This window comes from Luethyella okanaganae (genome assembly GCF_042660285.1).
In the GTDB taxonomy this organism is placed as follows: Bacteria; Actinomycetota; Actinomycetes; order Actinomycetales; family Microbacteriaceae; genus Luethyella; species Luethyella okanaganae.
Genome location: NZ_JBHSTP010000001.1, coordinates 1,551,556 through 1,601,707, shown reverse-complemented (window position 1 = coordinate 1,601,707; position 50,152 = coordinate 1,551,556). Strand labels below are relative to the sequence as shown.

At 65.6% G+C, this 50,152-nt stretch carries 51 protein-coding genes, 1 tRNA gene and 3 pseudogenes (1 of these 55 cut by a window edge); 29 read left to right on the top strand and 26 right to left on the bottom strand.

Features of this window, described 5'->3' with window-relative positions; all coding sequences use genetic code 11:
- Positions 1 to 152: 152 nt before the first annotated feature.
- The 3 genes from ACFQB0_RS07560 to ACFQB0_RS07550 all read left to right on the top strand — a co-directional run bounded on the left by ACFQB0_RS07560 (position 153) and on the right by ACFQB0_RS07550 (position 4,716).
- Positions 153 to 226 (top strand) — tRNA-Pro (locus tag ACFQB0_RS07560).
- 431 nt (positions 227 to 657) lie between these two features.
- Positions 658 to 4,194: a MobF family relaxase gene (mobF, locus tag ACFQB0_RS07555; RefSeq protein WP_386729515.1), complete on the top strand. Its 3,537-nt coding sequence runs from the start codon at positions 658 to 660 to the stop codon at positions 4,192 to 4,194.
- Between the two features lie 156 nt (positions 4,195 to 4,350).
- Positions 4,351 to 4,716, top strand: a complete 366-nt coding sequence (locus ACFQB0_RS07550) for a sulfate permease (protein ID WP_386729512.1) — start codon at positions 4,351 to 4,353, stop codon at positions 4,714 to 4,716.
- Here ACFQB0_RS07550 and ACFQB0_RS07545 read toward each other — a convergent pair.
- Both ACFQB0_RS07545 and ACFQB0_RS07540 read right to left on the bottom strand, forming a co-directional pair.
- Positions 4,689 to 5,390 carry a PIN domain-containing protein gene (locus ACFQB0_RS07545; protein WP_386729509.1) on the bottom strand — a complete coding sequence of 234 codons (702 nt, stop codon included), beginning with the start codon at positions 5,388 to 5,390 and terminating at the stop codon, positions 4,689 to 4,691. The genes ACFQB0_RS07550 and ACFQB0_RS07545 overlap by 28 nt on opposite strands.
- Entirely contained in the window at positions 5,390 to 5,830 is a 441-nt protein-coding gene (locus ACFQB0_RS07540; RefSeq protein WP_386729506.1) for a helix-turn-helix domain-containing protein, read from the bottom strand. Before ACFQB0_RS07540 ends, ACFQB0_RS07545 begins: the two co-directional genes overlap by 1 nt.
- 165 nt (positions 5,831 to 5,995) lie before the next feature.
- Here ACFQB0_RS07540 and ACFQB0_RS07535 point away from each other — a divergent pair, with 165 nt between their 5' ends.
- The 4 genes from ACFQB0_RS07535 to ACFQB0_RS07520 are packed head-to-tail and all read left to right on the top strand — an operon-like array spanning position 5,996 to position 10,837.
- A complete protein-coding gene (locus ACFQB0_RS07535) occupies positions 5,996 to 7,966 on the top strand; it encodes a KAP family P-loop NTPase fold protein (RefSeq protein WP_386729503.1) in 1,971 nt (656 codons plus the stop codon).
- Positions 7,966 to 8,778: a hypothetical protein gene (locus tag ACFQB0_RS07530; protein ID WP_386729500.1), complete on the top strand. Its 813-nt coding sequence runs from the start codon at positions 7,966 to 7,968 to the stop codon at positions 8,776 to 8,778. The genes ACFQB0_RS07535 and ACFQB0_RS07530 overlap by 1 nt, the downstream gene beginning before the upstream one ends.
- Positions 8,775 to 10,067: a hypothetical protein gene (locus ACFQB0_RS07525; RefSeq protein ID WP_386729497.1), complete on the top strand. Its 1,293-nt coding sequence runs from the start codon at positions 8,775 to 8,777 to the stop codon at positions 10,065 to 10,067. The genes ACFQB0_RS07530 and ACFQB0_RS07525 overlap by 4 nt, the downstream gene beginning before the upstream one ends.
- Positions 10,064 to 10,837 carry a TatD family hydrolase gene (locus ACFQB0_RS07520; protein WP_386729494.1) on the top strand — a complete coding sequence of 258 codons (774 nt, stop codon included), beginning with the start codon at positions 10,064 to 10,066 and terminating at the stop codon, positions 10,835 to 10,837. The genes ACFQB0_RS07525 and ACFQB0_RS07520 overlap by 4 nt, the downstream gene beginning before the upstream one ends.
- Positions 10,838 to 11,313: 476 nt before the next feature.
- Here ACFQB0_RS07520 and ACFQB0_RS07515 read toward each other — a convergent pair whose 3' ends face one another.
- The 6 genes and pseudogenes from ACFQB0_RS07515 to ACFQB0_RS07490 all read right to left on the bottom strand — a co-directional run.
- Positions 11,314 to 12,063 carry a MerR family transcriptional regulator gene (locus tag ACFQB0_RS07515; protein ID WP_386729491.1) on the bottom strand — a complete coding sequence of 250 codons (750 nt, stop codon included), beginning with the start codon at positions 12,061 to 12,063 and terminating at the stop codon, positions 11,314 to 11,316.
- 15 nt (positions 12,064 to 12,078) lie between these two features.
- Positions 12,079 to 12,519 (bottom strand): VOC family protein, encoded by a 441-nt coding sequence (locus ACFQB0_RS07510; protein WP_386729488.1) that lies wholly within the window; start codon positions 12,517 to 12,519, stop codon positions 12,079 to 12,081.
- A 74-nt stretch (positions 12,520 to 12,593) separates the two neighbouring features.
- On the bottom strand, positions 12,594 to 12,779 hold the full coding sequence (locus ACFQB0_RS07505) for a hypothetical protein (RefSeq protein ID WP_386729720.1): 186 nt from the start codon (positions 12,777 to 12,779) through the stop codon (positions 12,594 to 12,596).
- 42 nt (positions 12,780 to 12,821) lie between these two features.
- Complete coding sequence (locus ACFQB0_RS07500) at positions 12,822 to 13,001, bottom strand: hypothetical protein (protein ID WP_386729718.1); 180 nt, start codon at positions 12,999 to 13,001, stop codon at positions 12,822 to 12,824.
- Positions 12,998 to 13,138: a hypothetical protein gene (locus tag ACFQB0_RS07495; protein WP_386729715.1), complete on the bottom strand. Its 141-nt coding sequence runs from the start codon at positions 13,136 to 13,138 to the stop codon at positions 12,998 to 13,000. Before ACFQB0_RS07495 ends, ACFQB0_RS07500 begins: the two co-directional genes overlap by 4 nt.
- A gap of 124 nt (positions 13,139 to 13,262) precedes the next feature.
- Positions 13,263 to 13,706: pseudogene (locus ACFQB0_RS07490) on the bottom strand (AvrD family protein); the annotation flags it as partial.
- A gap of 86 nt (positions 13,707 to 13,792) precedes the next feature.
- Between ACFQB0_RS07490 and ACFQB0_RS07485 the strand changes: the two are divergent.
- On the top strand, positions 13,793 to 14,404 hold the full coding sequence (locus tag ACFQB0_RS07485) for a TetR-like C-terminal domain-containing protein (RefSeq protein ID WP_386729485.1): 612 nt from the start codon (positions 13,793 to 13,795) through the stop codon (positions 14,402 to 14,404).
- A 569-nt stretch (positions 14,405 to 14,973) separates the two neighbouring features.
- Here the strand turns inward: ACFQB0_RS07485 and ACFQB0_RS07480 are convergent.
- The 3 genes from ACFQB0_RS07480 to ACFQB0_RS07470 all read right to left on the bottom strand — a co-directional run bounded on the left by ACFQB0_RS07480 (position 14,974) and on the right by ACFQB0_RS07470 (position 16,768).
- Complete coding sequence (locus tag ACFQB0_RS07480; RefSeq protein WP_386729482.1) at positions 14,974 to 15,264, bottom strand: hypothetical protein; 291 nt, start codon at positions 15,262 to 15,264, stop codon at positions 14,974 to 14,976.
- A 136-nt stretch (positions 15,265 to 15,400) separates the two neighbouring features.
- A complete protein-coding gene (locus ACFQB0_RS07475) occupies positions 15,401 to 15,907 on the bottom strand; it encodes a hypothetical protein (RefSeq protein WP_386729479.1) in 507 nt (168 codons plus the stop codon).
- A gap of 141 nt (positions 15,908 to 16,048) precedes the next feature.
- Positions 16,049 to 16,768: a hypothetical protein gene (locus tag ACFQB0_RS07470; RefSeq protein ID WP_386729477.1), complete on the bottom strand. Its 720-nt coding sequence runs from the start codon at positions 16,766 to 16,768 to the stop codon at positions 16,049 to 16,051.
- Between the two features lie 31 nt (positions 16,769 to 16,799).
- On the opposite strand from ACFQB0_RS07470, the gene ACFQB0_RS07465 reads away from it, so the two are divergent.
- A complete protein-coding gene (locus ACFQB0_RS07465; RefSeq protein WP_386729474.1) occupies positions 16,800 to 16,991 on the top strand; it encodes a hypothetical protein in 192 nt (63 codons plus the stop codon).
- A 59-nt stretch (positions 16,992 to 17,050) separates the two neighbouring features.
- Here ACFQB0_RS07465 and ACFQB0_RS07460 read toward each other — a convergent pair.
- Together ACFQB0_RS07460 and ACFQB0_RS07455 are read right to left on the bottom strand one after the other, a co-directional pair.
- Positions 17,051 to 17,235 (bottom strand): annotated as a pseudogene (locus ACFQB0_RS07460) (helix-turn-helix domain-containing protein); the annotation flags it as partial.
- Positions 17,236 to 17,256: 21 nt separating this feature from the next.
- Positions 17,257 to 18,237 carry an SDR family NAD(P)-dependent oxidoreductase gene (locus ACFQB0_RS07455; RefSeq protein WP_386729471.1) on the bottom strand — a complete coding sequence of 327 codons (981 nt, stop codon included), beginning with the start codon at positions 18,235 to 18,237 and terminating at the stop codon, positions 17,257 to 17,259.
- A 54-nt stretch (positions 18,238 to 18,291) separates the two neighbouring features.
- Here ACFQB0_RS07455 and ACFQB0_RS07450 point away from each other — a divergent pair, with 54 nt between their 5' ends.
- Positions 18,292 to 18,768, top strand: a complete 477-nt coding sequence (locus ACFQB0_RS07450; RefSeq protein ID WP_386729468.1) for a MerR family transcriptional regulator — start codon at positions 18,292 to 18,294, stop codon at positions 18,766 to 18,768.
- On the opposite strand, the gene ACFQB0_RS07445 is transcribed toward ACFQB0_RS07450, so the two are convergent.
- Positions 18,765 to 19,172 (bottom strand): winged helix-turn-helix transcriptional regulator, encoded by a 408-nt coding sequence (locus ACFQB0_RS07445; RefSeq protein ID WP_386729465.1) that lies wholly within the window; start codon positions 19,170 to 19,172, stop codon positions 18,765 to 18,767. The two genes, ACFQB0_RS07450 and ACFQB0_RS07445, sit on opposite strands and share 4 nt — an antisense overlap.
- Before the next feature lie 104 nt (positions 19,173 to 19,276).
- On the opposite strand from ACFQB0_RS07445, the gene ACFQB0_RS07440 reads away from it, so the two are divergent.
- Positions 19,277 to 20,200 carry a zinc-binding dehydrogenase gene (locus ACFQB0_RS07440; RefSeq protein ID WP_386729463.1) on the top strand — a complete coding sequence of 308 codons (924 nt, stop codon included), beginning with the start codon at positions 19,277 to 19,279 and terminating at the stop codon, positions 20,198 to 20,200.
- Between the two features lie 1,022 nt (positions 20,201 to 21,222).
- Here ACFQB0_RS07440 and ACFQB0_RS07435 read toward each other — a convergent pair.
- Positions 21,223 to 21,354: a hypothetical protein gene (locus tag ACFQB0_RS07435; RefSeq protein ID WP_386729460.1), complete on the bottom strand. Its 132-nt coding sequence runs from the start codon at positions 21,352 to 21,354 to the stop codon at positions 21,223 to 21,225.
- Between the two features lie 558 nt (positions 21,355 to 21,912).
- Here ACFQB0_RS07435 and ACFQB0_RS07430 point away from each other — a divergent pair.
- Positions 21,913 to 22,244 (top strand): annotated as a pseudogene (locus ACFQB0_RS07430) (transposase); the annotation flags it as partial.
- A 37-nt stretch (positions 22,245 to 22,281) separates the two neighbouring features.
- On the opposite strand, the gene ACFQB0_RS07425 reads toward ACFQB0_RS07430, so the two are convergent.
- Complete coding sequence (locus ACFQB0_RS07425; protein WP_386729457.1) at positions 22,282 to 22,971, bottom strand: NAD(P)-dependent oxidoreductase; 690 nt, start codon at positions 22,969 to 22,971, stop codon at positions 22,282 to 22,284.
- 198 nt (positions 22,972 to 23,169) lie between these two features.
- On the opposite strand from ACFQB0_RS07425, the gene ACFQB0_RS07420 reads away from it, so the two are divergent.
- Positions 23,170 to 23,754: a TetR/AcrR family transcriptional regulator C-terminal domain-containing protein gene (locus ACFQB0_RS07420; protein ID WP_386729454.1), complete on the top strand. Its 585-nt coding sequence runs from the start codon at positions 23,170 to 23,172 to the stop codon at positions 23,752 to 23,754.
- 248 nt (positions 23,755 to 24,002) lie between these two features.
- Here the strand turns inward: ACFQB0_RS07420 and ACFQB0_RS07415 are convergent, their stop codons facing one another.
- Positions 24,003 to 24,125, bottom strand: a complete 123-nt coding sequence (locus ACFQB0_RS07415) for a SapB/AmfS family lanthipeptide (RefSeq protein WP_386729451.1) — start codon at positions 24,123 to 24,125, stop codon at positions 24,003 to 24,005.
- A 556-nt stretch (positions 24,126 to 24,681) separates the two neighbouring features.
- Between ACFQB0_RS07415 and ACFQB0_RS07410 the strand changes: the two genes are divergently transcribed.
- Positions 24,682 to 24,924, top strand: a complete 243-nt coding sequence (locus tag ACFQB0_RS07410; protein WP_386729448.1) for an ATP-binding protein — start codon at positions 24,682 to 24,684, stop codon at positions 24,922 to 24,924.
- Positions 24,925 to 25,150: 226 nt separating this feature from the next.
- Here ACFQB0_RS07410 and lanKC read toward each other — a convergent pair whose 3' ends face one another.
- Positions 25,151 to 27,916 (bottom strand): class III lanthionine synthetase LanKC, encoded by a 2,766-nt coding sequence (gene lanKC / locus ACFQB0_RS07405; RefSeq protein ID WP_386729446.1) that lies wholly within the window; start codon positions 27,914 to 27,916, stop codon positions 25,151 to 25,153.
- Between the two features lie 348 nt (positions 27,917 to 28,264).
- Here lanKC and ACFQB0_RS07400 point away from each other — a divergent pair, with 348 nt between their 5' ends.
- On the top strand, positions 28,265 to 29,551 hold the full coding sequence (locus ACFQB0_RS07400) for a sensor histidine kinase (protein ID WP_386729443.1): 1,287 nt from the start codon (positions 28,265 to 28,267) through the stop codon (positions 29,549 to 29,551).
- Positions 29,548 to 30,243 carry a response regulator gene (locus ACFQB0_RS07395; protein WP_386729440.1) on the top strand — a complete coding sequence of 232 codons (696 nt, stop codon included), beginning with the start codon at positions 29,548 to 29,550 and terminating at the stop codon, positions 30,241 to 30,243. Before ACFQB0_RS07400 ends, ACFQB0_RS07395 begins: the two co-directional genes overlap by 4 nt.
- Positions 30,244 to 31,276: 1,033 nt before the next feature.
- Here the strand turns inward: ACFQB0_RS07395 and ACFQB0_RS07390 are convergent.
- The 7 genes from ACFQB0_RS07390 to ACFQB0_RS07360 form a co-directional block, all read right to left on the bottom strand.
- Complete coding sequence (locus ACFQB0_RS07390; protein WP_386729437.1) at positions 31,277 to 32,005, bottom strand: methyltransferase domain-containing protein; 729 nt, start codon at positions 32,003 to 32,005, stop codon at positions 31,277 to 31,279.
- Between the two features lie 160 nt (positions 32,006 to 32,165).
- On the bottom strand, positions 32,166 to 33,875 hold the full coding sequence (locus ACFQB0_RS07385; protein WP_386729434.1) for an ABC transporter ATP-binding protein: 1,710 nt from the start codon (positions 33,873 to 33,875) through the stop codon (positions 32,166 to 32,168).
- Positions 33,875 to 35,626 (bottom strand): ABC transporter ATP-binding protein, encoded by a 1,752-nt coding sequence (locus tag ACFQB0_RS07380; RefSeq protein ID WP_386729431.1) that lies wholly within the window; start codon positions 35,624 to 35,626, stop codon positions 33,875 to 33,877. Before ACFQB0_RS07380 ends, ACFQB0_RS07385 begins: the two co-directional genes overlap by 1 nt.
- Entirely contained in the window at positions 35,623 to 37,035 is a 1,413-nt protein-coding gene (locus ACFQB0_RS07375) for an ABC transporter ATP-binding protein (RefSeq protein WP_386729428.1), read from the bottom strand. Before ACFQB0_RS07375 ends, ACFQB0_RS07380 begins: the two co-directional genes overlap by 4 nt.
- On the bottom strand, positions 37,032 to 37,850 hold the full coding sequence (locus ACFQB0_RS07370; RefSeq protein WP_386729425.1) for an ABC transporter permease: 819 nt from the start codon (positions 37,848 to 37,850) through the stop codon (positions 37,032 to 37,034). The genes ACFQB0_RS07375 and ACFQB0_RS07370 overlap by 4 nt, the downstream gene beginning before the upstream one ends.
- Positions 37,847 to 38,836, bottom strand: coding sequence for an ABC transporter permease (locus ACFQB0_RS07365; protein WP_386729423.1), 990 nt, complete (start codon positions 38,834 to 38,836; stop codon positions 37,847 to 37,849). Before ACFQB0_RS07365 ends, ACFQB0_RS07370 begins: the two co-directional genes overlap by 4 nt.
- Positions 38,817 to 40,274 carry an ABC transporter substrate-binding protein gene (locus ACFQB0_RS07360; RefSeq protein ID WP_386729420.1) on the bottom strand — a complete coding sequence of 486 codons (1,458 nt, stop codon included), beginning with the start codon at positions 40,272 to 40,274 and terminating at the stop codon, positions 38,817 to 38,819. Before ACFQB0_RS07360 ends, ACFQB0_RS07365 begins: the two co-directional genes overlap by 20 nt.
- 168 nt (positions 40,275 to 40,442) lie before the next feature.
- On the opposite strand from ACFQB0_RS07360, the gene ACFQB0_RS07355 reads away from it, so the two are divergent.
- Positions 40,443 to 41,084, top strand: a complete 642-nt coding sequence (locus ACFQB0_RS07355; RefSeq protein WP_386729418.1) for a TetR/AcrR family transcriptional regulator — start codon at positions 40,443 to 40,445, stop codon at positions 41,082 to 41,084.
- Between the two features lie 156 nt (positions 41,085 to 41,240).
- On the opposite strand, the gene ACFQB0_RS07350 is transcribed toward ACFQB0_RS07355, so the two are convergent.
- The gene (locus tag ACFQB0_RS07350; RefSeq protein ID WP_386729416.1) at positions 41,241 to 41,642 is read right to left on the bottom strand and encodes a Fur family transcriptional regulator; all 402 of its coding nucleotides are present in this window, start codon (positions 41,640 to 41,642) and stop codon (positions 41,241 to 41,243) included.
- A gap of 89 nt (positions 41,643 to 41,731) precedes the next feature.
- Here ACFQB0_RS07350 and ACFQB0_RS07345 point away from each other — a divergent pair, with 89 nt between their 5' ends.
- From ACFQB0_RS07345 to ACFQB0_RS07290, 12 genes are all read left to right on the top strand, one after another.
- Positions 41,732 to 42,064, top strand: coding sequence for an ArsR/SmtB family transcription factor (locus ACFQB0_RS07345; RefSeq protein ID WP_386729414.1), 333 nt, complete (start codon positions 41,732 to 41,734; stop codon positions 42,062 to 42,064).
- Positions 42,061 to 42,357, top strand: a complete 297-nt coding sequence (locus ACFQB0_RS07340; protein WP_386729412.1) for a hypothetical protein — start codon at positions 42,061 to 42,063, stop codon at positions 42,355 to 42,357. Before ACFQB0_RS07345 ends, ACFQB0_RS07340 begins: the two co-directional genes overlap by 4 nt.
- 383 nt (positions 42,358 to 42,740) lie before the next feature.
- Complete coding sequence (locus ACFQB0_RS07335; protein WP_386729410.1) at positions 42,741 to 43,334, top strand: hypothetical protein; 594 nt, start codon at positions 42,741 to 42,743, stop codon at positions 43,332 to 43,334.
- A 107-nt stretch (positions 43,335 to 43,441) separates the two neighbouring features.
- On the top strand, positions 43,442 to 44,212 hold the full coding sequence (locus ACFQB0_RS07330) for an IclR family transcriptional regulator (protein WP_386729407.1): 771 nt from the start codon (positions 43,442 to 43,444) through the stop codon (positions 44,210 to 44,212).
- Between the two features lie 147 nt (positions 44,213 to 44,359).
- Positions 44,360 to 45,175: a protocatechuate 3,4-dioxygenase subunit beta gene (pcaH, locus tag ACFQB0_RS07325; RefSeq protein WP_386729404.1), complete on the top strand. Its 816-nt coding sequence runs from the start codon at positions 44,360 to 44,362 to the stop codon at positions 45,173 to 45,175.
- Complete coding sequence (pcaG, locus tag ACFQB0_RS07320; RefSeq protein ID WP_386729403.1) at positions 45,175 to 45,735, top strand: protocatechuate 3,4-dioxygenase subunit alpha; 561 nt, start codon at positions 45,175 to 45,177, stop codon at positions 45,733 to 45,735. Before pcaH ends, pcaG begins: the two co-directional genes overlap by 1 nt.
- A 55-nt stretch (positions 45,736 to 45,790) precedes the next feature.
- Positions 45,791 to 47,149: a lyase family protein gene (locus ACFQB0_RS07315; protein WP_386729400.1), complete on the top strand. Its 1,359-nt coding sequence runs from the start codon at positions 45,791 to 45,793 to the stop codon at positions 47,147 to 47,149.
- The gene (locus ACFQB0_RS07310) at positions 47,146 to 47,913 is read left to right on the top strand and encodes an alpha/beta fold hydrolase (protein ID WP_386729397.1); all 768 of its coding nucleotides are present in this window, start codon (positions 47,146 to 47,148) and stop codon (positions 47,911 to 47,913) included. The genes ACFQB0_RS07315 and ACFQB0_RS07310 overlap by 4 nt, the downstream gene beginning before the upstream one ends.
- Complete coding sequence (gene pcaC, locus ACFQB0_RS07305; protein ID WP_386729394.1) at positions 47,910 to 48,311, top strand: 4-carboxymuconolactone decarboxylase; 402 nt, start codon at positions 47,910 to 47,912, stop codon at positions 48,309 to 48,311. The genes ACFQB0_RS07310 and pcaC overlap by 4 nt, the downstream gene beginning before the upstream one ends.
- A 173-nt stretch (positions 48,312 to 48,484) precedes the next feature.
- Positions 48,485 to 49,252 (top strand): 3-oxoacid CoA-transferase subunit A, encoded by a 768-nt coding sequence (locus ACFQB0_RS07300; RefSeq protein WP_386729391.1) that lies wholly within the window; start codon positions 48,485 to 48,487, stop codon positions 49,250 to 49,252.
- A gap of 2 nt (positions 49,253 to 49,254) precedes the next feature.
- The gene (locus tag ACFQB0_RS07295) at positions 49,255 to 49,926 is read left to right on the top strand and encodes a 3-oxoacid CoA-transferase subunit B (protein WP_386729390.1); all 672 of its coding nucleotides are present in this window, start codon (positions 49,255 to 49,257) and stop codon (positions 49,924 to 49,926) included.
- Positions 49,919 to 50,152, top strand: the 5' end (the start) of a protein-coding gene (locus tag ACFQB0_RS07290) for a thiolase family protein (protein WP_386729388.1). It continues 933 nt past the right edge of the window; 234 of the gene's 1,167 nt are visible here — the first part of the coding sequence; the start codon lies at positions 49,919 to 49,921; its stop codon lies beyond the right edge, outside the window. The genes ACFQB0_RS07295 and ACFQB0_RS07290 overlap by 8 nt, the downstream gene beginning before the upstream one ends.

Below are 50,152 nucleotides of genomic sequence, written 5' to 3'. Positions count from 1 at the left end.
CGCAGCTTGGTAGCGCATGTGACTGGGGGTCAGGTGAGTTAGAGCGGCGGGACTGTCCGAAAACTAAACAACGGGATGTGGCGCAGCTTGGTAGCGCATGTGACTGGGGGTCAGGTGAGTTAGAGCGGCGGGACTGTCCGAAAACTAAACAACGGGATGTGGCGCAGCTTGGTAGCGCACTTGACTGGGGGTCAAGGGGTCGCAGGTTCAAATCCTGTCATCCCGACAAAAAGCCCTGGTGATAGGCAACTTTCACCAGGGCTTCGTCGTTTCTGGGGGTGGTCACTGCCTGGTCCACTCGACCGATCCAGGTGATCTGCCCGCCGGTGAAGTGGACCACTCGCGTTGGGCGCCGACGCTGCCGGAGTGGACCAATAGGTGCCCGCGAGGTGCACCAATTCGCGGGCAGGCGACTGCTCCGGCCCCCTGTTTGGAGGGTCGGAGCGTGGGTTCTGGGCGCTCATAGGCGGGGTCCGTCGCGGCGGCTGGCGTTCTTCCTGGCGGGGGCAGGAAGGACGCCAGCCGCCGCGACGGACCCCGCTTCTGAGCTGCCACGCGTCTTGCAGGTCGAGGTCGTCAACCCAGGTTGACGGTAATTCGCGCGGTCACCGTCTGCTCACCTCGCTGTCGAAAGGCGGTGATTCGGTTACGGTTTCGATGCGGGTGATGTCGGCGGGTGATGGCTACAAGTACCTGCTGCGCACCGTCGCAGCCGGCGACGGCGACCGCTCCCTGTCCACGCCGTTGACCCGCTACTACGCCGAGGAGGGCAGCCCGCCGGGCCGCTGGCTCGGCGCGGGCGTCGCCGCGCTCGGTGGCGCGATCCAGGTCGGCGATCAGGTCTCCGAATCCCAGCTGCAGCTGCTGGTCGGGATGGGCCGGAGCCCAGTCACGGGCGACCCGCTTGGCCTGGCGTATCCCGGCTACAAGACCGAGGCCGAGCGTGTCCAGGAGCGCACCGCCGCCCTCGACCCGGAGCTCGGTCCCGCCTCGCGGGCGGAGGCGGTCGCGCGGATCGAGGCCGAGGAGGTGGCGCGTGGGACGCGGCGCGCCGTCGCGGGGTATGACTTCACGTTCTCGATCCCGAAGTCCGCGTCCGTGTTGTGGGCGGTCGCGGACGCGGGCACGCAGGCGCTGATCGCGGACGCGCACCATGCTGCGGTTGCGGAGGTGGTTGCGTTCATGGAACGGGAGGTTGCAGCCACCCGCACCGGTGCAACCGCCCGCAACGGCGCCGTTGCACAGGTCGATGTCCGGGGTCTGATCGCCACCGCGTTCGACCACTACGACTCCCGCGCCGGCGACCCTCACCTGCACACCCACGTCGTCATCTCCAACAAGGTGCAGACCGTGCTCGACGGCAAGTGGCGCTCCCTGGACGGGCGCCCGATGCACGCCGCGACCGTCGCCCTGTCGGAGCTGCACGAGGCCGTGTTCGCCGACCACCTCACCCGGGCGTTCGGCGTCGAGTGGGAGGCCTGCGACATGGGCCGGGACCGCAACCCCGCGTGGGCGGTCGCGACGGTGCCGGAGGAACTGGTCAAGGAGTTCTCCTCCCGGTCCCGCCACATCGACGCGGAGAAGAACCGGCTCATCGCCGAATACGTCGCCAAGCACGGCCGGCAGCCGCCTGCGGCGACGATCATCAAGCTCCGCGCCCAAGCCACCCTCACCACGAGGCCCGAGAAGGAAGTCCACTCCCTGGCCGATCTGACCGCCCAATGGCGGCACCGGACCGGACGGTTCCTCGGCCGGGATGCGACCGCGTGGGCGCGTCAGGTCACCGCGAACAAGGCGCCGCTGCTGCTGCGCGCCGACGACATCCCGCTGGAGGTGATCGCCTCCCTCGGCCGATCCGTCGTGGACGTGGTAGGCGAGAAGCGATCCACCTGGCGCAGGTGGAACCTCACTGCCGAAGCGGCCCGGCAGACGATGCGCTACAGGTTCGCCTCCACCGTGGATCGGGAGGCGATCGTCGGTCTCGTCGTGGACGCCGCCGAGGCCGCGTCGCTGCGACTGACGCCGCCGGAGCTCGCGTCGAGCCCGGTGACGTTCCGCCGTCCGGACGGCACATCGGTGTTCCGGCCGAAGCACTCGACGGTGTTCTCCTCCGAAGGACTGCTCGCCGCCGAAGACCGCCTCCTCGACCGCGCCCGCACCATGAACGGACCCACGGTGCTGCTGGCGACCGTCGAGCGGGTCGCCGCGAAGCCCGACAGGGAAGGGCGAGTGCTCGGCGAGGACCAAGCCGCCGCGCTCGCATCCGTTGCGGTATCCGGGCGCATCGTCGATGTCCTGGTCGGCCCGGCCGGGGCCGGCAAGACCACCGCTATGAACGCGTTGCGGCGTGCGTGGGAGCACGAGCACGGCCCGGGCTCCGTGGTCGGACTGGCGCCATCTGCGGTCGCGGCGCAGGTGCTCGCCGATGACCTCGGCGTCCAGACCGAGAACACCGCGAAGTGGTGGCAGAACCACCTCACACGCGGCGAGGCGTTCCGTCAGGGGCAGCTGGTAGTCGTGGACGAAGCGTCGCTGGCCGGCACCCTGTCTCTGGACCGCATCGCCGCGTTGGCGGCCGAGGCGGGGGCGAAGGTGCTGCTGGTCGGGGACTACGCCCAGCTCCAGTCCGTCGATGCCGGCGGCGCGTTCTCCCTGCTCGTGCACGACCGCGGCGATGCGCCCGAGCTGGTGGACATCCATCGGTTCCAGAACGATTGGGAGAAGGCCGCCTCGCTCGGGCTCCGGCACGGACGCACCGAGGTCATCGACACCTACCTCGACCACGGCCGCATCCAGGCCGGGGAGACGGTGGCGATGGTGGATGCCGCCTACACCGCCTGGCGCACCGACCGTGAAGCAGGATGGGCGACGGTGCTAGTCACCGACTCGACCGAATCGGTCCAAGCGCTCAACCAGCGCGCCCGCACTGACCTGATCCTCGACGGCACCGTAGGAGGTACCCGCGAGGTCGAACTGCACGACGGCACCCGCGCCGCCGTCGGGGATACCGTCATCACCCGGCGCAACGACCGGCGCCTGCGCGCCGGCCGCTCCTGGGTCCGCAATGGCGACCGCTGGATCGTCACCGACGTCCGTGACGATGGCTCAGTCACCCTGCGGCGCGCCGGACAGAAGTGGGGCGGATCGGTCGTGCTCCCCGCCGAGTACACAGCCGAGCACCTGGACCTCGGCTACGCCGTCACCTCCTACCGGGCACAAGGCATCACCGTGGACACCTCGCACGTCCTGGTCGACACCGCGATGACGCGGGAGAACCTCTACGTCGCGCTCACCCGCGGCCGGAACGCGAACCGCGCCTACGTCACCATCGACAAGCCCGACGACTCCCACCAAGGACCGCACCCCGGCGACAACACCGACGCCACCGCCCGGTCGGTGCTGTTCGGAGTGCTCCAGCATGTCGGCGTCGAGCTCTCCGCCCACGAGACGATCGCGGTCGAGCAGGAGGCCTGGGCGAACATCGGCCAACTCGCCGCCGAGTACGAGACGCTGGCGGCCGCAGCGCAACGCGACAGGTGGGCGAACCTCGTCCGCGTATCCGGTCTCACTGAGGAGGAGGCCGAGGACGCGATCGCCTCCCCGGCATTCGGGGCACTGACCGCCGAGCTCCGCCGCGCCGAAGCCAACCACCACGACATCGAAACGCTACTGCCACGCCTCGTGCGAGCACGCGACTTCACCGACGCCGACGACATCGCCGCCGTCCTCCACTACCGCGTCGCACGCGCCACCGCCCGACCAGCCGGCTCCGGGCGCGCCCGCAAGGCACCTCGCCTGATCGCCGGCCTCGTCCCCGATGCCACCGGCACCATGCGCGACGAGTTCCGGCAGGCGCTCACCGAACGACGCGACCTCATCGAGACCCGCGCCGACGCGCTCCTCGATACCGCGCTCACCGAAAAGCAGACCTGGACGCGGGCGCTCGGCACCCCGCCGAAGGACGCCAAGACCGAGGCGACCTGGCGGCGCCTGGCCCGCACCGTCGTCGCCTACCGCGATCGCTACGACATCACCGATCACACCCCGCTCGGCGTCCCGGCCGAGGACGACGCGCAGAAGATCGACGCCGCCCGCGCCAAGGCCGCGCTCGATCGGGCACGCAGCCTCGCGCGGGGAGCGGGGGAGGAGCCGCAACGTAGGCCGGAACGAGAGCCGGTCGGCCGCGCGTTGTGAGCCGGGCACCCTTCCCGATGTCAGGCCACCGTCGTACAGTGGAGGGCGAGGCGGCCTCTATATTGGCGCTGTCGCTCTCCGCGACGGTATGACCACCCGCACGCCACGGGCGGTCCTTTCAGGTTCTTGTCGCCGAACCTCTGGAAGGACATGCCCATGTTCCGGCTCATCTGGGCGGCCAGCGTCTGGACCCACAGCATCCTCAGCTACGCGCCCACGAACCTCTTGTTTGCCTTCACTCGCACCCGGAGGGGCCTGCGCTGGGGCATCCCCGCGATGCTCCTCGCGATCCCGTACCTCCTCGCCGCCTACTGGTGCGTGGCGACCATCGAGGCCGGCGGTCCTGGCTGGCTCAACCTCCTAGTGCTACTGTGCGCGTGGAACACGATCAAGCTGACCCTCAACGGCCCGATCACCGTGATTCTGCTGATCCGCGCCCGCATCCAGGAGGCCGTGGCCCGGCGTCGAGCGAGACGGTCCGAGTACAAGCAGCCTCACGAGTACGCCGAGGTCCACCCCTGACAGCTTGCCTGGCGCAGTCGCCTCCCTGCTGGGGGCAAATGATCGCGCGAGCTGGGAGCTGTCAATACCATCGCGTTGTGTGAAGGTATCGATACACGGGCGAAGCGGGTTCTATCCGCGATCCCCGAGTGTCTGGCGTACGAGAGCGGTGGCGACGGGCGCGTCGATGGCCAGGCGGTCGAGGACATCGCCGGGCTTCGCGTCGTCGCCCAGGTGCGTGCGATCGCCGCGGCGATCCCGCCGAGGGCATCCGGGTGATCCTGGTGCAGTCCGGTGAGGAAGTCGTCGGGATGCTGCGCCTCGACACCCCACGGGGCCAGCCGGTCGGCGGGGAAGTCGCGCAGGTTGCGGGTGACGATCACCTGGGATTCGGCGTGGATCGCGGCGGCCAGGACGTGCCGGTCGTCGGGATCGGGAAGGTCGAGCTGGTCGATCAGACGCTCGTAGCCGGTCACAGTCACGTCGCGGATCGCGTCGTTCATCAGACGGCGGGTGCGGTCCAAGCGGGCAGAGTCGAGGTCGGGACGGTTGGCGCGCAGGTTGCCGAATACCTCATCAAGAATGCGATCCGTCCACTTCGGGCGCGCCAGCCGGGCGAGCCCGACCCGGATCAGCACATCCCGTAGCGTGGAGGGGTAGAGCACGTTGGCGTCGTAGACGACGACCACCGGCATCAGACGAATCCGAGCTCGCGGGTCTCCGCAGCCAGCGCATCGGCCGCCGCCAGGCGGCGGGCGTCATCTTCCCGCAGGTAGCGGATCAGCGATGCCGCCTTGACGCGGCGGTGCGTGCCGACCGTCCGGTACTCGATCTGCCCCGCGTCGAGCAGCCCGATCAGGAACGGACGGGACACATGCAGCGCATCGGCGGCCTGCTGGGTGGTCAGTTCCGCCTGTGAGGGGAGGACGGTCACTCCCTCGCCGTGCGCGAAGCTGTCCAGCACCTGCGCCAGAGCGGTCAGCGCGGAACGGGGCACCTCCACCTCGCCGGCCTGCCCCCCGACGCGCAACCGGACCGGACCCTCCGCGCCGAGCGCAGCATCAAGCTCACGCAGGGCAGACGCCGCCAACTCGGCGTCTGCTGGCTCGGGCACCAGCGTCGCGATGTCGCTCATCAGCTCATCCTCCTAAACGAAGCAATCGAAGCAGTCGCAATAAGTGTACCGCGGTCGGCCAAGACCGATCATCTCGGCGTCATGCCGCCCGGAGTGGCTCCCGGGTACCGCCTCTTGCCGTCGATAGCCTTGGCGAAAGAACCTCGGAGGGGAGGCAGTACGGCGATGACCACGGCAAACAACCTTCGTGGACAGCTCTGGTCCGACGAGCCCTCCAAGATCGACTTTCTCGCTGCGCAGGCAATCGCGGAGACCATCTCAGATGCCGTCCTGGACGACGACCTTGATCCACTGGCGATCGGTCTGTCGGGACCGTGGGGCAGCGGCAAGACCACGGTTCTCGAACTGATCAAAGCGGATCTCGATCAGCGGAGCGACCCGAAGCAAGCGAAGATTCTGACGATCCGCACGGACCCGTGGCGATACGACCCAGCGGTGGGGGCGAAGGAAAGCCTGATTGCGGAGGTCCTCGACGCCTTGTCGTTGGAGTTGGCTGAGAGCACGACCGATGCGCAGAAAGATGAGTCCAAAGCGAAGACGGCAAAGAGGCTCCTCAAACGCCTTGCCGCTCGTGTCGACTGGTCGAAGGCGATCTCAGTGGCGGCCAAGACCTCACTCACACTCCAACTTCCCAACGTCGATGACGTTCTCGGCATCATCAAGAAGAAGAGCGACGATGACGAGGCCGACGATGAACCGCGCGGGCTGGCCGGCTTCCAAGCCGAGTTCGCGGAGCTGATGGAATCGGACGAACTGAGCCATGTCCATCGCGTCGCGGTTCTGGTCGATGACCTTGATCGGTGCTTGGTGGACACCGTCATCGAGACGCTGGAGGCGATCAGGCTCTTCTTGAGCGTCGAGGGCATGGCCTTTGTTATCGCCGCGGATGAGGAACGGGTCGCGGAGGCGATTCGAACCAAGCTGCCTGAGTGGACGATGCCAACGGAACGGCCGGGCGGGGAAGATGCCCTCCCGCCGGAGCCGCCATCAAAGCTCTATCTGCACAAGATTGTGCAGACGACCGTGCCGCTGCCAGCGCTGGGCGCCTTCGACACGGAAGCGTATGTCCTGCTGCTGCAACTGCAGAACCGCGCCGCTGGCCCTCTCACCAGCGCCCAGCTCGGGTCGGTCATCGCCGAATGTCAGCGGTTGAGGTCAGTGGGTGCCTTTGACGATCTGAAGGCACCGGACGGGCTGGATGTCCAGGCGGAACTATCGTTCGCCCACCGATTGACGACCATCCTCTATGAGAAGCTGCGCGGCAACCCACGCCGCATCAAGCGGTTCCTGAACGACCTGAACATTCGCCGCTCGATCGCATCCCGACGCGGAATCGAACTTGAGTTTGAGGTCGTCGCCAAGCTCATGGTCCTTGAGGTTCTTCTCCCGGATCAGTTCCAGGCTGTTCTTTCCTGGTTACGCACGGGCGAGCTTCGGGATCGCCTCGAAGCCCTTGAGTCCCTCACCAAGGCGCCAAAGACAGACGCTGAGGAACCTAACCTGGTCGATGAAACCGCCCAACCAGACGAGGAGAGCGAGACCGAGCCTCCGACGTTGGACGCAGAGATTAGCCCGGATGACACCACGCCCTCATCCCAATCGTCCGTCGCTCCACACTTCGCAGACGACCTGCTTCGGTGGGCGAAGCTCGCACCCGACCTTCACGACCTCGACCTGAGCCCCTATCTCCACCTGGCGGCCTCGTTTCGGGGCGACCTGCTTGTCAGCGCGGACCTTCCACAGCGGCTGCGAGACCTCGCCGCCCAGCTGGCATCCACTCGCACGGTTGATCGCCACCAAGTCTCTGACGACGCGTTGCGCGCGCTTCCGATTGAGGATGTGGACCTGCTGCTGCGCCATCTCTCCCTGCGCGCCCGCGATCGCGTTCAGGAACAACGCGGCGCGGTGACTGGCATTGGAAGGCTGGCTGTCGTCCATGCAGCCACCCAGCCAACCGCACTTGATGCGTTCCGGCGCCTACCTGCCCAGAACCTCCAAGTCGGAACCGCGATCCACCTCGCCGGCCTCACGCTGCCGGGAATGAAGGAGGTCATCGACGAACTCTCCGGGCGTCTGCCTGACGGTCAAATCAAGACCGCTCTCACCACACCACCACCCGGAGGACGACGATCCTGATGGGCACTAAGAACTCTTACACTGGCGTCGGCGGGAAGATCGGCGCTGACATCAATGATGGTCTCAGCGACTGGCTCGACTCCCTGCCCGGCGCTCCGAACGAGCCGGCCGGCGCTCCATCCGCCGACTCGTCAGACCCGGCAACCAGCGCCGGTGCTGCGTCTGGCGCCTCGCGTCCGTCGCCGACTTCACCAGCCGGGCGTGCGCTCCCCGCCATTTCCCTGTTTCGATCATCCAAAGGTGGCGGCGGAAGTCGTTCCCGTGCGCGCGAGACTTCGGCACTCACCCGCACCTCCGCCGGGTACGCGCGAAGCGCCGGCCGTGCCGCCGCCGCCGCTTACGCGTACCGCACCGGCGATGCCCAGACGCTCCGAGACCTGGGCCTTGACTACGATGCTCTTCGCGCCAATCCGAACATCTTCGATGTTGCCCACCAGATCGCGCAAAAGGTCTGCGAGGACCTTCCCCCAGGCACGATCGAGACCGATGAGCAACTCCAGGTTGTGGGAAACCTTGCAGAGTGGCTCCTGGAGGGCACCGCCGCCGGCGCCGACGTGACCCTGGGGCAGATCGCTGAAGAGGCCGTCGCGCTGGTTCTTGCTGAGGCGTATCTCGTGCAAACGGCATCGCAACTCAACGAGAAGAACATGTCCGGAGCCGACCGAGCAAGCTTCGAGTCTGACGTCCGTCAGGCATGCGAGGAGCTCGCCGCGCACGCCAACCTCGCCCCGACTGGGCCATCGCCCGCGGAATTCACGTCGGCTATCGAGAACGGCTTGGAGTACCTATACACCGTGTTCGGAGAGTCGTGATGGTCGAGTTCGATCTGCGTTTCCAGGTTCCGAGCGCCCTCACCGACGACATTGCGGCTCGGACGCTGTTCTGGCCCCCGAACGGCGCGGGCAGCTTCAACACCACGCTTGGGCCACGCTTTGGAGACCTTGGACCGGTATCGCAGGCAAACATCGACCTGCTCCGCCTCGCCGCGATCGTTTACGCTGCCGATCGATCCGTGCCGCGACGAGTCGGCCAGGTCAACTGGACCCGCCGGACATTTGAGCTGACCGTGCCCGTCCACGACTCAACGCCCTGGACTGCGGTCGGTGGCGATCTTGAGGCGCTCCTGGACTTCCTCTCCGGCGACACCTGGCACCTCAGCTTCCGGCGCACGCGAGTACCTCGTGAACACATCAGCGAAGACTCCTACCCAGATGCCCAACGAGTCGTGCTGATGAGCGGCGGTGCGGACTCCGCAACTGGCGCGTTCAAAGCCCGATCTCTTTCCGACACTCATGTTCTGGTCTCTCATGTGGGTGCTACTTCGATTTCGCCCATCCAGAAGGACATTGCGAAGAGAATCCGCGAGCTTCGACCGAACGGGTCCACCCAGCATCACGAGCAGATCGGCTTCACACGAACCCAGGAGCAACCGGGCGGATACAAGTTCCGCAATGAACGGTCCACCCGCACCCGATCGTTCCTCTTTCTCGCCTTCGGTCTCGCGATCGCGTCGATCAAACGCCTGCCTCTCTGGATACCGGAGAACGGCTTCGCGTCTTTGAATCCCCCGCTTGGCCCCGACCAGCTTGGGAGCCTGTCAACCCGAACAACACACCCGTGGTTCCTCTCGGAGCTGGCGCGCATCGCGACCGAAGCTGGCGCCTGGGCGGACATCACGAATCCCTTCGCGGACATGACGAAAGGGGAGATGTTCAGGTGGGTCGCCGACGAAATCGGCGACGACAGCGCGGCATCAGAACTGCTCAGCGCCACGAACTCGTGTGCGTTCACTAACCGGCGGTGGTTGGGAGTGAAGGCGACCGATCATTGCGGAACCTGTTTTGGCTGCCTCGTTCGTCGGGCGTCCTTCGCCGCGGCGGGACTGGTCGACACCAGTACCTACGTCATCGATGCGCCACCGAGCGATAAGGCAGCCCAACAACTTCAACAAGCTTCTCTGCTACCCAGCATCCGCGGTTTCGTCTCCCGCGGAATCCGAGTGGGCGACATCGCTGCCATGAAGCTTCCCGCCGGATACTCGCCGAGCCTCGCCCGAGACCTTTGCATCCGCGGCTCCGGAGAACTTGAACTGCTGCTATGACAGTGAACTGGCCGCCCCTGGACGTTCATGCGCATATCGATCCCTCCATCGACGCGAACACGCTGCTGAACCTGCGAGCAGTGATCTTCGCAGCCAACAGGAGCATCGAAGAGAGCGCGCAGGCGCTCGAACGTCGACCACACGACTTGCTAGCCGTGTGGGGAGCCGGGGTACACCCCGGACTCAAGAGCGCGCTGGAGAACTACAGCCCCTCGGCCTTCGCCGCACTCCTCGAACGGACCCCCTATGTGGGTGAAGTCGGCCTCGACGCGAAGGTAAAGTCGCGCCTGCCACTTCAGCGCGAAGTCCTTTCCTCGATCCTCCAGCAACTCCAAACGCGACCACGCATAACGTCAATCCATAGCTACGGTGCGACCAATGAAGTACTCGATCAACTCACGGAAACACCCATTCTCGGCGCTGTTCTGCATTGGTGGCTCGGTGACAGGAACGCTACGCTGCGCGCCATCGAACTCGGCGCGTACTTCTCTATCAACGCCTCCAGCGTTCGACGCAGTGAGACACTCGACGTGATCCCGTTAGAGCGGCTCCTCCTTGAGACCGACCACCCTGATGGCAATCGCTACGGCCGGGGACCTCGCCAGCCAGGCAACATCGCCGATGTCGAGACGGCTCTAGCGGCCCGGTACGGCATCACAACCCAGGCAATACGCGAACGGGCCTGGCGGAACCTCGCCGAGCTGGTGGAAGCAACAGCGACTCTTGACATGCTTCCTTCGAGAGTTCGCGGCATCGTGAGCTCGGCATGATCGAGGACCTTGGTCTGCCCGCCGCGCGAAGTGCACCAATCAAGTGACCAACAGCCTGGAAATCGTGCAAGACGTGACGCGCAGAGCAAGCGGATGAAAAGCAAAATACCTGGTCAAGAGCGGTAAGAGGTCCGATCCTGGCACCTGGGGGTCAAGGGGTCGCAGGTTCAAATCCTGTCATCCCGACAAAAAGCCCTGGTGAGAGGCAACTTTCACCAGGGCTTCGTCGTTTCTGGGCGTGGTCACTGGCTGGTCCACTTGCCCGATCTGCTCGATCCGCCCGCTGCTGAAGTGAACCAATCCCGTTCGGCCGAGTTGCCCGTGAAGTGCACCAAAAGGTGTCTATGAGGTGCACCAAATCGCGTGCATGACGGTGCTCCGGCTCCCCTTCCGGGAGAGCCAGAGCGTGGGCCCAGGGGTGGCCCTTAGTCTCGCCATCTGCTCGAGAGCTGAGCTGCTGCGTGAAGACCTCAGGTTCAGCTTAGGTTTGCTTCAATCCAGGTCTGCATGGCTGCATGGATGATCTCGGCATTCGCTTGCCCGCCGTAGGCAGCAGCGAATCGAGCGTCAATGACGTACAGCTCAGACAACCCGATGTAGGCATCGCGGTCGGGCCTTCTCCCACCCCAATAGTCTGTGACCCAGGCGTAGTGATCAGCGACCAGTGCCTGGAACGAGTCGGAGTCCGGGGTGATCCCCGATTCTGCCGCGGTGCGAAGCGCAGCATTCACGTCAAGGCTCTTCGCATCATCTGCGTTTCGCTGAGACTCATCCATGCCCTCCCGACGCCGGGTGCTGCGCTCCCACGCCTCGTCTCCCCAACGCTGTCGGACTTCACTCTCGTACTGAGACTGGTCGACGCCAGCAAATACTTCTTTGATGGTTATTTCCTGGCATTTCTGCACCGCGTGAAGGGTTTGCTGCACGAGGGTGATCTGCTGAATGGTCCTGTCCCGTCGCTCCTCTAGCAGCGATAGATGTGACCGGATCGCGTCCTCAAGTGACCCGTCATCATCGAGTGCGATTTGGATAGTTGCGAGAGGCAGTTCCAATGCGCGAAGGGAGAGGATTCTGTAGAGCCGGGAAAGCTCCGCTTCGCCATAGAACCTGTACCCATTGCTCGCGACACGCGACGGATGCAGAAGCCCGATCTGCTCGTAGTGGCGAAGTGTTCGGCTTGTGAGCCCGGTCGCGCGCGCGACATCTCTGATCGCCCACTCCTGCATGTTGCCCTCCTGCGGTTACGGTCGGTCGGCGTCGAACGAGGCTCCGTCGGGAACCTCGAAATCGCCAGTGATCTGGCTGCCGACCCATTCCTGAGCCTGCGCCTGGTCCGCAACCCTGGCGGCGGTCAGGACGATCTTGTTGCCATCGCCGTCGGTGAACGCAACATCTGTCGTAAACCACGGAGTGTCGTAGGGTCCGTCCACATCAGCTCCCACGGTACGAAGTTGCTCGGCGACCTCGGCGAGGTCCACATCTCCGGCCGCGAATGACGACGACGTAGACCCGGGGACTGCCGCGCCCGGAGTCAGGAGGACATCCTGATACTTTTCACGGCGCAGATGCACGAGCGAGGGAGCGCCGTCTGGTCCAGGAATGGTCGCGAGAGTCACGAAGCCGGCAGCGGCGTACACGCGTTCCGCGACCGCCAGGTCTTGGGCCACAAGGTTGACGAACATGGGCATTGCATAGATTGACCGGTCGATTTCCGGTCCTGTCTTCTCTGTCATGTCTTCAACCCTTTCAGTTGGCGTTACGGCAGAGTCAAGCCCATGCGGGTGCCGGATGCGGCGACCCAGTCGCGGAGGCGTTGGCGGGTGTCGGCGAAGTCGCGGTGCCATCCCAAGGGGGCGCTGCCGTTCTGTTCGGGGTCGTAGGCGCAGAGCCAGTGCAGGTGCAGGGCCGACAGTTCCCAGACGAGTTCAGTATGCCACTTCATTCAGCCCCGGCGCGTCCAGCGCGGCGGCGGGGTCGCCGGGGTTCAGGAGCACGCCCAGGCCGGCCTCGACGCCGCTGGCGGCTGGCCGGTGCCGGTCACCCACGCGGTGACGGAGCCGGCCCCGCGGAGCAGAACGGCGAGGACCGCGGTGGTGATGAGGATGCCGATGCCGAGGTTGGCCAGTTCGTCCCCGAGCGCCCCGGACTGTCGTGGCGTGCTCATCCCGGATGCCCCACCGTGAGGGTGCCGGAGACCCGGCCGAGCAGGATCACTTCCCGGGTCGGTCTCAGGGCCAGCAGCTCGGGGCCGATCAGGCCGCGGGCGGTCCCGTCCGGGGCCGCCTCGGAGTGTGCGACCACGATGGCCATCGAAGGCGCCGAGCAGCGTCCGTGACGCCGTACTCCTATAGCGCCCGCCATACACGGTGCGGCCTGTGGACGGCGTCAAGTTTGACGTTCCTCCTTGCGGGCTGCCAGCCGCACTTTGCGTGAGGGTCAGGCGAGCTCGGATGTTTCCTACCACCGCGGCAATCACGAGCGTGTGTTCGTCGTCATCGATCTCGGCGACGACTGGCACCCGGTCAAGTTCAAGCCAAGGCTCGCTGCCGGATCTCAAGTCAACGGCCTGAACCCAGCGGCTTCTTAGTCCCTCCGGAGAGCCGGTCGGCTCCGATTGTTCGAGGAGCAGCAGAGGCAGGACGATCGCATCGACAGAACTCAGATGTGCCACGCGGGCGCTACCGTCGGGGTTGGTCGACCAGTCTCGCGGATACCGAACCGCGGCGATAGCTTCGAAGAGGTGCCCTGGCCCCCTGCAGTCAGGGGATCCCACTAGGTACGACACCCTGCGGTAGCCCGCAGCAAAGTAGCGGTCGTTCGCCGGGCCGAGGGCCTCCTCGATCGGAACCCCGCGGGTAAAGGGGATCATAATACTACGTTACAGATCTATCTGTATATTTTGAAGCGTTTCTGCAGTCAGGTAGTGTGCGCAGCGGTCGTTGATAGAATTACGTGGTGACGAATAATCAAGTAGGACGCCCGCTTGTCCCGGGCATCAAGGAAGCCCTGATCCAGGCCGCCGAGCGCATTATGGCCACCGAAGGCTTCTCTGGGCTCACCGTTGACGGGCTCGTCATGGAGGTTGGCACGACAAGGCCGACGTTCTACCGCCGGTACTCCAACGTCGCGCATCTCGCCTTTGAGGTCATTGAGGCCCGCTTTGGAACCGGCACGCCGGTCAACACTGGCTCATTGTACGGTGATCTTTTGAAGCTTCAGCGCGAGGATATCGCCATGTTCGCTTCCCCGCTTCTTCGAAACAATTTGCCTGGACTTCTCGAATCGGTTCGCACGGACTTGACGGTGCGCGAGAGGTACCGTGACGAGTTCATCGGCCCGCGTCGTGCGAACGTCGCGAAGGTGATAGCGGCAGCAGTTGAACGTGGGGAGTTGGCTGACCGGAGAGTCGATATCGACATTGCGTGTGACTTGCTTGTTGGGCCCATCCTGGCTCGAACTTTGCTGCCTCTGGCAGTTGCCGTCGATGACCGGCTCGCCCGGCAAACCGCACAAGTTGTGCTGGATTATCTCCGGTCGGCGGTCGCGGTGGAGAAGATCGGGGCCTAAACGACTGCAGGTCACGGCCGATCGCAACTGAAGCAGGTGCCCTCCCCGCAGGCCTCATCTGGAGCGCTGACTATGGCAGCCTGATTCAGGACCTGTCGAGGTGGTGGAGGTGGAGCGGCTGCGCCGTTCGGCGTGCGCGTAGACGGACCACGAGTCGGTATTGCCCTCGATTCCAGGTTCCGCAGGTGGTCTCGCGATATCGCCGTCGGTTGAGACATGAAGCACAGTGCGGATGTCGCCAACTCGCGCCACGAACGCCGTAGCTTGGGCAAGCTTGCCAGAGAAATCGGCCCGCCCGCAGCTCGATCCCGGAAAGCCAGGATCGCGACAGTTCATCTGCGTCGCTGACCTGCTCCTCCAGTGCCATGACTGCGAGCACGATAGCATCCGCGGAACTCCGATGAGGGACCCGAGCCGCCCCATCGACATCACGAAGCCACCCCCCCCCGGGTGGTCGGCGGTGCCGACGCACCCAAGCGGCTCCGAGAGCGAGGGCTCTGCCCGTACGCCGCAGGCAACCGTCCTGTACCCGGCTGCGAAGTATCGACCCCTCAGCCGGCCCGAGCAAGCTATCCAGCGTCGGCTGGTGCGACAGTTCTGCTGGAACGGAGCTGTACGAGGAGACGCATGACGAGGAAGTACCCGTATCCGGAAACGATCCCGCCGATGATGCCCAGCAGGGCTCCGATCACGATCCATGCTGGGTGGCCCAGCCCACTGACAACGGGGTATCCAGTGCGGTCGAGGCCGAGCGCTGCGAGGGCCGCCAGCAACAGGATCGCGTATCCGATGCTCTGCGCGATCGCACCCGCCCCGATAAGGACCGGTGCGACCGAGTATCGGTCATCTGTGGCCATCATGCGCTCCCTCGCGTTGCGGTTACTGCCCGTTAAAGCAGGAGCCTAGGTCCATTGCATCCCCTTTCTAGAGCGAATCTTGCTCCGGTGAGTTGACATTGCCTGTCCTGAAGATCAGCTTGACATAGCCAGAGTGCAGTCATCCTCGACCGAGGTCCTCTGTGCATTGAGCTCCGAAGTAGGGCACCTGGAGTCGTTGCTCCGTGTGCCCGTCGACCTTGATGCTCAGGACAACGCAGGCGGGTGAGTCCATTACGATGACGCCCGGATAACTTCCCGGCGCATTCTCGCAAGAGCGAACGTGTACAGTTCTGGTTTCCCGTCGTTTGACGACATCGGCGGTGAGTTCTGTTGACCATTCTTTCTCGGTGGTGATGATGAGTTTCGCGTGCGGGGGAGAGACCACTGACACGGTACCTGTTACGCCTTCTCGGACGAGGAGGGCGTTCTTCCAGATCAGTACCTGATCTTCGAGCGCGGGCGGGACTTCGATATTTCGGCCGAGATCTGATGCGGCTGGAGGATCGGCCCATGGTGGCGACCATATTCCGTACTCGGAGAGCGCGGCAGTCTGTTCTGGAGGGAGAGGTAGGTTCGTGGCGCTCACGCACGTTGGCTCAAGCACCATGTGTTCGCCCATGTCCATGGTGGGCTCCTCCTCGCCGCTCGGTAATGGTGTGGCAGCGCATGACGTGACACTGAAGCAGATCGCTGCTGCGCTGACAGCAGCGATCCAGCGGGCTCCAGGCCTCGTCCGAGCTAGGTACCTCACCATTTCATCCGGACGTTATGACATTCCGGCAAATGGGAAGAGCGCGATCCCCAGCGCGATTGCGATCAATCCTTCGAAGTACCCGGCGTTCTGAATCCGATCTTGTACAGCGTCGGCAGTGCGGCCAAGATTTGATCCGCTTGACGCATCACCGATCGCGCTCAGCATGGCAGTCAAGATTCGCCCGGAAGCGAAGGCGGCGAGAACGACGAGCACGCCGGTGAAGCTCCCCGAGACGAACGCCCACGCACAAATAACGAGAAACATCGGTGATGCAACAGTTGTCACGAAACCAGCACCAAGGAACACGCCGAAAGTGGTAATGAATGGGACGGACCCCCATCGTTCCCACGATCGGCGGACCTTCCACCCACCCGGGAGCAATGAGGTGGGGCGCGCGAGCCGGAAAGCACCGATGACGAGGAGCGGCACGGACAACACGGTGGATGGGAGCGATGGCACAAGGTATGCGATACCCCACAACAGCGCTGCTGTCACGGTCGAGCCGAGCAGGATCCCGAACGCGTGACCGAAAAGGACAAGGTAAGGATGCTCGTGCGAGTCGTTGACGAGACGGGTCGTCGCGTTCCAGCCACAGTCAGTGCGCACCCCTTGGACGCCGACGAGCAGGGCGAATACGAGCATCCCGCCTACGACTAGGGCGTTCGTGCCGGAAGCGACGGCGACGGCAGTCAACCCGGCAAGCAACGCCACGATCGCTGCCAGTACGGTCACGGCAGTTGCCGTCGGGACAATCGGCAGCCTCGTGTCCGCTCCATCGTTCGTCTCGGCCCTTACGGCAGACCAGGTCCGCGGGTTCTGTTCGCGGTACCTGACTCGGGCACGAGCACGCGTCGGTATCGAGGGCGAGATCGCCGAGGACACGGATGTTCAGAACATGGTCCAGGAAGAGTTCTTCGGGATGCCCCGCCGCGCGGATGCCGTTGCAGGACGCTGAGTTCTGCGAGTCCGGATCGTCCGCAGGCGCATCATCGACGACAGGGGTCAGCGGTCGTATTCACCGTTCGTCGCGGTCGGTTGACGGATCGGTGTTGATGAGCGGCCGAGGAGGCCGGGTTCGCCCAATTGCTTGTAGCGGTTACCCACTTCGACGCGGTTGCGCGGGAGACGCCCATCTCGGCGGCGACGTGCGCGATAGGGCGGGTGCGGCATCGCCCAACGAGGCGTCTGCGCCCTTCGATAGTGAGGGGGCATTGACGTGGTCACCGAGACGGGGCCCCAAAGGCGTCGATCTGGGTCATGCGCGCTGATTCATGCCATAAGCGAGAAGCGCTGGGCGCGTCGAGTGCGTACTGGCGAACCCCGCCGTCATCCATTGTTCCGCCGATTGGTGCGATCCGAGCGATGTTGCAGTTCTCGCAGTAGAGGCCGCCTCGCTCGTCCAGATCCGGCGAGGTCGCTGCCCATACTCCCGTGGCCGCGCCCTGGGCTGCGGTCTTGAATCCCGAGCCGACGACGTTGCCGTTCTCGTCGATCCATCCGCGCTCGATCTGCTCGGCGGTCGTCATGTCGCGCTGGAGATCAGTGATGATCGCACCAGGGTGCAGGGAGAACGTCCGCACGCCATCCGATTGTCCGATGGAGTCGAGGTGAACGGCGAAGAGCACGTTCGCGGTCTTCGCCTGCCCGTATGCCAGCCACTTGTCGTAGCCAGTCGCGAAATGTATGTCGTCCCACCGGATGTCGGACAGGTGGTGACCGGCGGAAGAATAGGTCACGACTCTCGCAGCGTCGGCGTTCGCCAACAACGGGAACAGCAGGTTGACGAGGGCGAAGTGCCCAAGATGGTTGATCGCGAACTGGCTCTCCCATCCGGGTCCGATCCTCCGCTCGGGTGAGGCCATCACGCCCGCAGCGGCGATGACGATGTCCAGTTTGTCAACGTCCGTGAGGAGCTGCTCGCTCGCCCGGCGGACGCTGTCGAGGTCGGCGAGATCCATGGAGACCACCGATACCTCGGGAACACGGTCGAGGCGCTCACGGGCCAGGTGCGGCCGACGAGCGGGGACGATCACCCGCGCGCCCGCCTTCGCGAAGGCTCGGGTGGTCTCCAAGCCGAGACCTGAGTAGCCGCCCGTGACGAGGGCCGTCATGCCGTCGAGACTTCTGCCGACGAGAACGTCGGCGGCGGTAGATGAGGCGGAGAATCCAGTGGAGGTCGGCGTCTGCTGTGTGCGGGTCATACTATGAATGTAGGATCTAGAGCGGACTCTAGATCAAGTGACAGGGGTGATGTAGTGCCACCATCAACGACGAGCGACGCGTTCTCGATCGGTGAGGTCGCGGATCTCACCGGGCTGAGCGTGCATGCTTTGCGCTACTACGAACGGCAGCAGTTGCTGGTCGGCCCCCTGCGGCGCTCCACCGGAGGTCGCCGGATCTACGCGCAAATCGACGTCGACTGGTTACTGATCTGCGTCAAGCTCCGCGAATCCGGAATGCCCCTCGCGGAACTCAAGCGATTTGCTTCTCTCGTCCGAGAAGGCCCCGGCAACGAAGAACACCGATTGCGGATCCTCGACGAGCACCGAAACCGCGTCGACGCTCAGATCCGCGCCCTTGAAGAATGTCGAACGGTCATCGAGTGGAAAGTCGGCGTCTACGCGGACCACGTCCGAGAGGGCACGACTGAAGGTCTCTGGGACCCGACGACGCAATCCTCCCCTGCAGGCACCAAGACCGCCGTCAACAAGGTCCTGGCCAGCAGCGCCTAAGCGTTTCGGGGTGGGTGGTCGTAGGCCTGCCGGGCCGTTTGGATGATGCGGACGTGGGTTTCTGCCCATGTCTTGAGGTCGAGGATGATGGCGAGCAGGTCGTTGCCGAGGGGTGTGAGCCGGTACTCCACGGTGACCGGGACCGTCGGCGTCACGGTGCGGGTGGCGAGCCCGTCTCGCTCGATCGTGCGGAGGGTCTGGGTCAGCATCTTGGGGCTGATGCCGGCGATGCGTCGCAGGATCTCGTTGTAGCGCAAGGCGCCGTGTCCCAAGGCGGCGAGCACGAGCGTGACCCATTTGCTTCCCAATGTGCCCAGCAGGTCTCTGGAGGGGCACTGGGCGAGGAAGCTCTCGAACTCGCGTCGTTCCTCGTCACGGTGTTGAGCAACGGTCCTGGTCGGCATACCGCAATAGTAGACCCCTCTAACGCACCTTTGGGTACCTACTTACCTTCCGGACGCGATAGAGGCAGGGTTGACACAAGCACATACGATCCCAGGAGGTTTTGATGCTGAGTGTCCACGTGACCGCACAGAAGAGTGTGGCGATCGTTGAGGTGCCGCCGCCGGTTCCCGCACCGGGGGAGGCCCTGATCGCGCTGAAGGCAAGCTCGGTGAATCGAGGCGAGCTCGCCCTGATCGGGATGCGCGACCCCGGCTGGGCTCCGGGCCAGGACGTAGCCGGTGTGGTGGTCGCGGCGGCGGCGGACGGGTCTGGGCCGGCAGAGGGTTCTCGGGTCGTGGGGCTGGCCGAACAGGGCGCCTGGTCTGAGCTGGTCGTGGTGAAAGCGTCCCGTCTGGCGGTCATCCCCGAGACAGTCAGCGACGCCCAGGCCGCGGCTCTGCCGATGGCCGGCCTGACCGCGTTGCGCACGGTGCGCCTGCTGGGCAGCCTGCTCGGCCGCGAGGTGCTCGTGACAGGCGCCTCGGGTGGAGTCGGCCGGTTCCAGATGCAGCTGGCCGCACTCAGCGGCGCCAGGGTGACAGCATTCACCCGCACCGAGGATGAGCTCAGCGGCGCCTACGCCGTCGTCGCGGACCTGGATGGTGCGGGCCCATACGATGCGGCCCTCGACGGCATCGGGGGAACCATCCTCGCCGACACGCTCCAAACCCTTCGTCCTGGTGCCGATCTCGTGTGGTTCGGGTCGACCAGCGGGCCCACACCGCTGTCGATCTACGACTTCATCGGCCACGAGGGCGTAACGGTTCGCACCTACTTCTCCTACGCAGCCGACAACTCCCGCGATACCCGCGACCTGGACACCCTGCTCGGCCTGGCAGCAACCGGTGCGTTGAGCGTCGATATCAGCCACTGCTGGCCACTGACCGAAACCGCCCAAGCAGTCACACAACTCGACAACGGGGGAACCCGCGGCAAAATCATCCTGACCAACGAAAACACCGACCAACCCGAAAGGAACCACTCCTGACCAGCACGCTTGGGAACGCCGCCGCTGCAACCCGCCCGATCAGACAAAAAGATGCCAGCGCCCGCACCCTGGACCTGTCCTGGATCAGCCCACACCGATTCTCGCTGGACAGTCGCAGACCATCTCGTGAGCGGTCGTTTGTTGTGGACTGAGCCAATCATTGAGAATGAGAACTCATTCCTTCCACACTCTCTCGCGGCCAGGCCGAACACCGAGCATGAGACATGTGAATGAATACCCGTGATGCCAAGGAGGATGACTTGAGCGATCTCCCCGTACACGTGGAACTCGTCGGCAATGGCGGAGACCCGATCCTGTTGCTTCCTGGTGGAGGTGTGCGCGATCCGAAGTATCTTGGTGACGTTGCGGACTGGGAAGCAGGGCGCACGGTCGCTGTTGTGCACTTTCGTGGCACACCCGCCACCGGCGGAATGCCGCAGCCGTGGTGGAGCCAGCACGAGGACCTCGAGTCTGCTAGACGACAGCTTGGCGTTGATGTGCTCGACGTTCTCGCTCATTCGGCGGGTGCCCGCGTCGCGTTGGCCTACGCGGCAAGTGGCGCACCTGTTCGCCGCCTTGGGCTCGTCACTCCTCCGGCGACCTGGCTCGAGGGCAAGCGTCGGGGGCACTGCTGCGGTGCCGAGAGCGGCAAGAGTGCTTTGCTTCATAGCGTTCTCGCCTTCTGCCTATTGGGAAAGAGGTTCCCTTGGCTGTCCGGAAGCCGGTCAGCTCATATGGGGATGTCCGGATGCGCCCGCCGGTTGCAACCTCACTTGAACTCACTTGACCACCTGGGCCAGCTCCCGGAGGCTAAGAAATTGTCTTTACAATAGGTGCCACATTGTAATGTGTCAAGGATCGCAGGCCGAGGCGAAGGCTTGGGCATCTATCATCATCATGCCCAGAACGCGCAATGCTCGTGAGTCCAGAACGTTGTTGAGTCGTGAACGGTCGTTGGAGGAGGTCAGCCGCTCCGGGTGCCACTGATGACAGGCTGTGACCGGTCTTTAGCGACGGTCCTATCAAGCTTCACCGAGGCCACGCAGTGCGAGCAATGCTTGCAAGGGCATGGCACCGTTGCCGAGGGTGGCCAGTTGCTCGTTCGAAGTCAGCTCGTGGATCGGATCGGTGACCCAGCCGGGATGAAGTCCCATCAGCCATTCGACGAATGCTGGTGCTGGTCGTGGCCCTGTGCGCTCGTTCAGGAGTGCGGGGGCTGGGGCTGTTCTTGATCGTCCCTTGCCTCGCTCTCACCTGGTCCAGGCTCTCCCCTCCACGGGAGGAGTCCGAGGCAAGCGGGCTCCGGAAAAGGGCCCGGGCTTTTCGCCGACGATGGCGGTTCACGTGCTGTCAGTCTTGGATAGCTATGTATACGGCAGTGTTTTGCAAGAGCGGAGCCTTCCCCTCGATGAAATCCGCAGCCTAGAATCGGCGGCTGCGGAGCTGCTGAGATCTCTGCCTGTGAACGAGTACCCTTACCTCGCGGAGGTCGCTATCGAGAGAAGCGCATCCTTCGGGCACGAACCCTCACAGAGCGTGGTGGGCCCCCAGGCACCCGCCAACCCACGGATCGGAAGCATGAGGTGATCTTCGTTTGGAGTGCCATCCTGGTTCTGAGTTCAGTTGACGTGGTCACGTATGCGGTGGTGTGCCAGGCTTTGTCGTAGGCGGCCATCGCAGCGGCGACGGCGGAGCCGGCAACGCCGCCGTGAACCCGCTACGCCGCCAACCTCATGAGCGTGACGCCGAAGAGTTCGTGGCCATGGGTGAAGACCCTGCTGGGCACCGTCTCCGACCAACCCGACGCCGAGTCCGTCCACGCCCAGTTCGGCCGGGTCCTCGACACTCTCGAGCACAAGCTCCCGAGATCGTTCGAGCCCTCTCGGACGCGAGGGAGGAGATTCTTGCGTCCACTGTGTTTCCGAAGTCGATCTGGCGACAGGTCTGGTCGAACAATCCGAACGAGCGATTGAACCGGGAGATCCGCCGCGCCGACGTCGTGGGCATCTTCCTGAATCGTGATGCGATCGTCCGACTCGTCGGCGAGCCGACGATCGTGGCCGATTCGGTCTCGATTGCCGTTATGCGGACTTCTCGTGGACAAGTGCGCTTTGAGTGAGGCGCCCAACGATCGCGGGTGTCTTGCGAACCAGGTCGTCATCAGTGAGTGCTTCGACCATGAAACGGGCGTAGTCGACTCGCCGAGTTCTATCGCTAGCCAGCTTGGGGTGCCCGACGTAGTCTGCCCATACAGGGAGGCCCTGGCTCTCGCCCTCTTCCAGGGTACTTCCACGCACGACCGTCCAACGTGTATCGCTCGCGTAGATCAAGCGCGCGGCCTCGACCTGGTCATCGATGTCCATCACGCGAATAGCCCGCATCAGCTTCGTCATCGCCGACTGAGCAAGCAGCGTCGTGCGTGGATAGTGGTCCTTCTCGTGTCCAGGAACATGCCACCCGCAGGAGAAGATCAATCGCGCATCTGCTCTTGCGTAGTCGAGAACAGCCTGCGCGGTGCCCGACGCATAGTGGCGGGTGCCCCACGGCACGAGAACTGTGAGCACTCCGTCGCAGGAAGCGACGGCCTCGCGGATGAGGCGTCGATCGTTGGTGTCGCCGGGCAGAACCGAGATCGCCTCGGCAAGGTCGCCGAGCTTACCGGTGCTCTGCTCTCGGCACACTCCGACTACCTCGTACCCGCGATCCAGTGCTTCCCTCGCCATGTACTGGCCAAGCTTTCCTGACACTCCAATGATTCCGACCCTGCGCATACCCGTTGCTCCTTATGGCTCGACAACACTACACTTACAATGTAAGTAATATACACTTACGTTGTACGTGCGTCAAGGAGGCAAGGTGAGGATCACGTGACCGCCCGCAGAAGTTCTGGCAACCAGGGGCCAGGACGGAGTCCTCTGAACCGCACGCGTGTCGTCACAGCTGCCGTCCAACTCGCTGACTCGTCAGGCATGGTGGCCGTGACGATGCGTGCGACTGCTGCGTCCTTGGGTGTGGAGGCGATGTCTCTTTACAACCACGTAGCGAATCGTGCAGACCTCATTGACGGAATGGTGGATGCTGTCTTTGCAGAGATCGAGCTCTCTGGTGGTGACGGGTGCTGGCGTGGGCACATGCGTCGCCTGGCCGTCTCGACCCGAAGGGTGCTACAGCGGCACCCTTGGGCGACCGGGATGCTGGATTCACGGAGTAAACCCGGGCCTGCGACGTTACGTCATCATGACTCGATGCTCGGAATCCTACGCCGATCGGGCTTTTCGCCGACGATGGCGGTTCACGTGCTGTCAGTCTTGGATAGCTATGTATACGGCAGTGTTTTGCAAGAGCGGAGCCTTCCCCTCGATGAAATCCGCAGCCTAGAATCGGCGGCTGCGGAGCTGCTGAGATCTCTGCCTGTGAACGAGTACCCTTACCTCGCGGAGGTCGCTATCGAGAGATCGGCCAAGAACAACTCGGTTCCGCAAGCAGGTGAGGAATTTGAGTTCGGGCTGGACCTGATTCTTAGCGCGCTCACACCTGACGATCTCACGACGTAGCGGACAGGCCACGAAAAGGGACTGCTGAACGGATGTGCCCGCTCGCGATGAGTTCGTAGTACCATCGGTCTCCGCGACGTACGGGCAGGGCATGCCCATGTATCGAACGATGCGGCGCACGCTGAGACAGCTCGGTCAATCCCACGACAGCTCCCTGACTTGTCCCTGACTTGACGTTCGGTGTGACTGAGTCGGGACTGTCACGCGCGGTCGTGATGGTAACGCATGATCCTCCTTGGCATGCCGACTCAGCAGAGTGCGACGCTCGCCGTGCTGACACAGACGACAGGGCTCAGGGTGCTGAATGTGCGGGCGCCAGACGCGCCGGAGGCACCTGCCTTGATGGTTTGAAGCCTGAGAATGTAACTCATGATGGACTCCGTTCATTCGGTTATGAGAACTATGTGATGGCGATCACGGAACCGGGATTCGCGTGGGTCTGCTCTCGGAACGATTGGGGCGATTCCGTGTCGCCTGGTCTGGGACGGCGAGGCCGACATCGGTCGACGGGGGCCTCGCCGGTCGCCGTTTTTGCCGCCACTCTCGCGACCAGAATGGCGGCTGAACCCTTTCGAACCCACGGGCATTGTCGGCCAGGCGAACAAACGGCTGGGCGAACACGCGGCCGGATGAACAAGTGCGCGAGTTGCTCCCGCTCGAACCGCGTGTTCGAGTCACCAGCTGATTGCAACCAGCAGGCGACCCGGTGATTGGCGTGAGCGAATACGCGACCAATGAACAATGAAACGAGTCGGCGAGCGCTCGGCAGATCTGGTCGCTATGGATCGGGCAGGGATGCTGCCGTTGCCGCCGCCCGGCCTGCCAAGCAGACCCGGAAGACGTCCCAAACGCACGAGGAACACCTCGCCACCGTGTTCTCCCGCGAAGTCTCAGCCCGCAATGCGTCCGGTGCCGAACTGAGGATCCATGCTGCAGTGCCCGGCCCAGAGATCGATCGAGGACTTGCTCTTTGATCTCCGGCCCACGCTCAAACGAGACACCATCGCCCACCTCGGCACCGGCGTGTTTCTCGCCAGTGCCCGGAACGTCGTTCTCTTCGTTCCGTCCGGGACCGGCAAAACCCACCTCGCGATCGGCCTCGGCATCAAAGCCGCTCATGCCGACCGCCGCTCATGCCGACCATCGCGTGTTGTTCGCGACCGCAATTGAATTGACTGGGTCACCCGATTCCGGGCCGCATGCTGCGCGGGGCAGGTTTCCGCAGGACTCGCCCGGCTTCGCTGTCTTGGGATGGTCGTCGTCGACGAGGTCGGCTACATCCCGCGGAGCTGTGTCGAGGCCGGGAAACGCTGGAGTTCGGGTGCTTCACCTCCTTCCTTCGTCATGCGAAGCCCGTCAGCACGTCCAGACGCTGGCCGTGCTGTAACAACCCCAATTACTCGCCCAGCTCAACGGTCCTGCTGCGCTGGTGGGGTTCTGGCGAGTCTGCAACTCGAGTACGTAACCCATAGGATGACACCTCCTCTCCACTGATCTGAGATTCACTGATCTGAGACGTCGAAGACACCGGGGCCAGATTTCCGCTGATGATCAGAGGAAGGAGATCGCCTCGACTGAAGGCATCGCCGCCTAGTCTCCGTCGCGCGGCGTCGAGGGTCAGCAGGACTCCCGCGGCGCCAGTGCTGACGTCGGTGGAGAGTCGAATCATCTGCTCGCCCGGAAACGCGATGCCGACCTTATTCTGCAATGCGTGGAGCTTCAACTGGCTGAGGTGCCAGTCGAAGGACGTCGAGGTGGACGAGGTGGCAAGTCCGTGCCGTTCGAGATCCGCGATGAACAAGAGAAGGCCGGAACGGCCGTTGCTCACATTCGGCTCGACCACGAAGTCCGTCATGGTCACACGCTCGATGGTGGCGAGCATGTTCACGTACTCGCGAGGCCCGCCCACGTCGAGGAACTGCAGCAGGGCGAGGCCGCACCCGATGCTTCCGGAGGCCAGATATGGCAACACGCGCCATCCCTCGTTCATCTGAATCGAGCCGTCGTCGACTTCGACACAGTGCGCAAGGTCGTAGTCCAGAGTGAACTGGGCGAGTTGAAGGTGGCGCTCGTCGGACGTTGCCTGGTAGAGGCGGCTCGCGAACAGCGACACTCCCGATTGTCCCCAGAACAGGCCTCCGCGACCAGTCGGCACAGACGGTTGAGGCCCACTGGCCGTCGGGTCCGGTAACGCCTGCGAGCGCCTCGCGAGAATCTCGAAGATGTCCGCCAGTGCGGCGTCCACTCGATCGTAGTCTCTGAGATGGTCTCGCTCGCTAAGAAGGAAGAGCCCGATACCGGCCAGTCCGCTGTAGAGGTCGGATGTGAGGTTGTCGAAGTCGACGTTGAGCAGCTTGTCGGTGATCTCGTCTGCGGACGTGGTCATCCCCAGCTCCCTCCACAGCCAAGCGACACCTGCGATTCCGTCGTACAAGCCGATCTGTTGCCCTCGATACTCGGTGACAGCATCTGCGATCCACTGAAGAGCGAGAGGATCGGCGTTGAAGCCGCTCACCCTCAGCGCGTGGACCACTCCGGCCGCTCCGTGCGCCAGTCCGAATCCGTTCTCCGTGAACTGTCGGATGTCACCGGGATAGGAGCGATCGTAGCGGGAGAAATCTGCGCTGCTCTCGATGAAGCGAACTATGAGCTCCTGAAGGTGGCGGATGCCCGAGACCGTACTGGTGTCCCAGGCAGTGATGGAGTCCAGTGTTTTCGTCGAGAGCCGGCTGGAACCCGATCGTCCGCCGGTGGGAAGATTCATGTCGAGCCGGATTGACTCGATGAACGCGCCCGACAGTTCGTACTCGGCCTGGGCAGCCGCGAGGTGGTCGTCGAGCTTTCTCGGGTCGAGATTGAACAGCACCGTCAGCGGAATGAACAGCGAGAGCTTGATGCAGGCCAGCGAGTATTTGTCTGCTGCGAAGCCACGGCGGCCGTCGGAGGCGACGTAGCCGGGTGCCCCGATGGCGATGAGTGAGTCGTCGATCTCGTGATGGGACATCTCGAGGTCGACGAACGTGACCCGACCGTCCGGCTTGACCATGAGGTTGTTCGGATGCAGATCGCCGAAGACGATTCCTCGGGCATGAAGGCGTTGGAGTTGCTCTTCCACCTGATCGCAGATTGACAGAACCCACTTCCGATACTCGTCCCGGTCGGCACGGCTGCTGTCGGAACGGATGATCGGGTTCCTGAGAACCATTTCCTTGTTCAGGGTCTCTCCGTCGATAAACTCACACGCCATGAATCTGTGCCCGAACAGGGTGAACTTGTCGATGAGGTCCACGATGGACGGCTCATCTCGGAGTTCCTCCAGAATCGCGGCCTCTGAGTCCAATCGCGCGACGGCGTCGCGTCCGTCGGGGGTGAGCCCAGCATGCGGCCGACCCTCCTTCAGGATCACTTCGCGCCCGGTCGAAATCTGAGTGGCCCTATAGACGCCACCGCCGTTCGAGAAGTGCAGGGCCTCGCTGATCTGGTAGTCAAATCCCTCAGGGGCGGCACCGGAGCCAAGTTTCTCTATCTGCTCTTTCAGAAAGCTCGGGAGGGTGACCCACGCGGGCGGAGAGAACGACGGGAGCCGCTCGTCTGGCACCAGCCGCCCATCCGGATGCCTGACTGCGGGGACTTGGATGTCGTGTTCGTTCCGCGTGTAGAGCATGCGGAACCCGCCATAGCGAACATAAAGAGGACCCTCGTTCCACCGCAGGTCGCTCAAGATGTAGGGGCCTTCGGCTCCGTCAAGCAGGGCGTCAAGCTCTGCGAGCGTGCTGAGCAACTCGTCCTCGTCCTGAGGATAAATGGTGACGAACTTGCCGCTGGTGGCTCTGTCGACATACTTCATGTTCCGCTGGAGCATCTCGGTATGTGAGGGCACGTGCTTGAAGATCATGCTGCGGGCATGGCAGTACGTGGAGATCGTCGTGAGCAGTTCTTGCGCGTTGGATGTGGTCGCGCTCGCGTGAATCTTCCAACCTTGGTCGGGAAGGGTCGCTCTCAGCGGATTCCGTCTGACCCACCCGTCCGTCACCGTCGTCTCCCACGCTGACCAGTCGAGGTCGAGGGCCAGGTTGAACCGTCTCCGGTTCGGGGTGCGCTCGGAAGGCTGATCGTAGAACTCCTGGTCTACAAGCGCGAATTCCAAGTATCGCAAGTCCATGTGGAGGCTCCTCACTGTTGAGCGGTGCTTCCCTGGTGGGAGCGGTGCAGCTCAGGCACCGATCGATATACATCGCAGGTGACTCATGGCATTAATCATGGAGTGCCCCACTCTCATGCGGCGTCCATCGCGCGTTAGAACTTGGCTACATCTTTTGATGGACCTCGTGAAACCCCGCCTCGACCCTGCTGGCATCCAGCGGGGTCTCACCGGGCGGAGCATCTCGGGCTTCAGTTCAGGCTCGGCGATGCTGATGCCGATCGCCTCCTGGTCTGTTGTGATAGTCCTGATGGCAGGAGTTGTCTTCCGGCGACGTGACGTTGCTGGCCGAGCCTGATGGAGTGCGACATGACGATCAGCAACGAGACAGATGAGATGACGCGAGAGCCGATCGCCTCCCATGCGCATTCGTTGTTTCGCGGATACATGGGGCGTGAATGGCTACTGGTCATCGCCTCGATCGTCCTGAGTTCGGTCTTTTACCTGATCAACCTCATAATCGGCCAGGTGACCGAGCGGCCCTGGGCATCCGGCGGTGCTGGGGTCCCCGCTGTCGCTATTGCGCTTCTGTTCATGCAGGCTGTCGCGCTTCTTTGGAGACGCCGGCATCCATTGGTCATGTTCGGCGCTGTCTACCTCGTGTTCATCGCGATGACCCTCCTGCAGGGGAATCGGGATCTCGCAGCTGGCCCGACGCTCTGGATCGCAGTGTTCTTTCTCGCGGCCAACACGAATGCACGGGTCGCCATCCCCACGCTGCTTGTTGCCGCGGGGGGAGACGTGGTCGTTCAGCTGCCGTGGCTTGCACAGGCGCACGAGCTCACCAGTGCACTCTGGGTCGTATCTGTGGCCGCTGTCGTGGTCAAGGTCGCCGTCGTGTATACCATCTGCGCCTTCCTCGGGGGATGGGTGACGCTGCAACGGCGGCGGGCTGAACTCGCTGTCGAGCGCACCGAGCTCATCCAGAAGGAAAGTGAGGCACGAGTACGTGAGGCCGTGACCAAGGAGCGTAACAAGATGGCACGGGAGCTTCACGACGTTGCCGCTCATCACCTTTCTGGCATTGCCGTGCAGAGCAGGGCGGCGCTCCACGTCCATCCGAGAGACCCGGACACCGTCGGAGCCCTGCTACGGGACATCCGTCGACAGAGCCAGGACACGCTTATTAGCCTCGGGCAGATCGTGGGCATCCTCCGCGAAGGAGACGACCAGGAGCTGTCGCCTCAGCCGATGATCGAAGACATCGGCGAGCTTGTCGCGTCGACTCGCAGGCTGAGTACCGTCGTCAATTTGCATGTCGAGGGCGATTCAAGCAGGTTGTCGCCCGCGGTTTCGCTCGCCTGCTATCGGATCGTGCAGGAGTCGTTGTCGAACGCCCACAAGCATGCATCCGGGGCGGAGGTCTTTGTCCGCATCCAGAATCACGATGACCAGGTGGAGATCCTGGTTGAAAACGGGCGGCCACCCTCCGAACTGGTGGCAACGACCGACCTGCCGCAAGGCGGCTTCGGTCTCACGGGAATGCGAGAGCGCGTTCAGGTACTCGGAGGCTACTTCGAAGCTGGTTCGACGCTGAACGAGGGATGGCGCAACAAGGCGATCATTCCGACCCAGGAAGGAACGGTAGTGCGATGATTCGCGTTCTCATTGCTGACGATCAGCTCGTCGTGCGAAGCGGTTTCAAGCTCTTTCTTCGCGACGAGAGGGACATCGAGGTGGTCGGCGAGGCGGCGTCAGGCGTTGAAGCGGTTCGGAAGGCACGAGAACTCTCCGCTGACGTCGTTCTCATGGACATACGGATGCCCGGCGGTGACGGCATCACCGCCACACGCGAGCTCGCCGTCTCCACCGTGATCGACCCGATCGCCGTCATCATCGTCACTACCTTCGACATCGACGAGTACATCTTCGGCGCGCTGGAAAGCGGTGCGGCAGGGTTTCTTCTCAAAGACGCAGACCCTGACGCGCTCGCGTGGGCGATCCGAGCTGCTGCGCGCGGCGATGGACTCGTGTCTCCCTCGGTCACGCGACGGGTCATCACTGAGTTTGCGCGCCGACAGCAGCCGAAGGCTCTGGATATGCTGCCTTCCCCCGAGCTGCTCACCTCCCGCGAGCTCGACATTGTTCAAGCTCTCGCCAGAGGGATGAGCAACCAGGAGATTGCGGATGAACTCCACCTGGAAATCGGCACAGTCAAGACTCATCTGAACCGGATTACGACCAAGCTCGGCATGAGGGACAGGCTTCAGACGGTCGTGTGGGCGTTCCAGCAGAACCTGCCTGGCATCCGTGACGTCCCCATCGCCTCCAATGGAGGCTGTGAATGACTGGTGCTGCGTCGACCCCGAGCGGACCATTGCGTGCACATCGCGGTCGCGCGGGGTGATCGCATTGCGTGTGTTGCAACGTGTGTTGCAAGAACGACTGCGGATCGACGCCGCCATCGGCGAGCAAAGGAATCCCGCCATCTGGGACTGAGGTCGAGGTTTTCATGCCCGCCGAAGGGTAGGCGTGCGGCTTCATCTTTTCACGCAACCGCAACTGCGGCCGGCTGATCGCGGATCAGGTTTTTCAGGTGGTACCTGTGTGTACGGGTGCTCTGCGCAACGTGTGCTGGAACGTCGCGGCCACGGGAAATGCGGCTATGACGAATCCCGCTGCGGTAGCGAAGACGGCGTGGCAGGCGTGAGCGCATGTGCTTCCTGGCCGAGCGTTGCTGCGCCGGTTAGGCGCAGGGCTGCCCCTTCTCGGCGGGTCGAGAGGGTGTCTTGACTGCTTTGCCCTCGCAGCTCAGCCGCACGAGGCCGCCCGCGGGCAGCCAGGCACCGCTGGGCTGGACGGTTCGGGGCGTTCGTCGTTCGTCGGGGTGCTACCTCAGGGTCATTGGGCTCCACCTTCGACGTTCTGTCACACTGGGCCGATGGGATTGCGACAACGGAGACAGTGGGCGCGCAGAGACGACGAGAGCTTGGAGGCTTGGCTTCGCCGACGAGTGTCCGAACCCGGGAGCGGGATCCCGATCGACCCGCGGATGACTCTCGATCTCTACGACAAGGTCGCTGCGCTCGAGAACCGCATCCGCGAGCTCGAAGCTCAGGCGGGCGGTGCGTCTCAAATCTGATGGATCTGATGGAGAGGCCGCCGGCCTCGAGGCGCCCAGGTGAGCAGTTGCTTTGGCAGCGATGTCATGCTCGTCCTCAAGACTCTGGGAGACAATTGCGACGATTGCAGGCCCGCTGCTCCGGCTGACCCGGTCGCAGCCCGCTGCTCACGAGTCAGCGGTGGTTCGCCCAAGCCATCTCCCGATTAAGTGCAGAGGGTACGGCGGTAGGCCAGCGGCGCGACGTCGATCGTGATGGCTCAGGCTCGCGTGAGGAGCCAATAGGCGGTGTCGTCCAACTGCTCGAGGTTGAGGCCGACGTCTCGGGCTTCTGCCGCGATGGTTTCGGGCGCCGCGTGGCGGTAGGAGTGTTCGACGGTCTCCTCGGTGAGGATTCGGTCGCCCTCGAGGCTGAGGTAGGTCATCCGCCAGCGCATTCGCTCGGCATCTGCAGGCGATGCCTCGACGATCGTCCGGTAGGTGGTCTCCCCGATCGTCGCGACTGTGGCGGCCGTTGCCGAGACCTGCTGCGGTCGCCCAGGAGGTTGCAGGTCGATGAGCGCGGCCCCACCGAGAGGGAGGCGGGCGGCGAGTTCGGCGAGCACGGCTGCGCGCTCGCCCGGATCGAAGTGGCCGATGACGCCCAGCAGGATCGCCCCGCCGATCCGTGTCGGAAGGGTCGTGGCGAAGAAACCTTCTTCGCGGAGGGTGACTCGGGCAAACCATTCCGGATGCCCGGCGACTCTCGACAGTGCGAGCGAGCGCATCGCCTGGCTCGGCTCCGATGCGAGCACCTCGGCGTCTGGAAGGTTCGTGAGCACCCACTCGAGGTTCAGACCGCTGCCGGTGCCGACGTCGAGGATCGATCCGACTTCGGGCCGCAGCAGCGGTCGGGGTCGTTTGAGCGCGGCGAGCTGGGCTGGTCGCCAAGGGGCGTTGTAGAGGTCGTAGGCGCCGGCTGTGGCTGCGTAGGGGTCCAGGCCTTCCACGGCTTCCCCTTGGGCTCTACAGGGCGACCCAGGCCTGGGTCGACGTCACTCGAGCACACGCTGTTTTACCCTAAAACAAAGAATGATAGTCATTCTCAAGGAACCGATTCTGCTCCATGGACGGCATCGGCCGCCGGCCCGGGCTTTCCTGCTATCGGGGTCATCGGGCCCACTGCGCGTCCAGCAGAGTGCGGTAGTGCCCGTCGCGTCGGGCGAGTTCGGCGTGGGTGCCGCGCTGGATGATCCGGCCGCGGTCGAGCACGAGAACCTGATCGGCGTTGACGATGGTGTCGAGGTTGTGGGCGATCACGAGCACACTGCCCGTCCTGGCGAGCTCACGGGCTGCTGCGCTGACGAGGCGGGTGTTCTCGGGGTCGAGGGCGGAGGTGGCTTCGTCCATGATCGTCAGCGGTGCGGCTTTGAGGAGGGCACGGGCGATCGAGACCCGTTGGCGTTGCCCGCCGGAGAGCCGGGCGCCGCCGGGTCCGGTGGGGGTGTCGAGCCCGTTGGGAAGTTCGGCGAGGGTTGAGTCCAGTCCGGCCGAGCGCACGGCGCGGCACATGTCGGCGTCCGTGGCGCTCGGGTTGGCGGCGCGGATGTTCTCGCGTATGGTGGCGTCGACAAGATAATCGTCTTGGAGGACCATCGCGATCTGCGCGTAGAGCCTGTCGGGTTCGATGCTGCGCAGGTCGGTGGCGTCCAGGGCTATCCGGCCGTTGGTGGGGTCCCAGAAGCGCGCGAGCAGTCGGGTGATGGTCGTCTTGCCGGAGCCTGACGGCCCGACGAGGGCGGTCAGTCCCCGCCTCGGCAGGGTGAAGCTGACGTCTTCGATCACCGGGTCGTCGCCGTAGCGGAAGGATATGCCCTCGACGTTTGCGAGCACGTTGCCGCTAGAGGTTTCTACGGGAGGGAGCTTGAGCACCGGCAGTGGCCGTGCGTCGAGGACGCTTCCGATGCGGGTGAGGGCGCCATGTTGCAGGCGGAGGCCGGCCGCGAGTTCGGCGCCGGCCGCGGCGATTGCAGTCAGCCGGGCGGTGGTGACGAGCAGACCGACGAAGGCGGGAACGGTGAGCGTCGCATCGGTGACCCAGAGGATGCCGAGGGTGATGAGCGCGGCGAAGAGAGCGTTCAGGGTGAGGCTGAACAGCAGCAGTCCTGGCAGCACGGTGACGGTCGACCGTCGAGACTCGCGTGCGGCGTCGCGAAGCGCGTGGTCGAGGGCGTCGACGTCTTCGGGGCGCTGGTCGGTGCGGATGAGGGGTTGCCGGGTGGCGTATTCGAGGATGCGGTTCGCGGCCTCGATGCTGGTGCGGTGGCGGCGGGTATCGACGGTGCGGGCGAGGCGCTGGCTGAGCGTGCTGGCATACCAGGCGACGACGGTTGTGGCGAGCACGGCGAGGCTGTAGCGCCAGTCCAGGAGCGCCAGGGTTGTCGCGGCGGCAATCGGAGTGAGGATGGCGGTGATCGCGGGGCGCAGCAGGATTGCTGGATAGGACATGAGCTGGGGCACGCCGGTCGTGGCGGTGTCGATGAGCTCGGTCTGCCGGATTGGCGTGAACCAGCCCAGTGGCAGCCGGGCGACGTGCTCGCCGAGCCTGGTATGCAGGGCGCGCGCGGTCTGGCTTCCGGTGCGAAAGGCGATCAGCTGTGCCGCCCATTGCACGATGACGAACGCGACGGAGCTGCCGGCGAGCGCGACCAGCCGCGGCCAGGGGTCGTCGTCTCCGGCGTTCAGAAGGGCCGCGATGGTGATGCCGGCCAGGCCGAGCACGATGCCCTGCAGCACCGCGGCGGTGCTCAGCCAGGCGGTGAGGGCCGCCAGAGCTCGGGCTTCGGGGGCAGGGAGCATGCGGTGCAGTGTGCGGAGCATCAGGCATCCTTCCGTTCGGCCGTGATCGTCGATCTGGGCGGTTCTGCGTTGTCCGGGGGCTTGGGCGGCTCGGCGTCCCACAGGGCTCGGTAGGCCGGGCAGTCATCGAGCAGCTCGAGGTGGGTGCCGTGTCCGGCGAGGTGGCCGCGGTCGAGCACGAGGATCTGTCCGGCCTGGGTGACGGTGCGCAGCTGGTGGGTGATGAGCAGGACCGCACGGTGTGCGGTCTCGCTGGTGAGGGTGTCCATCAGGGTGACGCGGGTGGCGGGGTCGACGGCGGAGGTGGCTTCGTCGAGCACGAGGACATCAGGGCGCCGCAGCAGGGCGCGGGCCAGGCACAGACGTTGCCGTTGTCCGCCGGAGAGATCGGTGTCGTCGCCGACGACGGTGTCGTACCCGTGAGGCAGGGCGAGGATGTCGTCGTGGATCGCTGCCGCCGTCGCGGCGCGGACGATGTCTTCCTCGGGAGTGGGGCGACCGCCGGTGAGGGTGTCGCGGATGCTGGCCTGCCGCAGTCCGGTGTCTTGGAAGACGAACCCGATCCGCTCGTACAGTGCGGCCTCGCTCACTTCGCGCAGGTCCATGCCGCCGAGCAGGATGCGGCCGTCGGTGGGGTCGATGAAGCCGGCGAGTAGGGCGGCGAGGGTGCTCTTGCCGCTGCCGGATTCCCCCACGATCGCGATCAAGCCCGTTGCGGGCAGATCGATGGTGAGGTCTTCGAGGGCGGCCCGGTCGTCGTCGTAGCGGTAGCTGACATGGTCGAAGCGGATTGCGCCGTCCCGGGCGGGGACGCCGTCGCCCCGAGCGAGGCTGGGTTGGCCGAGGAAGTCGCCGATGGAGGCAAGTGCGGACAGGCCGGTACGGATGGCCTGGAGCCGGGGTCCGGCTGCGGCGACGGGCGCGGAGATGGCAGGGCCGAGGAGGACGCCGGCGACGAGGCCGGTCGAGGTCACCCAGCCGAGGTGGAGGCCGGCGGCACCGGTCAGGGTGAGCAGGGCCACCGTGAGGGCCGGGGTGACGACGAGCCAGGAAGCAGTCGTGACTGCGGCTGTGCCCGAGGACCAGACGCGGAAGAAGTCGTGGAATCCGGTGACGGCTGCCTGGAAGCGAGTCTGTACGCTGCCGGGACCGCCGTAGACCTTCGCGACGGGCAGGCCGCGGACGTAGTCGACGATGGCGGTGTTGATGCGGCGCTGCTGCGTGGCGTACTCGACGAAGTTCGTGCCCGAGCCGCGCATCGCCTGCACGTACCATCCGATGCCGGCGGCCAGCGGGAGCACGCTGACGAGGGCGAGACGCCAGTCGATCAGGGCGAGGGCGATGAGGCCGGCGAGCGGTGTGACGGCGAGGGCGGTCGCGTCGAGCAGGGTGTGGGCGACGAGGTGGTGCAGAGCACCGGTATCGTCGTGCACGACCTTCTTGATCCGGCCCGCGCCGTGCCCGGTGACCACGGGGACCGGGAGGTGCCGGATGGTCTGGGCGAGGCGTGTCTGCAGCCGCAAGGTGAGGTCCGCGTCGGCCCGGTGGGTCAGCAGAGTCGCCGCGGCCGCGGCGGCCAGGCTGCCGAGGGTGCCGGCCACGGCGGCGAGGACGACGCCGAGCCCCGGGGCCGGGTCGCCGGTGAGCCAGGCGCTGGTGAACGCGATGAGCGCGAGTAACGGCAGCAAGGCCAGCAGCACGGCGGCGGCCTGGAGGACGGCGGCGAGGATCAGGTGTTTGCGGACGGGGCGGAGCAGGCCGAGATGGTTCATCGCAGGTGTCCTTCGCTGAGGGTGAGGATGCGGTCGACTCTGGTGGTGACGCGATCTCGGTGGGTGATGAGCAGGATCGGCGTGCCGCAGTCGCGTCGGTGGCAATCGAGGGTGTCGAGGATGCGCTGCTCGGTGCCGGTGTCGAGGGAGGCGGTGGACTCGTCGCAGAGCAGCACGGCGGGCGCGGCGGCGATCGCGCCGGCGATGGCGACCCGGTGGCGTTGGCCGCCGCTGAGGCGGTCCGGGGTTCGTTCCAGCAGCTGCGGGTGCAATTCGAACCGTTCGAGCAGCTCGTCTAGGCTCCACCCGCAGGAGCGGCCGTTCCGGGAGGCGGACGCGAGGGCGCGGTCCAGGGAGCGGTTGACGGGTTCGTGCGGGTTGAGGGCGGCGCGGGCGTTCTGGCCGACGTAGGCGAGAAACGGTCCGCCAGCTCGCGCGCGGGCCGCGGCATCCCAGCCGATCGGCGCGCCGTGCAGACGCAGCCGTCCAGCGGTGGGCGGGGTGAGCCCGGCAAGAGCACGGGCGAGCAAGGTCTTGCCGCTGCCGGAGACCCCGCGCAGGGCGAGCAGCTCGGCCTGCGCGATCGTGAAGCTCACCTCGTCGATGACGCGCAGCTCACCATGCCGTATGGTGATGCTCTCCGCGGACAGCGCCGCCTCCCGGTGCGGGCCGGACAGGTGTGAGCGTGCCGGGCTCGCAGGTGTGGCCGGCGCCGTGATCTGCGGTGCGGGATGAAGGCGACCGGCGGCGATGGTGAAGGTGCTGTCGGCCATCCGGGCGACGAGGGCCCGATCGTGGCTGATGAGCAGGATCGCGGGTTGCCAGGGCAGTGCGGCGAACGCGGTACTGGCGGCGTGCGCGGTCTCGGGATCGAGTCCGCTCGTCGGCTCGTCGAGGACGATCAGCCGGGGGCGGGCGATGAGCGCCCAGGCCAGCAATACGCGTTGCGCCTGCCCGCCCGACAGGCGTCCGGGATGCCGGTGCAGCAGGTGCTCTTCCAGGGACGCGGCGCGGGCGGCGGCCGCGATCCGTTCGGCCCGGACGCGGCGACCGTCATCGGGGTGGGCGATCCGGTCGGCCGTGCGCAGTTGGGCAAGGATACGCCGGCGGGGGTTCAGGGCGCTTGCGGGATCCTGGGGCACGTACCCCGTGACGAGGCCGCGCAGCGCGCGCCGTCCCTCGGGGGAGAAGGGGTCGAGGCCGGCCACCCGGACGGTGCCCGCGGTGCGGCGCAGTCCGGGACCGAGGTGTCCGAGCAGCGCGTGCGCGAGGGTGGTCTTGCCCGCACCGGATGGCCCGACGATCCCGGTCACCGTGCCAGGGGCGAGGTCAAGGTCGACGCCGGCGAGGATCGCGGTGCCGTCGGGGGCGGTCACGGTGAGCCCGTGGATGCTGGATATCGGGCTCATGCCGTACGCTCGATCCGCTCAGGTGCCAGTCGGGTGGACTCGGAGGCACGGTCGAGCAGGATCGTCACTCCGACTGCGAGCAGGATCAGCAGGGCGGCCGGCACGATCACGGGCAGCGGGTTCATGGCGATGCCCGTGCCGTTCTCGCGGACCATCCGGCCCCAGTTCGCCACAGGGGCTCCGGCGCCGAGGCCGAGGAACCCGGCGGTCGCGGCGAGCTGGGTCGCGGCCACGAACCGGATGCCCGCCTCGGCCATGGCGACCGGGACGAGGCCGGGAAGGATGTCGTAGCGGACCCGTGTCAGTGTGCGCTCCCCGCGAGCCTCCGCGTGGCGGGCGTAGTCGGTGGCGGCGAGCCGGGCGGTGCACTCGCGGATGATGCGTACGGAGAACGGCACAGTCACCAGCGCGATCGCGGCGGCGACCGCTGCGTCGTTGCCGGGTACGCCGGTGGCCAGCAGCAGGATCAACAGCAGGGCGGGCAGCGCTGCAAGGCCGTCCACCATGCGCATCAGCACACGGCCGGCGGTGCGGCGGTGGGTGACGCCTAGCCAGACACCCAGGGCCAGCCCGATCAGGCTACCGAGCAGGGTCGCGGCGGCGGCTTGGGTGACGAGGACGCGCCCGCCGACGAGCACGCGGGGGAGCACGTCCCGGCCGAGGACGTCCGTGCCCAACGGGTGCGCGCCGGCGGGCGCCTCGAACGGGCCGCCGATCGGCACGGTCGTGCTGTCGACCGGAATCCAGGGACCGGCCATGGCGATGAGCAGCACGAGCAGGGCGGGGACGGCGATGACCCGGCTGCGCCCGGTCATGAGGTTCCGCCCGTCGGGGCCGGGACGTGCCGATTCAGCAGCCGGGCGGTGATGTCGCCGGTGAGCAGGATCAGCAGCGTCATCGCGCCCAGTACGAGGCTCAGGCCCTGGACGAGGGGCACGTCGCGGCTGGCGACCGCCTGGGCGAGCTCGGAGCCCAGGCCGGGCACGTTGAACAGGGTCTCCACGACGATCGCGCCGCCCAGTAGTCCTGCAGTCATGACCGCCAAGGCCATCACCGCCGGGGCGAGCGCGTTGGAGACCACGACCCCCCACACGTACCGGCCCCCGCGCACGCCGTTCAGCCGCGCGAACTCCGCATAGGGGGCTGTGACGGTCTGCGCGACCGACGCGCGCAGCAGCCGCATCGTGGAGCCGAAGCCGCCGAGGGCCAACGCGAGCGCAGGCAGCAGCACCAGCTCCGGGTGCACCCACAAGGACTGCCCGGGCGGGATGATCGCGACCGCGGGCAGGATCGGCCACCACACGGTGAACACCACGAGCAGCGCGGTCGCGATCAGAAACTCCGGGGTTCCGATCAACCCGAGGGTGGCACCGCTGAGCCACCGGTCCAGCCGGCCGCCCCGCCGCAACCCGGCCGCGGCGCCCAGCCCCCCGGCCAGCAGCACGATCACCAGCACGGCCGGGGTAAGCACGGCCAGGCTCGTCGCAAGCCGGGCACCGACGATCCCGGCGACGTCCCGGCCCGAGACCAGCGACGTGCCCAGGTCGCTGTGCAGCGCCCCGCCGATCCACTCCACGTAACGCTCGATGGCCGGGCGGTCCAGGCGCAGGGCGAGGCGGACCGCATCCCGCTCGGCGTCGGTGGCGTTCGGCCCCGACAGCACCCCGACCGCGTCGCCGGGGAGCATCTCGGTCGCCCAGAACACGATGATGGACAGCAGGGTGAGGGTCGCCGCACAGGCCGCGACCCTCACCGCGATCCACGAGGTCACCCTCACCGGGTCAGCGGGTGATCGTCGCACGGGACAGGTCGGGGAACTGCAGTTCCCGGACCCCTGACACCCCGGTCGCCGCCGCGCTGATCGTCGGGACGAACACCGGCGCGATCTGGTTGCCCTGCTGCCAGAGCAACTGCTGCGCCTCGTGGGATGCGGTCAGCCGCGCTTGCGCGTCGGTGGCGCTGCGCGCCGTCTTCACGAGCGCGTCGACCTCGGGGAAGTCGCCGGGCGTATAGTTCGGCTCGAACATCGCCGGTGGGTTGTAGCCGGCCTTGAACGGAAGCGCGAGGTAGGCCGGGTAGTCCGCGAACAGCTGACCTGGGGCGAGCTCGCGCAGAGTCGCATTCACGCCGATGGCCTTGAGGTCCTCGACGATGAGCGTCGCAGTCTCGACCATGCCCGGAAGCTCCGGCCCGGCCGTCAGCTCGACGCTCATGCCGTTCTGTCCGGCCTCGGCCAGCAGCTCACGTGCCCGGTCCGGGTCGTAAGCCCGCTGCTTGAGCGTCGTGTTGTAACTGGGGAAGCCGAGCGCCGGCACGTCGTTGCCTTCGAAGGCGTGCCCGTAGTAGACGTTCTCGATGATCCGTTCCCGATCGACCGCGAGTTTGAGCGCCTCCCGCACCCGAGGGTCGGCGAAAGGCGTGAAGGAGAGGTTCATCGAGAAGGCCTGGTATGACGCATACGGCAACTCACTCGTCGCGACGGCCACCTGGTCCGCACTGTCGAGGGACCGCGCCTGTGCGGGGGTGATGCCGGAGATATAGTCCACCTGTCCCTGCCGCAGCGCGTTCACCCGTGCCGTCCCGTCCGGGATCGAGACCAGCTCGATCGCGTCCAGAGACGATGCCTTCCCGTAGAAGTGGTCGTTGCGCTTTAGCAACGTAGACTGTCCAGGCTCGAACGCCGCGATCGTGAATGGACCCGAGGAAGGTGTCTCCTGAGTGAACTCCGTCGTGCCGTCCTTGATCGCGAGCATGCTCTGGCAGATCAGCTCCCGACCGTCCGCGGTCGGCGAAAGCGTCGGCAGCACCACCGTCGACGCATCCCGCGTCGAAGCCGCATCCAGATCGAAGTTACGCGCGACGAGCTTCATGAACGGCAGGCCCTTCAGCAGCACCGGCGCCCGCAGCGAATACAGCGCATCCTTCGCTGTCACCGCCGAGCCATCGGTGAACGAGACGCCGTCGCGCAGGTGCAGCGTGTACTCCGAGAGGTCGTCGCTCACGTCGATCGACTTGACCACCCCGTAGCCGACCCCATCGGGTGCGTCCGGATCGAGCTCGCACAGCGGTGCGTGCACCAGCCGGGCACGCACGTAGTCCAGCGCCGTCGGTCCCTGGAAATAGTTCAACGTCTCCGTCGAGCCTCCTGCGAACGCCGCCCGCAGCGTCCCACCGGACTTCGGCTGTTGCCCGCTGTCTGGGCCCGCGGAGCACCCCGCCAATACAAGCGAAGCAGCCACACTCACCGCCAGCAACGCAGTCACCCTGCGACCCATACGCGACACCATCCGACACCATCACTCTCTGTATTGCTATTGCTCCGGGACACCCGAGCTAATGTCGAGTATGTTTACTATGTATACTCTATTGAGAACGCTTCTCGAAACTTGGTCGATAGGATCACAGTCGTGAAGATCCCGACACCGCTGAGCCGTGAGGGCATCGTGGACGCGGCGCTCGAGATCACCAGCACGGAAGGGCTGGCGGGAGTCACGATGCGTGCCATCGCCGCGCGCTTCGACGTCACTCCGATGGCGCTGTACCGGCATATCGGCGACCGCGACGAACTGATCCGCCTCGTCGCAGACCGCATCGGCGCCCTGGTCCAACCGGACACCGCAGCGGATGCGAGCTGGGACGAGCGCGCCCGCGCATGGGCACGGACCCAGCGCGCGGTACTACGTCGGTATTCGGGGCTTGCCAGCTGGCTTCTGGATAACGGACCCGCCGGCCCGCAGGCGTACCGCCTGCTCGAACTGCTCGCCGCCGCCCTCGCCGCCGCCGGCTTCGACGACGCCAGGATCGCCCGCGGGACCGCGCTGATCATGAGCTGGACCTTCTCCCGTATCGCCATCGAGGACAATGCAGACGTCCGCGGTGACGAACGCCGCCCGAACCGGACGAAGACGTTCGTCACCGGACTGGACGCGCTCGACCCGTCCACCCACCCGATCTCGGCGCGGGTGGGCACGGAATTCTTCACCCTGCCCATGCATGAGATCTTCGAGACAGGGCTGGACTGGATCATTGCAGGACTCAGGGCCGGCTGAGCCCGCGGCGATCAAGAGCGGCGCGGAGAGCTGATCCAGGAGGGCTCGCCGATCGCCACCTACAAGATTCACCTACCCGCCGGGTGCGCCTCGGCCCGAGTGAGGCCGGGGCCCGCATCCACACTCATGTGTCCATCCCCACGACCGGCCGCGTTGTCACGCGCTCGCGCAGTCGGGGCAGCGGCCGAAGACCTCCAGCACATGCCGTGTGACGGTGAAGCCGTGCTGGTCTGCGGCGGTTTGGATCCACCCTTCGCTCGGTGGGTCGATCTGCACGGCCCTGCCGCAGTTCTCGCAGACCAGGTGGTGATGGTGCTCGCCGGCCGTGCAGGCACGGAACAGTTGTCCGCCGAGCACCGGAATCGTGTCCGCGAGCCCCGCGGCCTCCAGGGCGTTGAGCTGCCGGTAGACAGTGGCAAGGCCGACCGAGTCGCCCCTCTCATTGAGCCTTTGGTGGAGGTCCTGGGCGGAGATGAAGCCGCCCGCTTTCTCAAGCGCACCGCGCACCGCCGTCTGCTGCACGGTGCGGCGCTGCTCGTCTGCCCTGGTTCGTGACACGGTCGCTCTTCCTTTCGCCGTTGTGCGAGAATGGTTCTCAGTAGTATAGTCATATTGCAATCTGTTTATGTGTGTGATGGGATGGTTTGGTGCACAGGGAGATCGGCCTGGCGGATGCGGCGGAGTTGTTCAAGGTACTCGGCAGCGAATCGAGGCTATGGCTGCTAAGGCTGCTCGGCGGCCAGCCGATGACCGTCGGCGCGCTGGCGGAGGCGACCGGGATGTCGCAGCCGCTGGTCTCTCAGCACTTGCGCACGCTCAGGCAGGGCGGACTGGTGACAGCCGCCCGAAGTGGGAAAGAGGTGACGTATCGCGTGACTGACCAGCATGTGACGCACATGATCGCCGACGCTCTCGCCCACGTTCTCGAACCCACCGTCGACGAGATCGACACCGAACCATCACGAGAGGAAACAACATGACCATCACCGACACCCATGCGGAGCACACCATCACCGAGCACCAGCACGGCACCGGCTGCGGGCACGAGGCCGTCGAGCACGGCGACCACGTGGACTACCTGCACGGCACGCACCGGCACGCAGAGCACGGCGACCACTACGACGAGCACGAGTCGGTAGCCGAGCACACCCCGGCTGCGCACGCGCACGACGCCGGCTGCGGGCATGAGGCCGTCGAACACGGAGACCACCTCGACTACGTCCACGACGGGCACAAGCACGCCGAGCACGGCGATCACTACGACGAGCACTGATCGATCGGCGCCAAAGGCTCGGGCGAGGCGGCATCAGTCGCCGGCCCGGGTCTTTTCGCGCAGTCTGGGCCGTCGGCCCCCGTGCGCGTTGAGCAGAGCGCGGTAGTGCCCATCGGGTCGGGGGGCTCGGCGGGGGTGCGCTGCCGGATCCGGCTTCGGCCAAGGATGAGAACCTGATCGGCGCGGGAGATGGTGTCGAGGTTGTGGGCAATGACGAGGCACGTCATCCGGTGCCAGCCATCCTCGCGCAAAACAGCAGGAGGCGCCGCGGGTTGGCCCTCGTTCGCGGGTGTCGACACCGTAGAACCCCTGTGCGAGGCTCGGCCTTGCGTCGGCAGTGCGGGCGCATCGGGTTGGGGGACCTTATGGGGGCTGCACGTTGGGTGGTATCTGTTGCGGGGGCGTTGCTTGTTGCGCTCGTCTCTGGTGTGTCGTCTCCGTGGAACGTCGCGACCTCGCCGCCGTCCACGGCCTCTGACACTCAAGATGCGAACGTTTCTCTTGTCGTTGTCGATACCCTCGGCGTCGGGCAGGCCGCCGACGCGGCGGTCCTCGAGTCTCCGCAGAGCTACGCCACCGGCAACGCCGGTGTCGGTGCCGGTTTCACTCTGGCTAGTCAGAAGGTCACTCTCGCAGCAGGAACCACTGCGAAGCCGTTTCGCGGCTTCACCACCACCCCAAGCGACGACCCCACCGGCTGGGTTCATCTCGACACCCCCGATGACGACGGCGGCCATTTCAACACCGGATTCAGCTTCTTCCTCGGTTACGAGGTCGTCTTCGATTCCGCCAGCGGGCGGCTCGTCTTTCTCCCCCCTGGGTCGACGACCGCCTCTCCGATCTTCTCACCGAGTGCCGACCCGTCCGCCGCCGGTGGCCTATCCGGAGCTGTGATCTGGATCGTGTTGGGACTGATCGTGGCCGCGGCTCTCGCAGGCATCGTCATCGGGGTGCGAAAACAGCCGCCTCGACCCTAATGGCCGACGCGATCGGCGGATGGGTGAGGTCCGTCTCGTTCTGTCTCGGCCTTGGCCCATTGGGACATTCCGTCAGAGTCTCGCTAGCCTCGGCGTAGGAGGCGAGCATGACGAACGGGCGAGAGCGCGCTGAGGGAGTCCTCGGCCGGGCGGCGCGGATCCTGCATGCCTTCTCCGCGGATGACGAGCGTCTCACCGCCGCGGAGCTCGCCGAACGCACAGGGTTGCCTCGGTCCACGGCGCATCGACTTGCGACGGAACTGGCGACGCTCGGGATGCTCGACCGCCTGCCCGATGGCGCCTACGCAATCGGTGCAGGGCTCTGGGAGTTGGGCGAGCTCGCGCCGGTATCGATGCGGCTGCGCGAGCTGGCGCTGCCCCATATTCTGCGGCTCTATGAGGCGAGCGGAGAGAACGTGCACATCGCGGTGCTCAGCAGCGAGGATCCGGCCGTGGCGGAGGCGCTCTACGTCGCCCGGGTGACCGGCCCCCATTCGATTCCGACGCTGAGCCGCACGGGCGGACGCCACCCGCTGCACACGACCGGCGTCGGCAAGGCTCTCCTCGCCCAGCAGGAGGACGAGTGGCTGGATGAGTTCTTCCGGCGCACTCTCGAACGCGAGACGGTCCACTCGATCACCGATGAGCGGCGGCTGCGTGTGGAGATCCGTCTTGCCCGGTCGCGGGGGTTCGCGACCACGCGACAGGAGATGACCCTCGGCAACGTGTCCGTCGCGGCGGCCCTCCCTTCCGTCGATGGCCTGCCGCCGACGGCCGTCGGCGTCGTCACCCACCTCGCGCGCGCCGACGAGCGTCGTCTTGGCGTGCTCGTCGTCTCGGCGGCGCGCGCCATCGCACGAGACCTCGGCGCACCCTGAGCTCGCCCGGTCGCGCGCGCCGCACCGCCTCGCTCGCGCACCGAGCTATGAGTCGTCAAACAACCCGATCCCACTGAGTGGGACAGGTCTATAGGGGAAAGCAGTGCACCGTGTGACTCTGAGTGCAGCATCCGTCAAGGGAGACCTATGAGCACATCCACGATCGCCGCAGCGCCGGAGTCCCTCCTCGCCTCACCCGACCAGCTGTCGCAGGCCGAGATCACCGAGGAGATCGGCCACTACCACGCCGTGGCCGACGCCCGAGAAGCCGCGGGGGAGCCCGTCGCCCCGACGCTGCACGACTTTCCGCCGTATCGTTCCAGCATCCTGCGGCACCCGACCAAGAACCCGCGACTCGTGGACCCCGAGACGATCGAACTGTGGTCGCCGGCCTTCGGGCAGCGGGATGTCGCGGCCATCGAGTCCGACCTCACGCTTCAGCACACCGGTGAGCCACAGGGTGAGCGCATAACCGTGCAGGGACGGCTGTTGGACTCGTGGGGTCGTCCACTGGCCAATCAGCTCATCGAGATCTGGCAAGCCAACGCCGCAGGCCGTTACATCCACCAGCGCGACCAGCATCCTGCGCCTCTCGACCCGAACTTCACCGGAGCCGGCCGCGCCGTCACGGATGACAGTGGTGTGTACACGTTCACGACCATCAAGCCCGGCCCCTACCCATGGAAGAATCATGTCAACGCGTGGCGGCCGGCGCACATCCACTTCTCGGTGTTCGGCGCGAGCTTCACCCAGCGCATCATCACGCAGATGTACTTTCCAGGCGACCCGCTGTTCGCGCTCGACCCGATCTACAACTCCATCCACCGCCAGAAGGACCGCGACCGCCTGATCGGCGCTTACAACCACGACCTCACCGTGCCTGAATTCTCGATGGGCTACGAGTGGGACATCGTGGTCGACGGGCCCGATGCCACGTGGTTCGAGCCAGAGGGAGAGCACTGATGCCCGCGCCCCAGAGGACGCACACACCGAGCCCCGGCCAGACGATCGGTCCGTTCTTCGCCTTCGGCCTCGACTACGTCAAGAAGCATGAAGTCGCCTCTCCCCAGAGCCCGGGTGCGATCGTGCTCGGCGGAACGGTCTACGACGGGGCCGGTGCGCCCATCCCCGACGCGGTAGTCGAGATCTTCGGATCCGACACCGACGGCACCGTGCCGCGCGCACGGGGCTCCTTCCGCCGTGACGACCACACCTTCACCGGCTTCGGACGCTCGGCGACCACCGACGAAGGCGGGTACGAGTTCTGGACGCGCAACCCGGGCGCGATCGGAGGCAATGCGCCGTTCTTCGCCGTCGTCGTCTTCGCGCGCGGTCTTCCCGACAAGCTCCACACCCGCATCTACCTCCCCGAACACGAAGACCTCTTGGCGAGCGACCCGCTGCTCTGCTCGCTCACGTCGGAGGAACGCGCTACGCTCATCGCAACGCGCACCCCAGAGGGGTACCTTCAGCACGACATTCGGCTGCAGGGCGAGAAGGAGACCGTGTTCATTGAGTTCTGACGATGGGTCGACGGTGACTTCCGGGTCGCGGCCGGTTTTTGAGCGTCGGACCGGAATGGCCGAGACGACGGGCCGTCCGGTCGACGTCGGACTGTTGTCGCCGGTGTCGATCCTGGTGGGAGACGAGGCGTCTGATCGTGCGTTCGTCGACGAGCTGATCGGCGCTGAACTGGCGCTCATGCTGGCGCTGGTCGAACTCGGCGTAGCGCCGGCATCCGTGAGCCACGCTGTTGCGGAGTTGCTGAGCATGCCTCCCGAGGTTGAGCTGTGGACCTTGGCACGAGACTCGGTCGCGAGTGGCAATCCAGTGATCCCGTTGGTCCCACTGCTGAAAGCGCACGTCGCGCGTGTGGATCCGGACGCCGTGGACTGGGTGCATGTTGGGGCGACGAGTCAGGACATCATGGACTCCGCTCTCATGACCCTCGCGCGCGACGCGGCAGCCTCGATCGTCGAGTCGCTGCGGCGCACGGCGGCAGCCCTCGAGGTACTCGCGCGTGCCCATCGGGACGCCCCCGCGGCAGCGCGCACCCTCACCCAGCATGCGGTTCCCACGACTCTCGGACTCAAAGCGGCGAACTGGTCGAGCGCCATCGTGCGGGCGCGGCGTCGTGTCGAGGAAGTCGCCGACCGGCTGCCCGCCCAACTCGGCGGAGCGGGCGGGACGCTCGCCTCGTTCGTCGAACTCTTCGGTCAGGAGCGTGCCGCCGCGCTTCCCGCGCACTTCGCCCGCGAGCTCGGCCTGCAAGCGCCCGACGCTCCCTGGCATACCAACCGGTGGCCGGTGACCGAGCTCGGCGACGCACTGGTCGCCGCGATCGCGGCCGTCGGCACCCTCGCGGCAGACGTCGCCACGCTCGCCCGCACCGAAGTGGGCGAGGCATCCGTCGGAGCCGGGGGCGGATCCAGCGCCATGCCGCAGAAGCAGAACCCGGTGGACGCCGTGCTGATCCGGTCGGCGGCGCTGCGCGCGCCCGGCCTGGCCGCACAGCTGCACCTTGCTGCAGGTCTCGCGGTCGACGAGCGGCCCGACGGCGCCTGGCATGCAGAATGGCCGGTACTGCAGGAGCTGCTGCGACTCGCACTCGGTGCGTCCGCGCGAGCGGCCGAGCTCTCCGCTGACCTGACCTTCGACCCGGAGCGTGCTCGTGCGAACCTCGACCTCACCGGTGGGCTGATCGTGAGCGAGCGGCTGAGAATCGTGCTCGTGCCGCGCATCGGCAAGGCCCGGTTCGATGTGCTCATCGCCGAAGCCTCCGCGGGTGGTAGCCTCGGCGCGCTCGTTCGAGCGCTGCCGGAGGCATCAGGACTCGATACCGACGACCTCATGAACCCGGCGCACTACGTCGGGCTCGCCCAACACCTCGTCGACACCGCCCTGCACAGCGCGGTGCAGGAAGGGATGCGGCCGTGACCGTTCCGACCGTCGCCCTCACCGCATCCGTCGGTCCGGCCGGCGCTCCGCTCGTCGTTCTCGGTTCGTCGCTGGGCACGTCCACGATCCTGTGGGAAGACGTTGTCCCGTCGCTCGCGCGGGAATACCGCGTCGTCGCGTGGGATCTTCCTGGGCATGGGGCATCCCCGGCCGTGTCGGCGTCGTTCTCGGTCGGGGATCTCGCCGATGCGGTCGTCGCGGCGGTCGGGGAGCCCTTCCTCTACGCCGGGGTGTCGCTCGGCGGCGCCGTCGGCCTGACGCTCGGGTTGCGCCATCCCGCCCTCGTGCGTCGAGTGGCGATCCTGTCGTCCGGCGCGAAGCTCGGTGACCCAGACGGGTGGCATGAGCGCGCCGCGCACGTGCGGGCGCAGTCGACCTCGAGCGTCATCATCGGGTCGGCGCAACGCTGGTTCGCACCCGACTCGTTGTCACGCCGACCCGGACTGTCGGGGCGTCTGCTGCACGCGCTGCAAGACGCCGACGACGAGAGCTACGCTCTGTGCTGCGAGGCGCTCGCCGCTTACGATGTGCGGGGGCAGCTAGGCGAGATCGGGATTCCGGTGCTCGCGCTGTGGGGCGAGCACGACCTGGTCGCCCCTGAGGAGAAGTCCGTCGAGATCGCCTCGGCTGTGGGGGACGGCCGCATCGTCGAGGTGAAGGATGCCGCACACCTGCCACCAGCAGAGCAGCCCGCAGCGACTCTGGACGCGTTGCTCAACTTCTTCCGGGAGGAACGACGATGAGACCGTCCGGTGAAGGACTCTCCGACGAGGACCGCTATGACCAGGGCATGACGGTTCGCCGCGCGGTGCTGTCGGATGCGCACGTCGACCGTTCGACCGCCGCTGCGACCGAGCTGACGGCCGAGTGGCAGGATTTCATCACGCGGGTCGCCTGGGGGGATGTCTGGTCGCGTCCTGGGCTGGACCGGCGTTCGCGGTCTGTCGCGGTGCTGTCCTCGCTCATCGCCCACGGGCATCACGAGGAGCTCGCGATGCACCTGCGTGCGGCACGGCGCAACGGACTGACGCTGGATGAGATCAAGGAAGTGATCCTGCAGAGCGCGATCTATTCCGGGGTTCCTGCCGCGAACACGGCATTCCGCATCGCCGGCGAGGTCTTCGCCGACGAACTCGGCTGAGCTGTGAGCTGTGAGCTGTGAGCTGTGAGCTGTGACGGGGACGTATGCTGTGTCCCATCATCCGATCGCGGCATCCATCGCGCTGGAATCGAAGCCCCTTTCGCGCCGGCTCCCGGTGGGGTATTCTTTCTGTAGTGCGAACAAATGTTCGCAGGGCGAACATTGGAGTTGGCATGATCGATAAGACCATGACGAGTGCCGAGGCCGCGGTCGCCGACATCCCCGACGGTGCGACTGTCATGATCGGCGGATTCGGACGAGCGGGGCAGCCGATCGAGTTGATCGACGCCCTCATCGCCCGTGGAGCCAGCAACCTCACGATCATCAACAACAACGCCGGCAACGGCGGCACCGGGCTCGCCGCACTGCTGGCCACCGGCGGCGTGCGCAAGATCATCTGCTCGTTCCCTCGACAGAGCGACTCCTGGGTCTTCGACGGCCTCTACCGTGACGGCAAGATCGAACTGGAACTCGTGCCGCAGGGCAATCTCGCGGAGCGCATCCGGGCGGCCGGTGCCGGCATCGGCGCGTTCTTCAGTCCCACCGGCTACGGCACTCAGCTCGCCTCGGGCAAGGAGACGCGCTCGATCGAGGGCCGCGATTACGTGCTCGAGTACCCGATCCGTGCCGATTTCGCCCTCATCGGCGCACTGAAGGCCGACCGCTGGGGCAACCTCGTCTACCGCAAGACGGCCCGTAACTTCGGTCCGATCATGGCGTCTGCCGCGACCACGACGATCGTCCAGGTCGATGAGGTCGTCGCGCTCGGTGCGATCGACCCCGAGGTCGTTGTCACTCCCGGCATCTTCGTGGACCGAGTCGTCGCGGTGGGGGAGCGCCCGTGGATCGAGGGTGGCACGTTCGTCGGCGGCGTCACGATCGAGGGGATGCCTCTGTTCGATACATCCCGAACGGCCTTCTCCTCGACGAAGGAGGCGTGATCGTGGCCACTCGCATCTCACGCGAAGACCTCGCTGCGCGCATCGCCGGCGACATCCCCGATGGCGCGATCGTGAACCTCGGCATCGGGGCGCCGACCCTTATCGCAGACTTCCTTCCTGACGGGCTCGAGATCATCCTGCACACCGAGAACGGGATGCTGGGGATGGGGCCGAAGCCGGCATTCGATGAGATCGACCCCGACCTGATCAATGCAGGCAAGCAGCCGGTCGGCGAACTCGCCGGTGCCGCCTTCTTCCACCACGCCGACTCGTTCGCGATGATGCGCGGCGGGCACCTCGACGTGTGCGTGCTCGGTGCGTTCCAGGTGTCGGAATCGGGCGACCTCGCCAACTGGTCGACCGGAGCACCAGGGGCGATTCCCGCTGTCGGCGGTGCGATGGACCTCGCTATCGGCGCCAAGGCCGTCTATGTCATGACCGACCTGCTCACCAAGCAGGGCGAGTCCAAGCTCGTCGCGAGGTGCACGTATCCGCTCACCGGCATCGGGTGTGTCACGCGCGTCTACACCGACCACGCCGTCTTCGACGTCACGCCCGACGGATTCCGGGTGCGCGAAGCGTTCCGCGACAACACCGTCGATGAGCTCGAAGAGCTCACCGGCCTCACGCTGAGGGATGCCGCGACATCCGGAGAAGGACACAGACATGGCTGAAACGTACATCTACGACGCGGTCCGTACTCCGTTCGGGCGGTACGGCAAGGGACTGGCCGACGTTCGGCCGGACGACCTCGCGGCTGTCGTGATGCGCGCCGCCGTGGAGCGGACCGGTCTGGATCCTGCCCGCATCGACGACATCGTCTTCGGCGACGCCAACCAGGCCGGTGAGGACAATCGCAACGTCGCACGTTTCGGCGGTCTGCTCGCCGGGTTCCCGTCC

Excerpts from the sequence above, each read along its gene's own strand:
- mobF (WP_386729515.1), top strand. The coding sequence starts at position 658 with ATGCGGGTGATGTCGGCGGGTGATGGCTACAAGTACCTGCTGCGCACC.
- ACFQB0_RS07550 (WP_386729512.1), top strand. The coding sequence starts at position 4,351 with ATGTTCCGGCTCATCTGGGCGGCCAGCGTCTGGACCCACAGCATCCTC.
- ACFQB0_RS07545 (WP_386729509.1), bottom strand. The coding sequence starts at position 5,390 with ATGCCGGTGGTCGTCGTCTACGACGCCAACGTGCTCTACCCCTCCACG.
- ACFQB0_RS07540 (WP_386729506.1), bottom strand. The coding sequence starts at position 5,830 with ATGAGCGACATCGCGACGCTGGTGCCCGAGCCAGCAGACGCCGAGTTG.
- ACFQB0_RS07535 (WP_386729503.1), top strand. The coding sequence starts at position 5,996 with ATGACCACGGCAAACAACCTTCGTGGACAGCTCTGGTCCGACGAGCCC.
- ACFQB0_RS07530 (WP_386729500.1), top strand. The coding sequence starts at position 7,966 with ATGGGCACTAAGAACTCTTACACTGGCGTCGGCGGGAAGATCGGCGCT.
- ACFQB0_RS07520 (WP_386729494.1), top strand. The coding sequence starts at position 10,064 with ATGACAGTGAACTGGCCGCCCCTGGACGTTCATGCGCATATCGATCCC.
- ACFQB0_RS07515 (WP_386729491.1), bottom strand. The coding sequence starts at position 12,063 with ATGCAGGAGTGGGCGATCAGAGATGTCGCGCGCGCGACCGGGCTCACA.
- ACFQB0_RS07510 (WP_386729488.1), bottom strand. The coding sequence starts at position 12,519 with ATGTTCGTCAACCTTGTGGCCCAAGACCTGGCGGTCGCGGAACGCGTG.
- ACFQB0_RS07505 (WP_386729720.1), bottom strand. The coding sequence starts at position 12,779 with ATGAAGTGGCATACTGAACTCGTCTGGGAACTGTCGGCCCTGCACCTG.
- ACFQB0_RS07500 (WP_386729718.1), bottom strand. The coding sequence starts at position 13,001 with ATGAGCACGCCACGACAGTCCGGGGCGCTCGGGGACGAACTGGCCAAC.
- ACFQB0_RS07480 (WP_386729482.1), bottom strand. The coding sequence starts at position 15,264 with ATGATGGCCACAGATGACCGATACTCGGTCGCACCGGTCCTTATCGGG.
- ACFQB0_RS07475 (WP_386729479.1), bottom strand. The coding sequence starts at position 15,907 with ATGGACATGGGCGAACACATGGTGCTTGAGCCAACGTGCGTGAGCGCC.
- ACFQB0_RS07455 (WP_386729471.1), bottom strand. The coding sequence starts at position 18,237 with ATGACCCGCACACAGCAGACGCCGACCTCCACTGGATTCTCCGCCTCA.
- ACFQB0_RS07445 (WP_386729465.1), bottom strand. The coding sequence starts at position 19,172 with ATGCCGACCAGGACCGTTGCTCAACACCGTGACGAGGAACGACGCGAG.
- ACFQB0_RS07440 (WP_386729463.1), top strand. The coding sequence starts at position 19,277 with ATGCTGAGTGTCCACGTGACCGCACAGAAGAGTGTGGCGATCGTTGAG.
- ACFQB0_RS07435 (WP_386729460.1), bottom strand. The coding sequence starts at position 21,354 with ATGGGACTTCATCCCGGCTGGGTCACCGATCCGATCCACGAGCTGACT.
- ACFQB0_RS07425 (WP_386729457.1), bottom strand. The coding sequence starts at position 22,971 with ATGCGCAGGGTCGGAATCATTGGAGTGTCAGGAAAGCTTGGCCAGTAC.
- ACFQB0_RS07420 (WP_386729454.1), top strand. The coding sequence starts at position 23,170 with ATGGTGGCCGTGACGATGCGTGCGACTGCTGCGTCCTTGGGTGTGGAG.
- ACFQB0_RS07415 (WP_386729451.1), bottom strand. The coding sequence starts at position 24,125 with ATGAGTTACATTCTCAGGCTTCAAACCATCAAGGCAGGTGCCTCCGGC.
- ACFQB0_RS07410 (WP_386729448.1), top strand. The coding sequence starts at position 24,682 with ATGCTGCAGTGCCCGGCCCAGAGATCGATCGAGGACTTGCTCTTTGAT.
- lanKC (WP_386729446.1), bottom strand. The coding sequence starts at position 27,916 with ATGGACTTGCGATACTTGGAATTCGCGCTTGTAGACCAGGAGTTCTAC.
- ACFQB0_RS07400 (WP_386729443.1), top strand. The coding sequence starts at position 28,265 with ATGACGATCAGCAACGAGACAGATGAGATGACGCGAGAGCCGATCGCC.
- ACFQB0_RS07395 (WP_386729440.1), top strand. The coding sequence starts at position 29,548 with ATGATTCGCGTTCTCATTGCTGACGATCAGCTCGTCGTGCGAAGCGGT.
- ACFQB0_RS07385 (WP_386729434.1), bottom strand. The coding sequence starts at position 33,875 with ATGCTCCGCACACTGCACCGCATGCTCCCTGCCCCCGAAGCCCGAGCT.
- ACFQB0_RS07380 (WP_386729431.1), bottom strand. The coding sequence starts at position 35,626 with ATGAACCATCTCGGCCTGCTCCGCCCCGTCCGCAAACACCTGATCCTC.
- ACFQB0_RS07375 (WP_386729428.1), bottom strand. The coding sequence starts at position 37,035 with ATGAGCCCGATATCCAGCATCCACGGGCTCACCGTGACCGCCCCCGAC.
- ACFQB0_RS07370 (WP_386729425.1), bottom strand. The coding sequence starts at position 37,850 with ATGACCGGGCGCAGCCGGGTCATCGCCGTCCCCGCCCTGCTCGTGCTG.
- ACFQB0_RS07340 (WP_386729412.1), top strand. The coding sequence starts at position 42,061 with ATGACCATCACCGACACCCATGCGGAGCACACCATCACCGAGCACCAG.
- ACFQB0_RS07330 (WP_386729407.1), top strand. The coding sequence starts at position 43,442 with ATGACGAACGGGCGAGAGCGCGCTGAGGGAGTCCTCGGCCGGGCGGCG.
- pcaH (WP_386729404.1), top strand. The coding sequence starts at position 44,360 with ATGAGCACATCCACGATCGCCGCAGCGCCGGAGTCCCTCCTCGCCTCA.
- pcaG (WP_386729403.1), top strand. The coding sequence starts at position 45,175 with ATGCCCGCGCCCCAGAGGACGCACACACCGAGCCCCGGCCAGACGATC.
- ACFQB0_RS07315 (WP_386729400.1), top strand. The coding sequence starts at position 45,791 with ATGGCCGAGACGACGGGCCGTCCGGTCGACGTCGGACTGTTGTCGCCG.
- pcaC (WP_386729394.1), top strand. The coding sequence starts at position 47,910 with ATGAGACCGTCCGGTGAAGGACTCTCCGACGAGGACCGCTATGACCAG.
- ACFQB0_RS07300 (WP_386729391.1), top strand. The coding sequence starts at position 48,485 with ATGATCGATAAGACCATGACGAGTGCCGAGGCCGCGGTCGCCGACATC.